Raw genomic sequence first — 54,164 nt, 5'->3', positions numbered from 1 at the left:
CGGGTGCTCGCCGCGCTGGCCGACCTGGCCACCGTGGAGTACGCGCGCGGGGGCGGGGGCGCGGGGCAGACGTGGTCCGGGTCGGCGGCGGCGCGGGCCAGCCCGGCCACCTGGGCGGCGAGCGGGTCGTCGGGGTCCAGGTGCAGGCGGCACAGCTCCTCGGCGAGCGTCAGGTGCTCGTGCGCCTCGGCGTACCGGCCGCAGTCGCGTTCCATCGCGCCGAGCTTCGCCAGCATCTTGATGCCGCTGGGGTGGCCGTCGCCGTAGACCTCCCGGTGCAGCTCCCAGGCGTCCTGCAACCGGTCGCGGGCCACCTCGCACTGGCCGCGCGCGTACTCCACGGTGGCCAGGTCGGCGTGCGCGGCGAGCACCCGCTGCGATTCCGGGCCGTCGCGGGCGGTCAGCTCGATGATGACGTCGGAGTAGAGCCGGGCGGCCCGGGCGTCGCTGCCGACCCGGTGCAGCACCGCGGCGAGGGTCGCGGCGGCGGTGACGGTGCGCTCGTCGGAGCGGCCGAACAGCCGGGTGGCGGCCGCGTACGCGAACGCGGCCCAGCCGCGGGCGGAGTGCGGCTCGCCGAGCGCGACGAGCACCCGGGCCTGGAGTCCGGCCGCCTCGGCCAGCTCGGGGGAGGCGTTGTCGGGGCGGGGATCGGCGTCGCTGAGCGCGTCGGCGAGCAGCCGCTCCGCGCCGGTGAGGTCGCCTTCGGACACCAGTTGGTGCGCCTGGACGGTCAGGTCAGCGAAGCCGGAGGACACGCCCCATCGTGCTCGTCCGGCGACGGTATGTACAAGACCCGGAGTGGATCAGTTTGGTCCCGAATCCGTCAAGTGTTCGGCGAGCGTCTCGCTGATCCGGCGTAGCTGGTCGACCTGGGCCGGGCTGAGCGCGTCGAACAGGTGCCGGCGTACCCCCTCGACGTGGCCGGGCGCGGCGGCGGCCAGGGTGGCGAAGCCGGTGTCGGTGAGCACGGCGATCTGCCCGCGCCGGTCGGTGGGGCAGTCCTCGCGGCGGATCCACCCGGACGCCTCCAGCCGGGCGGCGGCGTGCGAGAGCCGGCTGCGCGAGGAGCCGGTGAGCTCGGCCAGCTCGCTCATCCGCAGCGGCCGGTCCGGGGCCTCGGAGAGGCGGACCAGGATCTCGTAGTACGCGTGCGGCATGCCCGCGTCGCGTTGCAGCTCGCGGTCGAGCGCGTCCATCAGCGCCCGGGAGGCGGTCAGGAAGGCGCGCCAGGTCCGCTGCTCGTCGGGGTCCAGCCACCGGGTCATGACGCCCATCATAGCGCCGATAGTTGAACGCTCAACAAAATCGGGGTACGGTCGGTGGCATGGGCATCCACCGACTCAACCACGCCGTCCTCTACGTCAGTGACCTGGAGCGCAGCGTCGCCTTCTACCGCGACGTGCTGGGCTTCCGGCGGGTCCCGATGACGCCCGAGGGCTTCCGCGGCGCCGCGTTCCTCCAGGCGCCCGACTCCACCAACGACCACGACCTCGGGCTGTTCGAGATCGGCGCGGCGGCCGGGGCGTCCCAGGCCGGCCGGGCCACCGTCGGCCTCTACCACCTGGCCTGGGAGCTGGACACGCTCGACGAGCTGGGCGCCACCGCCGAGCGGCTGGCCGCCGCCGGAGCGCTGGTCGGCGCGTCCGACCACGGCACCACCAAGAGCCTCTACGGCCGCGACCCGGACGGGCTGGAGTTCGAGATCGTCTGGATCGTCCCGGCCGAGCTGCTCGACGACGCAGCGCTGGCCGCGCGTACCCGCATCGGGCGGCTCGACCTGGACCGCGAGCGGCAGCGCTACGGCGGGCAGACCCGCGGCGGCGTGGGCATCTCCGTCCCGGTCTGAGCGGGGTTCACGGCCGGTCCCGCCGCGCCGTGCGGTAGAAACGGCACCATGTCGACCGACGCCGTCCTGCGCGAGCTGCTCGTCCGCCAGCTCGACCACTGGCTCCCCGCCGCGCTGCACCGGGCGCGGCGGGCCACGCTCGCGCTCGCGTACGCCGGGGGTGACGCCACCGGCGCGGAAGAGGCGTTGCGGGTGGTGGCCGAGTTCGCCGACCGGCTGCGCGGGCGGCGGCTGACCGTGCTGGTGGTGGCCGACGACGGCACCGACCTGGCGACGCGGCTCGGCGCCGCCGAGGCCGCGCTCCCGGCCGACGTCGCCGTGCACCTGGTGCCCGGCGGGCCGGACCGGCTGCCGGTGGCGCTCAAGGCCGCGGGCGCGGCCGGCGCGCCGCTGCTCACCGTGGCCGACGGCGCCGACCCGGACCCGGCCCTGCTCGCCGCCGCCGCGTCCGGGCGCCCGGCCGAGCTGCTGCTGGTCACCGCGCCCGGCCGGTCGCTGCGCCCGGCGCTGAGCGCCGCCGGGTTCCCGCTCGCCACCGAGGTCGAGCTGGTGCCCGACGGGGACGGCCCGGCGCGGCTGGTCGGCTACGCCACCGGCTCGGACCGAGGGCTGGAGACGGTCAAGGAGGCGCTCTGGGCGGTCGACGAGTACGCCGGCGTGCGCTACCGCGACCCGGCCGACCCGCAGGGGCGGCTGCTCGACATCTCGCTCGACCCGGAGCCCGGCCCGCTGCGTCGCGAGCTGCTGGCCGAGCTGGCCCGCTCCGGTCCGCGTACGGTCACCGAGCTGCGCCGCTTCGCCACCACGGCGACCGTCTACCGGGCCGCCGACGCCAACCGGGCGCTGGCCTCGCTGCTCGCCTCCGGCGCGGTGACCCGCGATCCCGAGCACGGCCGGCTCGGCGGGGACGTGTCGATCAGCGCCGTGCCGAACGCTGGGTCATCTGCTTGACCACTATCGACGCTCCGGTGGCGACCACACCGATGCTGAACACCATCTGCGCGCACACCGCGACCCGGGCGATCTGGCCCTGGGCGTGCACGTCGCCGTAGCCGACAGTGGTGAGGGTGGCCAGCGCGAAGTAGAGCGCGTCGACCCGGGTCCGCAGCCCAGCGAACTCGCCGGGCCGGGTGTTCGCCACCACGTAGTCGCCGAGCGCGAAGACCAGCAGCCCGGCGACCAGCGCGACCGCGAGCCGGGTCAGCGCCCGGTCCTCGTCCCGGCCGGTCGGCTGGTCCTTGACGAGCTGGCGGCGTACCTGGCCGGTGACCAGAAACGCGATCACGGCCACCAGCACCACTGTGCCCAGCGAGCGCAGGACCAGCCGCAGGCCGTTCGGGTCGGCCTCGACCGGCACGAGGAAGTAGCCGACGAGCATGAGCGCGCAGGCCACCACGGCCCGCCGTCGTATCCGCCGCAGGAACAGGTCCGTCATGCGGCGATTCTCCGGTCGCCGGGGTGCGGGGGCGGGCGGAACCGCGAACCCGGTCCGCAGACGACGAGCGGGGTGCCGGCACATCGCCGGCACCCCGCTCGTCGTCGGGAAAGGTCAGGCCTTGTCCTGCTTCCAGGACAGCGGGCCCGGAAGGTCCACGCGGTGGGCGCGGGTGTTCGAGTTCCAGGACCAGCGGCCGATCTTGATGCTCCACGACGAGAAGCCGTTCTGGGTGAAGTGGAGGATCAGCGGCCCGTACTTCTTACGCTTGCGGAACTGGACGCCCATCGGGGGTGCCTCCTTCTCTCCCTGCCTCTGCAGTCGTCTGCATGCCTTCGCGGCATCGAACATGCCCGGATCGACGATTCGCGAAACCCTGCCCGGTCCGCTCTGGACGGTGGGACTGCCGCCCGGCAAAATCTCTATCCAACGGGTAGGTGTTAAGGAGTCGTAAATGCTGGTGGGGGTGGGTCGTAACAAAGCCAGCGATGAAAGTCTCACTGTCTGGAAGGGCATTGACCGGCGTGGAGAACGGTCGGCAGCATGAGGGCATGTCGCAGCGGGACGAGCTTCTCCTCACCGCTCGCGTGCACGTCGACCTGGTCCGGCACGCGAGCGCGCTCTGTTGAGCCGAGCGCTCGTCGTTCCCTCTCCGCCCGTCCGTTCCCGCAGCCGGCGCACCGTGGCCCGGCGCGGCACGGCGTGCTCACCGGCCCCGCGCGGGCCCCCTCCACCGCATCGTGGACAGATCAGGAGACTCCGCCATGCCCTCGACCCGATCACCGCGGCGTGCCCTCACCGCCGCCGTCGCCCTGCTCGCCCTCACCACCGCCACCGCGTGCGGCGCCGACGCCGCCGCCGGCGCACAGACCAAGGAACTGCGCTACCAGGGTTCGGTGGGCCAGGTGACCCTCCCCGAACTCGCCGCCGACCTCGGCTACCTCGGTGACGTCAAACTCAACTGGATCGGCAACGTCACCGGCGGCCCGGCCGACATCCAGGCCACCGCCACCGGCCAGAGCGACTTCGGTGGCGCGTTCAACGGCGCGATCGTCAAGCTCCAGGCCGCCAACGCCCCGATCACCGCGGTGGTCAGCTACTACGGCTCCGACGCGCAGACGTTCCAGGGCTACTACGTGCTCGACGGCAGCCCGATCCGCGGCCCGCGCGACCTGATCGGCAAGCGGGTCGGCATGAACACGCTCGGCGCGCACGCCGAGGCCGTCCTGCGCACCTGGCTGGCCCGCGGCGGCCTCACCGCCGCCGAGATCGCCACTGTCGAGCTGGTCGCGCTGCCGCCGGTCAACACCGAACAGTCGCTGCGCGCCCGGCAGATCGACGTCGCCGTGCTCGGCGGCGTGATCCGCGACAAGGCGGTCGCGAACGGCGGCATCCGCACCGTCTTCACCGACTACGAACTGCTCGGCGCGTTCAGCGCCGGCAGCTACGTCTTCCGCGACGACTTCCTCACCCGTAACCCGGACACCGTCCGGACGTTCGTCACCGCGGTGGGCAAGGCGATCGAGTGGGCGCGCACCCAGCCGCGCGAGACCGTGGTGGCCCGGCTCAAGGCGATCATCGCCAAGCGCGGACGCAACGAGGACACCACGCTCGTCGAGTACTGGAAGTCCAGCGGCGTCGCCGAACCCGGCGGCCTCATCACCGACCGGGAGTTCGCCACCTGGATCGACTGGCTGGCCGACACCGGCGAACTCAAGGGCGAGCGGCCGAAACCGTCCGACCTCTACACCAACCGGTTCAACGCCGCCGCGACCCCCGGTGGTGGCGCGTGAGCACCGACAAGATCCTCTTCGACCGGGTGCGCAAGGTCTTCCCGGGCCGGCGTGGCAGCGGCGGCGCGGTCACCGCGCTCGACGACCTCACCCTCGGGGTACGCCCCGGCGAGTTCCTCGTCGTCGTCGGCCCCAGCGGCTGCGGCAAGTCCACACTGCTCGACCTGCTCGGCGGGCTGGCCACCCCGACCGCCGGGCAGGTGCTCGTGGACGGCCGCCCGGTCACCGGGCCCGGCCTGGACCGGGGCATCGTCTTCCAGCAGTACGCGCTGCTGCCCTGGCGCACCGCCGCCGGCAACGTCGCGTTCGGACTGGAGGCCAAGGGCCTGCCCCGCGCCGAGCGCGCCGACCTGGTCGCGTACCACCTCGACCTGGTCGGGCTGACCGGCTTCGCCGACCGCTACCCGCACGAGCTGTCCGGCGGCATGAAGCAGCGCGTCGCCATCGCCCGCAGCCTCGCGTACGACCCGGACGTGCTGCTGATGGACGAGCCGTTCGCCGCGCTCGACGCGCAGACCCGCGACTCGCTGCAGGACGAGCTGGTGCGGATCTGGCAGGCCACCGGCAAGACGATCGTGTTCATCACGCACGGCATCGACGAAGCGGTGCACCTCGGTCAGCGGGTCGCCGTGATGACGTCCCGGCCCGGCCGGATCAAGCAGGTCATCGACATCGAGCTGGGCGACCGGGAGGCCGAGGAGGACGTCCGCTCCACCGGCGCGTTCCGCCACCACCGGCACCAGATCTGGACGCTGCTGCGCGACGAGGTACGCGCCGCGCAGTCCGCCGTACGCGAGGAGGCCCGCGTTGGTTGACGTCGCCGCACCGCCGGCCCGGCCGGTGGCCGTCCCGCCCGCCCCGGCCGTCGCGCCCGGCCGGCCCGCACGCCTGCTCGGCCTCGGCGGCCGGGCGCTGCACCGCAGCGCCGCGCTGCTGGCGCTGGCCGCGATCTGGGAGACGGTGCCCCGCGCCGGGCTGGTCGACCGGGTCTTCCTGCCCCCGCTGTCCGAGGTGCTCGCCGCCTGGTGGGAGCTGCTGCGCACCGGCCAGCTCGCCGACCACGTCGGCGCCAGTCTCACCCGCTCGCTGACCGGGCTCGCGCTCGCCGTGGTCACCGCCATCCCGCTCGGCCTGCTGATCGGCTGGTACCGGCCGCTCGCGGACCTGCTCAGCCCGCTGCTGGAGGTGTTCCGCAACACCGCCGCGCTGGCGCTGCTGCCGGTCTTCGTGCTCATCCTCGGGCTCGGCGAGACGTCGAAGATCGCCCTGGTGGTCTACGCCTGCTCCTGGCCGATCCTGCTCAACACCGTCGCCGGCGTGAAGGGCGTCGACCCGCTGCTGATCCGCTCGGCCCGCTCGATGGGGCTCAACCACCTGCGGCTGTTCCAGAAGGTGATCCTGCCGGCGGCCGTGCCGACCGTGTTCACCGGCGTCCGGCTCGCCGGGGCGTACTCGATTCTGGTGCTCGTCGCCGCCGAGATGGTCGGCGCCAAGGCCGGGCTCGGCTACCTCGTGAACTACGCGCAGTACAACTTCGCGATCCCCGACATGTACGCCGGGATCATCACCATCTCCGCCATCGGGCTGGTGGTCAACCAGCTCCTCGTCGCCGGGGAACGCCGCTTCTCCACCTGGCGCGTCGACGTCACCACCGCCTGAGAGGAACCGTCATGTCCCGGACCCTGCACCTCAACGCCTTCCTGATGGGAGTCGGCCACCACGAGGCGGCCTGGCGGCACCCCCGCGCCGACCCGAGCCGCCTGGCCGACGTCCGCCACTTCCAGAACCTGGCCCGCATCGCCGAGCGGGGCACGCTCGACTCGGTGTTCCTCGCCGACGGGCTCGCCGTCGGACCGGCCGTACGCCACAACATCCAGGCCGTCTTCGAGCCGATCACGCTGCTCGCCGCGATCGCCACCGCGACCGAGCACATCGGCCTGATCGCCACCGCCTCCACCACGTACACCGAGCCGTTCAACCTGGCCCGCGCGTTCGCGTCGCTGGACCACCTCAGCGGCGGCCGGGCCGGCTGGAACATCGTCACCTCCGCCCAGGCCCGGGAGGCCCGCAACTTCAACCTCGACGACCACCCGGCGCACGCCGACCGCTACCGGCGGGCCGCCGAGTACGTCGACGTGGCGATCAAGCTCTGGGACAGCTGGGAGGACGACGCGCTGGTCCTGGACACCGCCGCGGGCGTCTTCGCCGACACCGCCCGGGTGCACGAGATCGACCACGCCGGGCAGCGGTTCCGGGTCCGCGGGCCGCTGAACACGCCCCGCGCGCCGCAGGGCCGGCCGCTGCTGGTGCAGGCCGGCTCGTCCGCCGACGGGATCGCGTTCGCCGCCCGGTACGCCGAGGCCGTGTTCACCGCCCAGCAGACGCTCGCCGACGGCCAGGCGTTCTACGCCGCGCTGAAACGGGCCACCGCCGACGCCGGACGTGATCCCGACCTGGTCAAGGTGCTGCCCGGTATCGCGCCGGTCATCGGGGGTACGGAGAAGGAGGCCCGCGACCTCGCCGACGAACTGGAGGCCCTGATCGTGCCCGAGCACGCGCTCGCCCAGCTCTCCGGCATGACCGGCCTCGACCTGACCGGGCTGCCGCTGGACGGCCCGCTGCCCGACCTGCCCGACGCCGGCACGGTGCAGTCGCACCAGAGCCGCTACCAGCTCGTCGTCGAGCTGGCCCGGCGGGAACGGCTCACGCTCCGGCAGCTCATCGGCCGCCTCGGCGGTGGACGCGGGCACCGCGTCGTGGTCGGCACCCCGGAACAGATCGCCGACCAGATCGAGCTCTGGTTCACCCAGGGCGCCGCCGACGGCTTCAACGTCATGCCACCGCTGCTCCCCGACGGACTGGAGGACTTCGTGGACCACGTCGTACCACTGCTGCGCCGGCGCGGGCTGTTCCGGTCCGCGTACACGGGGCGCACGCTGCGCGAGCACTACGGGCTGCCCCGGCCGGCCAGCGTCTACGCGACCCGTGAGCTGGTGGCGTCGTGACCACCGTGGACCGGCCCGGCGCCGGAACGGTCGAGCTGCGCCCGGTCGACGTCGACTCGTTCCGCGGCCTGCTGCGCCGCCAGGCGTCCACCGTCACCGTGGTCACCACCCCCGGCCTGCGCGGCAACCGGATGAGGCCGGTCCTGCCGCCGGCCGGCTTCACCGCCACCTCGTTCACCTCGGTGTCGCTGGACCCGCCGCTGGTTTCGGTCTGCCTGGGCCGCGCCTCGTCGAGCTGGCCCACCGTCGAGCAGGCCGAACACGTCGCCGTGCACCTGCTCGCCTCCGGCCAGCAGGAGATCGCGCAGATCTTCGCCACCAGCGGCATCGACCGGTTCACCGCCCACCCGGGCTGGACCACCGGGCCGTTCGGCGTGCCGCTGATCGGCGACGCGCTCGCCGTGCTGCTGTGCCGGGTGGTGCGCCGGATCGAGGCCGGCGACCACACCATCCTGCTCGGCGAGCCGCTCGCGCTCGGCGCGGGCGAGGACGGCGACCCGCTGCTGCATCACCGCGGCGGCTACACCACCACACTCGGCGACTGGCCCGAGGCGTGGTGACCACCGCCGCCGACGAGCTGATCGCGCTCGACCGGGCCGCCCAGGACCTGCTGTTCCGGGCGGCCCGCACGGCCAACGCGTTCACCGACGAACCGGTCGGCGACGAGCAGGTACGCGCCATCCACGACCTGGTCCGGTACGGCCCGACCGCGATGAACGCCCAGCCGCTGCGGGTGCTGCTGCTGCGCTCGGCGGCGGCCCGGGCGCGGCTGCTGCCGTACGTCAGCGCCGGCAACCGGGACAAGACGGCCGGCGCGCCGCTGACCGCGGTGCTCGCCGCCGACGTGGACTGGCACGACCGGCTGCCCGAACTGTTCCCGCACCGCCCCGGCGCGCGGGACTGGTTCACCGGTGACCCGGCCGGGCGGGAGGCCCAGGCCCGGTTCAACGCCGCGCTCCAGATCGGCTACCTGCTGGTCGGGGTACGCGCCGCCGGGCTGGCCGCCGGGCCGATGGCCGGGTTCGACGCGGCCGCTGTGGAGCGGGAGTTCTTCCCGGACGGGCGGCACCGGGTGCTGCTGCTGATGAACATCGGCCGCCCGGCGCCGGACGCCTGGCGGGAACGGCTGCCGCGCCTGCCGTACGAGGAGGTGGTCAGCACGCTGTGAGTCAGCGCGGCTCCCACGCGTCCGGCTGGGCGGTCAGCTTGCGCACGTGCGCCGGCAGCCGGCCGCTGACCAGCTCGTCCAGGCTCACCTCGTCGACCACCCGGCGCACCGAGGCGCGTACCGCCACCCAGAGGCGGGGCAGGTTCTCCGCCGCCCCCTCGTACTGCGTCTCCTCGGGGCGCAGCCCGCGTACCCCGGCGAGCGGGCCGTCGACGGCGCGCAACACGTGCCCGATGGTGATCTCGCGCGGCGGCCGGGCCAGCGTGTAGCCGCCCTCGGCGCCGCGCTGGGCCCGGACGACCCCGGCCCGGCGCAGGTCGGCCAGGACCGCCTCGAGGAACTTGCGCGGCATGTCCTGCTCCGCCGCGATGGCCTGGGTGGACAGCAGGGTGGGGTACGCGGTGGCCAGGCTCAGGGCTGCCCGGACCGCGTAGTCGCCGCGCGCGGAGATCTGCACAGTGCCATCATGCCTGGCCGGTGGGTGCGGGGGAGTCGGCGGGCGGCCGTGGTCGCACCAGACGGACGGGTAGCGGGCGCTCCCGGTTGGCCCGGAACGTCCCCGGGCTCACCCCGACCTCCCGGGTGAAGAAGCGGCCGAAGTTCGTCGGCTCGGGAAAACCCAGGTCCCGGCCGATCCGGGCGATCGACTCGTCGGTGGCGGCCAGCAGCCGGCACGCCTGCAACGCGACCCGCTCGTCGATGACCTGCTTGGCGCTGCGCCCGGTCACCGCCAGGCAGGCCCGGGTCAGCGTACGCACCGAACAGCCCAGCTGGGCGGCGTAGTCCTCCACCCGGCGGGTGTGCCGGTAGCCGCGTTCCACCTCGCGGCACAGCCGCCGGAACGTGTCGGTCTCGGCGCGGGGCGCGGCCCCGTTCTCCGGGTGTGGCAGCAGGCTCAGCCGCAGCAGCAGCACCGCGAGCTGGTGACGCAGCAGCGCCGCGGCGGGAGGCACCATCGCGTGCCGTTCGGCGTCCACCGCGAGCTGGCTGACCTCGCTGATCACCGCGTCCTCGTCCTCACCGGCGAGCTGACGGTGGGCGGGCACCGCGTCCGGGTCGACGTCGAGGCCGGCCAGCGCGTCCGGCCGCCAGCTCACCACTGTCGCGTCGAGCTGCGCGCCGACGCACCGCAACACCTGACCGGGGTACGCGCGCAGCAGTGTGCCGGGCCGGCAGGGCACCGGCCGGAAGTCCAGCTCGGCGGTGCCATGACCGTGCGTGACCAGGATCAGCACGTCGCGGTCGAGCAGGACCGGCCGGGGCCAGCCGGGCTCGGCGGCGAGGTCGCCGAGCGCACCGGTGAGGATCTCGTCGGCGCCGGGGCGCGACTCCGGCGGGCCGGTGCGGGTGGCCGGGGAGGGCTGACCGGTAGTGACCATCTCCCCGACGGTAACCGGCCCGGCCGCACGTTGCATCTCGACGGTTTCGCCCGCGCGGAGGCGGTCTTGTCGGCACGCACGGCCGACGGTTAGGTTACCGAGCGGTAAGCCCCGGGTCGGCCGACCGGCCCGCGGCCGGGCGACGGCGATGGGATGGGCATGACGGAACTGTTCTCGGTCGACGGCAAGACGGTCCTGGTCACCGGCGGTTCGCGGGGGATCGGGCTGATGATCGCGCAGGGCTTCGTACGGGCCGGCGCAAAGGTGATCATCTCCTCGCGCAAGGCCGACGTGTGCGAGTCGGTCGCCAAGGAACTCTCCGCCGAAGGGCACTGCGAGGCGATCCCGGCCGACCTCGGCAGCGACGCGGGCGCGCTGGCGCTCGCCGAAGCCGTGCGGGAACGCCACGACCGGCTGCACGTGCTGGTGAACAACGCGGGCGCCACCTGGGGCGCGCCGCTGGAGGAGTACCCGGAGGGCGCCTTCGACAAGCTCTGGGCGGTCAACGTCAAGGCCGTCTTCCGGCTCACCACCGCGCTGCTGCCGCAACTGCGCGCCGCGGCCGGCGCCGACGACCCCGCCCGCGTGATCAACATCGGATCGGTCGACGGCATCCGGGTGCCGTGGATGGAGGTGTACGCGTACTCGGCCACCAAGGCCGCCGTGCACATGCTCACCCGCAGCCTCGCCCACCAGCTCGCCGGCGAGCGGATCACCGTCAACGCGATCGCGCCCGGCCCGTTCGAGAGCAAGATGATGGCCTTCGCGCTCGACAACCCCGAGTCGCGCTCGGCGATCGAGCAACAGGTGCCGCTGGGCCGGATCGGACGGCCCGAGGACATGGCGGGCACGGCGATCTACCTGGCGTCGCGCGCCGGCGCGTACCTGACCGGCGCGGTCATCCCGGTCGACGGCGGAATCACCACGCGCGGCTGAGGCGTACCCCGGTGAGACGGCCCGGGGCCGCGCGGACTCGGCAGATCCGCGCGGCCCCGGGTGTTGCCGTGTCAGCGACCGGCGAGCAGCCGGTTCACCGCGGTGTCGACGTCCAGGTGCTCGGCCTCACGGCCGCGCGGGACGACGACGTAGGTCCGGCGCAGGAAGCGCACCAGCACGCTGCGCGGAACCTCGAACAGGGCGTTGCCGTCCGGGGACGACAGCGCGAGCGCGACGAAGTCGCCGCGCGGTGTGGCCCACGGCCAGACCCGCACATCACCGATGCCGGCCGGTTCGTCGAGCCCGGTGACCAGGAGTTCGCGTGCGAACGACCAGCTCACCGCCTCGCCACCGGCGGACTCGGCGTGAAACAGGACATGGACCGCATACGGGTCAGCAGGGTCGTAACGCAGACTGGCACGCACCGGCAAGGCGGTGGCGTCAGGCGCGACGAGCCTTAGCGACGTCTCGACCTCTACGGTCGTCGGTCGGATGACACTCATGGACGTTCTCCCCCCGGCACCGCTGCGGAACGCGCGTGTCCCGCTTTTCCCATACTCAGGTGCTGCTCCTGGCTACGCTCCGCCATACGCTGACTTCACCCAGTGGTGGGAAGGGGTTCCGAAAGCCCCCGGGAACCACTCGGCCCCACGTAGAATTTCCGGTTCCGCCCACTCCGTCGTCCCGCCCGGCAACGGGTGGTTCAGTCGTCGACTTACTCCGGTAACGTCCAGTCGTCAGCAGGGGTGACGGTCCCGCGCGACACTGGGGGTGGAAATGGTCACGGGGGGCGGGTCGGTGACGTCGCGGACCACTGGCGATTCGCCGAAAGGTGCGGCCCGAACAGCCGAAAGTCGGGGGTACGAGGTGCCTGTGGAAGGGCGGTCGCGAGGCGCTCTCATGGAGCAGCGCCGACGCCGGCGTGGCTGGCGGCTGCGCCTGCACACCACCCTCGAACTCATCCGTGCCAACCCCACCGGCCGCGTCGCCCTGAAGATCTTCATCGGCATCCTCGGCGCGATCGTGGTCACCGTCGGCATCGCGCTGATCCCGCTGCCCGGGCCCGGCTGGCTGCTGGTCATCGCCGGCCTCGGCGTCTGGGCCGTCGAGTTCCACTGGGCGCGACGGCTGCTCGCGTTCACCCGCCGGCACGTCAACTCCTGGACGCAATGGGTGAAGCGACAGTCACTGGGAGTGCGGTTCGTGTTGGGCGCGGTCGGGCTCGTGTTCGTGTCCGTCGTGGTGTGGCTGTCGCTCAAGTACAGCCTCGGCATCGACGTCGTGGCGCAGGCGCTGCACTACCTCGCGACGCACTGAGGGCCGGTTTTTGGTCCGGGCGGGTGATCGGGTAGAGTCATGCGCGCTGAGGGCGATTAGCTCAGCGGGAGAGCGCTTCGTTCACACCGAAGAGGTCACTGGTTCGATCCCAGTATCGCCCACCATGCATGTATGCAGGTCAGACGCCCGTCGCCGGAGTAGCCGGTAACGGGCGTCTGCCGTCTTGCCCCTTGAATTGGGAGCAGATCGGGAGCAGGGTGTCCGGCGCGCTGGTGTCCGGCTGCGTCGTGCGGTGTTGCCTGTCGGTCTCTTGAGAAGTACCGCTACCGGCGCCCATCATGGCGCGCCGGTTGTGGCTTACGGGCCTGCTGGCGGCGCGGGTCGATGGGCCCTCCGTTCGGCGCTCCATATGGCGAGTCCTGTGGCCAGCGATGGGGGCGAAGTCGGCGTGCGGGGATAAGGGCAGCAGGACGGACCCGTCGCGCAAGGGCACCGGTCGTAGACTGTGCGGCGCCTGTTCGGACGGCACGCGCGGCGATGAGCCTGGCCAAGAACGACTTCGCCCGCCGCTATGCGGCAGCGATGGAGGCCGACGACAAGGTCACCCTTAACACCCTCGACCTGTTCCGCAAGGACGTCTCCACCTACGTCCGGCTTTACGACTTCATGAGCCAGATCGTCAACTACGGCGACCCCTACATGGAGCCCCTGTCGATTTTCCTGCGGCTCCTTGAGAAGGTCATCGCAGATGCCTCCTGGGCTGCAGAGGTCGACCTTTCCGACGTGGTACTGGTCGGGGTAAAGCACACCAAGGCGACGGCGGCCGACACCTCACTGACCGGTGAGGGCCAGCTCAAGGGCATCGGCGCTGCGGGCACCGGCACCCGGAGAGAACCGAAGTACGTCGCCCTACAGGTGGTCATCGACAAGATGAACGACCTTTTCGGTGCCGAGTCGTTTTCCGCCTCCCAGGTCCGTGAGTTCGTGCAAGGGCTCGTGCAGTGGCTGCTCGCCTATCCGGGCTTGGTCAACCAGGCCAAGGTGAACTCGAAGAGGCAGTTCATGGAGTCGCAGGACCTTCAAGCGGCGGTCACTGAGGCGGTCGTCGACAACCAGGAGGCCCACAACACAATGGCCGTCTACTTTTTCAGCGACGGCCCGGACATCAACGCCGTCATCATGGCGCTCGCGGACGCCTTCTACGAGGCAGCGATCGATCAGCGGACGGACGTGTGACCAAGCCCGGGTCCCGTCCCGGTCCGGGACCCGGGCAAAGTTGTGCATTACGAGCGGCGGCGAAGCAAGATCTTGAGGATCTCGACGGCGGTGCGGCGGCGGGTGGGGGTTCGGGTGAGAAGGGCGGTGAGTGCCGCTGCCGTCACCGTAGTGGCGTAGAGCAGCCCGCCGGCGCTGGCCGTCGCTGCCGTGGTGTCGAGTAAGTCAGGAAGGTTCGGCATCCAGGTCTCCATAGTCGAACTGAGGCGTTGCTGTCGCTCTTTTCTGCCGCTCCGGTCGTTTTCCGGCGATCCGCCGTCCGCTAAAATGCGGGAATGGCCAGGTCGCAACCGGTGGGAAAAACTCCGGCCCGGATCCGGCCCGGATCCGGCTCGAAGAGGGTAGCCAGGTGACGACCGAGTCCTCTGCCGCGGACCGATTCGCTTCTGCACTGCGTGAGCTATACGAGGCCGCTGGTAGACCGGAGCATCGGCTGCTGATTAAGCAGGCTGGACGACAGGAGCCCTCAGTCCTGCTGGCGCCGCGTAGCCTCAGCGACTGGTTCGGTGGTCGGCACCTGCCGCAGGACCCACGAGCGGTGAGGTTTCTTGTGACCTTCCTGCAGCCCATGGCTGCACAGCGAACCAGCTCTTATCGAGCGGAGGGCTGGGCCTGGTGGCAGGAGCTGCACGAACGGGCCCGCCGTGACCACAGCGCCCGCGCCGGTCGGCCACGGACTCGCCCCGCCAGGTCTGTACCGGAGCGCTCCCGGCTCGGTAAGCCGATCAGCGACTGCGATCCCCTGAGGCTGGAGGTGCACCGGGCGATGGACGTGCCCGGCCACGACGGCGTGCTACCGAAGATGCCACCGTATGTGTCTCGGGGACACGATGCACGGCTCCGCGAGGCGGTGCAGTCCGCTGCCAACGGACGCAGCGAGTTCGTGGTTCTGGTGGGGGGCTCGTCGACCGGAAAGACCCGGGCTTGCTGGGAGGCGATTCAGGTCCTGGATGAGCGGTGGCAGCTCTGGCATCCGATCGACCCTTCTCGTCCGGAGGCCGCTGCCCGGGCGGTAGCTGATGTGGGGCCGCGCACAGTGGTATGGCTCAATGAAGCACAGCACTATCTGCTCACGGCTGATCCTGGAGTGGGTGAAAGGATCGCGGCTGGGCTGCGGACCCTGCTTGCCGACCCGGCGCGGGGTCCAGTGCTGGTTCTCGCGACACTGTGGCCGGAGTATTGGACAACGCTAACGGCTGCTCCCAAGGTGGAGAAACCCGATCAGTACGCCCAAGCGCGACAGCTGCTTTCTGGCGCCGACATGCGGGTCCCGGAGGCCTTCACCGCAGCCGAACTGAGAGCGCTGGCCGATGCCGCAACTGGGGATGTCCGACTGAGGCACGCCGTCAGGCACGCCGCTGATGGGCGGGTTACCCAGCACCTGGCCGGTGTGCCGGAGTTGTCGGCTCGCTACCGCAATGCATTTCCTGCAGCCAGAGCTGTTATCGACGTAGCGATCGATGCACGACGGATTGGGTATTCGGTGCAGATCCCGCATAGTCTATTGGAACAGGCGGCCCCTGGCTATCTGACCGATCTGGAATGGCAGCAGGCCGGTGAAGGTTGGCTTGAAAGGGCTTTGGACTACACCGAAGAACCCTGCCACGGCGTTCGCGGCCCCTTGACACGGATCCGTGCCCGACCTGGAGACCTCGCCAACTCATCTGGCGAACCCCGCTACCGCTTGGCCGACTATTTGGAACAGAGTGGCCGCGCCGAACGCGCTGCAGCTTTTCCTCCCGACAGCTTTTGGATCGCTACCGCTAAGACCGTCAGCGACCCCGACCTGCTACGTCGCCTTGCCGATCATGCTCGAAAACGAGGTCGATACCAACACGCCGTCAACCTCTATCGGATGGCTGTCGCTCACGGTGACAGCCGCAGCCTCATGTACCTCGCTAGATTTCGAGTGTCGAACGGTGACCGCGACGCTGCCGCCGCCTTACTTCAGCAAGCTGCCGATCACGGCGATACCGACGTGTTGCGGCTCATGGCCTTGGCGGCTGAGCGGCTAGGGGATTCGGCGAGCGCCGAGGCCATCGCTACCCAGGCCGCCGACTACGGCAACACACAGGTGCTGCGTGAGCTTGCCTTCCAGCACAGCATGACGTTTGATCGTGCCCGCGCCGTGGCCCTGTACCGGCAGGCAGCTGAGCGCGGCGACAAGGGGGCGTTGCGGGACCTGTCGCATCTGCGGCAGCAGGCCGGCGACGCCGATGGTGCCGAGATGCTGGCGTTGGAGGCAGCTAGCGGCGGCGACACCCGTGCGCTGCGGGATCTGGTACGACATCGCTACGGAGAAGGCGACATTGCCGGCGCCGGAGCCATAGCTGTCCGCGCCGCCGATCAAGGCAACACCGAGTTGCTGCGGGACCTTGCTGAACGATGCGAGGCCGCCGGGGACACCGCTGCAGCCATGGACTTGTACCAGCAGGCTGCCAACCGCGGCGACATCCAGGCGTTGCGGGACCTAGCTGAGTTACGGCAGGCGGCCGGAGATACCGCCTCCGCCGCCGACTTGTTCCAGCAGTTGGCCGACCGCGGCGACATCCAGGCGTTGCGGGACCTAGCTGAGTTACGGCAGGCGGCCGGAGATACCGCCTCCGCCGCTGACTTGTATCAGCTGGCGGTCAATCGGGGCTACACAGAAGCGTGGTGGGACCTAGCCCGGCTGCGGGAACAGGCAGGGGACGCAACTGGCGCCGAGGTGTTAGCCCTTGAGGCGGCTAACCACGGCAACACTCGGGCGTTGTGGCACCTGTCGCAACTGAGAGAACGAAGGGGCGATCACGCCAGCGCCGAGGCACTCGCTCTACAAGCCGCTGACCGTGGCGACGCCAATGCTTTGCGAGACCTGGCACCGCTGCGGGAGCGAGCAGGCGATCGCGTCGGCGCCGAAGCATTAGCCATACAAGCTGCCGATCGCGGCTATACCGACATCCTGCAAAACCTGGCCGTATGGCGAGAACGGGAAGGCAATCTCCTCGGTGCTGAGCCTCTGTATCGTCAAGCTGCGGATCGCGGTGACACGCAGGCGCTTAAGCACCTGGCCGCGCTTCGCGAGCAGGCGGGGGACTACACTGAAGCCGAGGTCATGTATCGGCGCGCTATCGACCGTGGCGACGATGATGCGTTGTGGTGCCTAGCCAACCTGTGGGACCGGGCAAGCAACTGCACCAGCGCCGATCAGCTACGACGGTTTGGACTGACTAGCTGCGGCATGCCAGCGACCGGACTGGATTTTGATGCTCCCATAGTCCTACCGTCGGACGCAGGCACGTCGATATAGGAATGCCAGCGTTCGCCCGACTTTGCATGGTCTATGAGCCTTTTTCATCCTGCGTAGCGGGCGGCTTCGACGTGGTGCAAGACGAGGGTGGCCTGCACGATCGCGGTAGCGCGGCGCGGGCAGCAGCGAAGCTTGGCCAGGATCTTCCAGGTCTTGAGCGTGGCGATCGCGCGCTCACCGCGGGCGCGGATCTTCGCGTGCGCCCGGTTGACCGTCTTCTGCCGGCGTGACAGCTTCGGCCGGAAGCGGCGCCGCTTGAACGGGATGCGCAGGCTGCCACGGGCGCCCTGGTAGCCCTTGTCCGCGAAGGTCATCACATCGGCGCTGGTCAAGGCTTCGATGATGCCGTGGGTGCGGGCGGCGGTCAGGTCATGCGTTGAACCGGGCAGCGCGGCCGATGCCCGGACGAGACGCCCGGCCGCATCCGCGATGACCTGCACGTTCACGCCGTGACGTTTGTGCTTGCCGGAGTAGTACGGCTTCTGGTCGGCGACCCGGTCGATCGGGATCAGCGTGCCGTCCAGGATCGTGTAGGCCAGTTGTCGGATGCGCCGCATGGCGGTGTCCAGGTCCTCGGCGGCAGCGCTGAGCAGGGCGATTGCTTCTTGAACATAGCGCCAGGCGGTCGCGACGCCGATCTCGAAGCCGGCGGCGAGGCGGGTGTAGGTGTCGCCGTTGCGCAGGTGGGCCAGGGCGAGTAGTGCCTGGCGGCCCGGGGTCAGTCGCCTCCACCGGGATTTGCGCTGCTGGCGGTGGCCGCGGATTCGCTCGGCGAGGTGGTTCAGGGTCCGGTTGGACAACGGGATCGTGGCAGGGTAGGACAGCATGGCGAGGCTCCCGGTCGGGGCATCGGGTTTTGGTCGATTTGCTGTCCTACCTGGAGCCTCGCCCTCATCGATCAGCACCCCTTGCCGACCCGGGCTGACCTGCAAGATCAGGCTGGAAAAGGCTCAACGCATGACCTGACCGCCGCCCGCACCCACGGCATCATCGAAGCCTTGACCAGCGCCGATGTGATGACCTTCGCGGACAAGGGCTACCAGGGCGCCCGTGGCAGCCTGCGCATCCCGTTCAAGCGGCGCCGCTTCCGGCCGAAGCTGTCACGCCGGCAGAAGACGGTCAACCGGGCGCACGCGAAGATCCGCGCCCGCGGTGAGCGCGCGATCGCCACGCTCAAGACCTGGAAGATCCTGGCCAAGCTTCGCTGCTGCCCGCGCCGCGCTACCGCGATCGTGCAGGCCACCCTCGTTCTGCACCACGTCGAAGCCGCCCGCTACGCAGGATGAAAAAGGCTCAATGTGTCGGTCCAGGTCACGGTCACGGCGCCGAGGTCGGTGCCGAGTTGCACGCCCATGACGGCGTGGTGCCAGTCGCCATAGTCCCATGGCGCGCGTTTCGGGCCGAAGTTGTGCACGTCCCAGTAGTCGACCGACGTTAGGCGCCGCCCCCGCAGGTCGCGCAACGCGCCCTCGAAACGGCCGCGCAGACCATCGGCCCCGCGCACCTTTCCCACCGACCGATCATCGCTGGTCATACCTGTGACCGCATCGTCTTTAGTTCGATCCTGTATCGCTACGCTGGCCGCTCATGCTGCAAAGCGCTTGTCACCCAAGTGCCGTCGGCGCCGTTCGTCGGCGTCCGGATGTGCCGAAAGCAGTGCAGCCGCACCTAAGCCACCACACGGGCTTATTCCTGCTGTAACTCTTCGGGGGTCGAGGCTTCCACGCTTTCGATGGTCGATTCTTCCTTTGCGGGCGCCTCCTTCGGCTCTTTGCCGAAAAGAAATTTATGAACGCTGAAGGCAGGATCATGGTCGCCTGCGATCAGTCGCCTCTCCCAGGCGAGGAGATCCTCATTCCCAGGAAATTCTTCGACAGCGTTAGACGCGAAACGTACAGCCTCGGCGTGCCGTCCCACCGCCTCCAACTGATCAGCGGCTTCGAGCTGAAGCAGGGCATCGACGGCTGCGGGCAGAGGGGCTTCCTTGCCCTTGATTCGAGCAGTTCGTCGCGTCATTGCGAGCTCAGCCCACTCGTCTGCGCTCCAAGCGGGACGCCTGCGATTCGACAGCAGACCGAGCGTGAAGGCAGTCGGAGAGGGGGCCTCCAAGCATTCCTGATGGGAGTCGAGGAAGGCTGCGGCGCTAGGACTGCGCTCCTTAGGTTCTACCCATTCGTGCCAAAGCGCGTAAATGGCGACCATGGCTGTCTTTGAGTCACCGTCGGGTAAATTCGGAGCGAGATTCTCAATCTTGCCGATGACCTGCGACAGGTCAATGCCTTCGCGGGTATCGCCTGAGATGTGGGCAACAAGTGCTTCGACAACACCATTAAACCAGTTTTCTGCGGTCTTGCTATCGAAACCGTCCGCCTGCCAGACCCAATACTGTGGGGCGAGTTGCGCACGGATTATCCCAGGAAGCGCGTTGCGGTAGTCCCAAGGCTCGGGCGCTACCTTAGGCGCATCGGCGACGAACTGGCGCACAACATGCCGGACCAACCGCCAAAGGCCAGCGAGGGTTAATATGCGGCTAAAATTGGGCTCGAAGACGGTTTCGGCTCCGTCGGTGAATACCCAAGCTTCGTCGCCCAGGTCCTCAAGAACATGGCTCCTCTTGGATCTAATGTCATATGCGACACCGAGTAGCCGCTCAAGGTCTGCGGACCGTGGCGGGTGCCCCTGGCCGACCGCCTCGCCGCGGTAGTATGCCGACGAAACCCGCGCCAGGGTCGACGATACGAACCGGCGTTTAAGGCCGACGCGGTCAGCTTCTAGGACCGCAACTCGCATCCTATCGGCAAATGACTCTTCTTGACCTTTTAGCGCAGCGTCGATTATCTTTCGCTTTCTGCCCTCGTAACGGTCCCAACTGGCCGGGTTCGTAAGGTGTTCGTCTCCGAGGGACTCCAGTGCGGCGACGAGGTCAGTATATGCGCCCGTAGAGTCATCAATGGCGCGCCGGGTCGCGTCTACCGTATTGCGTATGACCCGCATAACGCGGGCGAAATCTTCGCGACCAAGGGCGATCAACTCGTCCATAAATCGCTTCACTTCGTTCAAATCCGAGGGCTGGATAACCTGCCGCGGGTCGAACAGGCCTGGAAACAAACTAGCGGCACCGTCACGTCGGCCAACGCCGCCAACGCGAGTCACCAGCCTGCGAACCTGATCGTGGTTGCGACAAAAGTTCAGGTTGAGGACGAAAGTCATCACGTACGCGATGTCATCGACGAGCTCGTATCCTCCGGTCGCCACCATGAATTCATTCGTGCCATCTGGCCGTTGTGCCTCGAGCCGATCGACTGCTTCGATCATGATGGTGGAGATGTCATGGATCCCGGTGGAGCCGATAATGGTTCCGACGGGCAACTCTACTGCGACGGACTCGATGAGCCAGCCGTTGCTATAGACGGCGTGCCGGTGGAGGTGCTCGTTTATGGGTATGCCAGCGCGGAAGAACCGGCCGGCTGAGATCTGGAGCATCAACTGGCCCCTGAACCGCTCTTGCGCATTTTTCGCCAACTTTACATCTGCTTTCAAACTGGGTTAACCGCCAAGGCGAGAGCTAGCGTCCCGTTATGGCGTGAGTGGAGGCTATCGACGATAGTGCCCTATGTCATGCGCAGTATTGTCAGCTTGTCGACTTAAGCGGCTGTCAACGGCTGCCACCTGCCATCGGTGCACACTGCTGCGTTCGGCTTCCTCTTCTGCCGCTGGTGGTGTGCGTCGAAGTCTTGTGGGGGCCGCTCGGAGCACCGACGATAGTTACATGATCATCGACAGCTTGTCGGCCCCGTCTGCGCTGCTCCGGGTGCTGCAGCAGGGTCGGTGGGTAGCTCCAGACCGCTCGTCGTCGACGTATCGGGAAGTCTTCGTGATGACGCCGTAGCGCCGCAGTTCCTTCCTTTGAGTCGGATGACGGCCAACAGGCGCTGGCTCGATGACATCCCTGAGGACTATCGCGGGTTCTACCTCGGTCAACCGGACCGGCAGAGCCCGCCCGGCGACGTGGATCCCGACCGGTCTCTCCTGATCGGTGACCTCGGACCTGACCGGCCGTTTGCGTTGGACTACAGACCTTCGTCGGTCGCACCGTCGGTGATCTACCTCAGCACAGCGGCGGACTGGATCGAGGTTGCGCCCAACATCGAGATGCTGATCGAACGCCTCGGGATCTGATTGTGCCGAGGGATCCCTTTGCTCTTCTGCCGCTGACCGGGCGCAGCGTTCGGTCGCGCCTGCCGTATGCGTCATGGCGTGCAGGTGGCCGGGCATTCGTTAGGCGCCGAACCCGCCGCACAGGTAGTACAGGCTCGTGGCCAGTCCCAATATCCAGCCAGCTACGAGGCCAGACGATGACCCACGGCCGAGCCGTCCGGACAGCGCGAAGCAGCTGCCCAGCAACACCAGCTGGGCGATGCCGTACGTGAGTACGCCGAAGAAGAGCGCCGCGAACCTGCCACCGGCGTCCAAGTCTGCATTCGGGGCGCCACCAGCGGCGGTGGCCAGGGCGATCGTGAACCCAACAGCAAGGCCGTGCCCAGCGAGGGCAACGACCGCTCCGGCAACCATCGGCCTGGTGATCGTCACCGCCCGAGCGTGACATACGCCGAAGGAACCGGGCCACCTCAGCCCGAACGATTCACGAGACCGCCTGGCACAGCCGCCAGACGGAGCCGCACTGATCTGCCGCCGTCCGAGGGCCTGGCCAATATCAATGGCTCCGAGGCGGCATGGCGCGGTGGCCGGCTTCAATCGTGGCCGTCGTCGGGTTCGCCGAGATCGTTCGGCAACTGACCGAGGCAGCCCGGGCAGACGCGAAGCCAGCCCGGACGAGGTCACGCAGCACCCGCTCCGACGCGGCGGCCCGCCAGATCGGTCAGTGCTCGCCGTCTCCCACCTCCGGCCAGGCAACCAGACGCTCGGCCATGGGCCCGGTGCCGGCGCCCTCGGGCGACATGCCGAAGTGACCGCGGATCTCCTCGTCGAGGTACTCCCGAATCTCGTTGCTGTCCGCACCACCGGCCAGCCTCGTCAACAGCGGCGAAAGCATGCAGTCGTACTCGTCGACGTTGGTCTCCGGATCGAAGACACCGATGAAATCCCACTCGTTGAGCAATCGTCGCAACTCGTCCGCCCGCTCGTACATGCGGCGATGATCGCATGTCGGACGGCACACAGCCCGCCGTCGACCAGCAGAGGCCCGTGCACTCCTTTGCCGCACCCGGGGGTGTGGGAACTCGGCCGGTGGCCTGACGCGGCTTTCGGTCGGAGGCGGTGTCCTGGATACGCTGCGCGTCATGCCCTACGTGCCGGATCTCAATGCGGTGTTGACCGCCGGGTATCGCGTCGAGAGCGATGGGGTCACCTATCGTGTCGAGCCGTACGAGCTTGGGCCGGTGATGCTGCCGTCCGGCAAGGTCGTGGGGTGTGATCCGCTGGTGGCGCAGGCCACTCCTTTCGTTGGCTCGGTGGCGCCCGGCAGGTATCCGCTGCGGGCTTGGGTGGCGCTGGTGCATGCCGACGGCGGCGAGGGGCAGCGACGGATCACCGCCTTGCAGTGACGGTGGTGGACGAACCGGTCGCGGCGTGGAGCATGGCCCTGCTCCCAGGCCAGGACGTCGCCTCACTCGGCGACGAGGACTTCTTCGGGTACGCGGCCGACTCGGGTATCGGGACGCTCGCCGACCAGGTCGCCCTCGAGGCACTGCGCGAGTGGGACTTCGAGAGGATCGACGAGGTCTTCATTCCGGCGCAGGTTCCGGACGACCCGATCGACGCCGTCGTTTCCGCGGTAGCGGAGGAGCGGACCGGAGCCAACGTGTACGTCGTCGGCTCTGGATGGGGCGACGGCGTGTACGCAACGTATGTAGGTCACACCGCGGACGGGCGCATCGCCAGCTTCGTCACCGATTTCCGCGTCGTGCCGCTCGAATAGCCTCCATGACATCGCCCCGAGGCAACGAACTCGCGGGCGCACCATCCAGGATCGGGCGGCCACCCTCAGCTTGCGAAGCGTCTTGATCTGCGCAGACGGTAGTTCCATGACGGAGTGTCGCTACTGGGCGCTACTTCCAGCCATGCCACGGGTTCGTGATGGCCGGTATTAACCCTTGCATCGGGCACGGCTCGGGCACGAGGCAAGGAAGCACTCTGCGAGCCTCCCGGACGCAAGTCGTCGTAAAGCTGATATCAGTTTCCGAGATGACGGTAAGCATGCATGTCGGGGTCGGGATCTCCCGCAATTCCGAGATCCTTACGCATCGACTCACGAAGAGCCGCATTGGCGGCCCACAGGTTGTTTCGCGCCTTGATGTACCGATCGCCCGAAACATCGGCATCCAAACTCAAGGCTTCGCACACACCTTCCAACTTCCGAGCAGCTACAACTACTTCATGCATGAGTTGCCTCGAGCCAATCAGAGAAACACTTTGACGCAGCCGCCAAATTCCTGATGCATCAATGGCCTCAAGTAGTGCGTTACGCATTTCAGTATCAGAAACCTCGCCACGAAACGCGACCGACCGCATTTCGGAGTGGGCTTTACTTAGAGCGGCGAGAAAATCGACGTAAACCTGTTGACGCGCTTGCAGCAACTGACTTTTGTTTTCACGTCGCCAACGAAGGTGATCGGCCAAGAAAACTGAAATAAGCCCGACAATCGCACCTACGATTGTGCCCAGGATAGTCGACCATTCCATCCGCTCACGATACGCGTCGAGCGCAAGTAGGCACTGTCTGCTGTCGATAAGCTCGTCTGGGAGCGGACTGTCGCCCTGGCTTGTCACGTCAAGCGGACCTTGACGCCTGCGCGACGAGTAGGACTGCGTAGATTTCCGTGTTTGACCTGGGTGTGGTCCGTTGGCCAGGACGTTGCTCCTGTCCGGGAAGGACCACGTCATGGCAGACAAGAAGAAGGCGGTTCAGCTTCCTGAACCGACGGCGGCTGAGGTGGAGTTCGCGCAGCAGCTGGTCGAGCGGGCCAAGGCCGACGGAGTCTCGTTGGTCGGCCCGGGTGGGCTCCCCGCGGGGATCACCCGCACGGTCCTGGAATCAGCGCTCGACGCCGAACTGGATGCCCATCTTGACGACGCTGGTGTCGACGAGGAATCGGGTCGGCGGAGCAACATTCGCAACGGGCACGGAGCGAAGACGGTGCAAACCGAGGTCGGGCCGGTGCGGATCCAGGTTCCTCGGGACCGGGCCGGGTCGTTCACGCCGCGGATCGTGCCGAAGCACGTCCGCGGGTTGGACGGGTTCAACGAGGCGATCCTGTCGCTGTATGCCAAGGGCCTGACCACCGGGGAGATCTCCGCGCATCTGGCGGACGTGTATGACGCGGACGTGTCCCGGGAATTGATCAGCCGGGTCACCGACAGCGTGCTGGAGGAGATGGAAGCCTGGCGGCAGCGGCCGCTCGACAGGGTGTATCCGGTGGTGTTCATCGACGCCTTGGTGATGAAGATCCGCGAGGGGCAGGTCGCGAACCGGCCCGTCTACGTCGTGGTCGGTATCAGCCTCGACGGAGAACGCGACGTGCTCGGTATGTGGGCCGGGATCGGCGGGGAGGGTGCCAAGCAGTGGGTCGGCTACCTCACCGAACTGCGCAACCGCGGCGTCGCCGACGTGTTGGGCCGGGGACGCCCGGATCGCGATCCGGACCAGGCTGCCGACGGTGGGGTCAACGACGCAGTGCAGCCCGAGATCGGTGATGCGCCCATCGCGGGCGTTCCACTCCCGCACGCCGCCGTCATGGCCGAGGATCGCTCCCAAGGCGTCGATCGTCGGCTTCCACAGATTCGGCCAGGCCCGGCGGGGTCCGACAACGAACGCGAGCTGCAGCGCGACGCCATCGCCCGGCAGCGTGCTGGCAGTCATGATCTGATCACGAATCTGCTCCTTGTACACCCTCGTGCCGTCGTCGTCACGTCGAACACGTAGGTCCCGCCAGGATCATCGACCGGTACGGCCGGGCAGACCGCCACGGAGGATGCCGCTGCGTGACGCTTGGTCGCCCATACCGAGACGAAGTCCCGCCCCGTCCGCCTCACCAGCTGCGGCGCCAGCGGAAACAGGTAGTTGTCCAGGTCGTGGGAGGCGTATAGCGGCGCCGTATCCGCCAGCCCGACGTCCAGCCGCAACGCGAGAGGGCCGGCATTGCTCACAGCCTGCTGAGCGACGGTGGTGCAGCCGCCGTCGATGAATACTGAGGACCGCGCCTGACCGCGCGAGCCAGCCGCGTCCCAACTCGCCACCGCTGGGGCGACGCTCAAAACGCAGCCCTCGGTCTCGGGCCGCGCGTAGAAGGAGGGCCTGACCACGGACGGACTGTAGCGCCGGCGCCGACCGACGGCTCGTTACGGTGTCTTCGCTGGTAACAGTTCCAGCTTGAGCGTGTGCGTGATCTCATCGCTGAGTTCGCCGTCCACGCCTACCGAGATGGAACCGGTGTCGGTGACAGCGAAGACCAGTTCAACGCTTCCCGTCTTCAACACGAGGGGATCATCGCCTCCGCCAGCCGCGGCGATAGCTGCCCGGATAGTGTTGATCGCTTCGACGAGGGTGCCCTCGACAAGGTGGTCCCGGATCTCGTAGCGGGGCTGCGCACCTTCGGGTACGAGGGTGATGTCGATTGTGTGTGTCCTCTGCCAGGTACGGCTCGCCCCGACCGTCACCTTCCAGCCGATGACCGGAATACGGAAGTCGAGGCTACCGCCGGCTTTGGTCGTCGCAACCGCATTGAGGACTAGTTGAACAGACCCTATCTGCATGTCTTTGGCTGAGTTGGCCGCTGACACGTCCGCTTGGCTGACAGCGTTCTTCACGGCGGTGACGAGTTCGTTAATGGGCGCGGTGTAGTCTGCGACGTTCACCTCTGGGTTCCTGTCTCCGCTCGGCGGCACTACGGGTCGAGGGCTCAGGCGGCGACAGCGAAGGGGTCTCCGTACACCGTGTACGCCAGCCACGTCGGGTCGAGCAGATCTTCGTGCTCCGCGGTCCGCGCCGCGTGGGCAGCCTCGCCAAGCATGGCGCCGTCCATCAGTGCCTGGTAGAAGGCGGCGGCGAACTGGGCGGAACTACTGGACCGCACGGCCCACAGCGTGCCGACGAACGCACCGGCACCGGCAGCCATGTATTTCTGGGCCCACCCCATCATGCTCGTGTAGCGGGGGGCGGTGCCAGCACTGCGGCACGCGTTGATGAATACGGCAGGCTGGGACGATGCCAAGGCCCGCTGAGCTTCGGCGGCGCTCAGCATCCACGGCTCCAGCGCGCCGTCGTCCAGCATGATCCTCGAACCGTCGAACCCGAAGGTGCTGTGGCAAGCAAAGTGGGCGGCTCCCATAGCACCAGATTCGACGAGTTCGAGGAACGCGCTCATGGTGGTGATGGGCTGGCCGCCGCCGACGATGCTGCGGATCGCGGCGATCTCGGCTGCCACATCCTTGGGCCCGCCGGACGGCACGACGAAATGCGGCTCCCGTACATTCACCGTGAAGGCGCGGAACTGACCGTAAGTCCGACGTACCACCGGGATGCGTTCGACGAGGAATCCTTCGTCCTGGCCAGCGTCGAGTGGATAAAGGATTTCCCAGGGCAGGGCGTCGTAGTCGGTCGCGATCGTGAACGCCGTCATATGTGAGCGGATCTGCCAGAATTGGTCGCGTATCAACTCAGGAACCATCTCGTTCCATAGCCGAGTCCCGCTGGCCCGCAGCAGACGCCGGGTGGTCGCCTGATCGTGCTGCCGGCTCCCGTCTGCGAGTTGCCGCAGGGTTCCCAGCGCCTGCTCGACCGCAGACCTCGGCTCCTGCGCCACCGAGATTGTGACGGGCGGGAAGAGCGCCAGATCGGAGCGAAGTTGAAACTCGTAGTGACCACCGGTGTACCGAACCTCCATGGTGGCCTCTCCTGGCTGCGAACGCATGGAGTAGAGCGGTGCGACCTTCGGTGTTGTTAGACCGTAGGATCCGTTGGCCGCGACGGACAGCTCTACCGAGACTGAGGCAAGGAAAGTTCCACCGGCCCATGCCATGACCTCGATGCGATGCAGGCCGATGCGACAGGCTGCGAGCCCGAATCGGACCGGCGCGGGGTCGTCGCGCGGCAGCACCAGGAAGGTGTGCTGCCGCGGACCACCGAGGTGCAGCGCTGGTGGCGCGTGCACGGTTACGGTGACCGGTGTTCCGTCTTCAGCCACGATCAGATCGCTCAACCGGGCAGCCGCGGCTGGCAGAGCGCCGGGCTTCGCGCTCGTGATACGGACGACAAGGCTGAGCTCGGCACCCAGCGGTACCTGGCTCGGTGCTTCCGCAACCAGGAAACGTGGTGCCTGTCCCGGAGAGTCCGTGATGGGCGGTCGTTCATCACCACCGGTGCTCCACGAGCTGGCACTCCCCGATGCCGCAGATGGCCTCTCGCCTTCTTCTGGCTGCTCCATCGGGGCGACGCCCTCTCGGTTGACGGCCTCGCGCTGGGGCGCACTCAGCTCATGACCCGAGCCGGAAAGGTCAGCGAAGAGCTGGTCCACCTTGACGTTCACCATGTCGAGGTGGCCGTTTTTAGCGAGTTCCCGTAGGACCTCCAGCTTCATCTCGAGCTGCCGCTTGTGGTCCTCGCGCGCCTCGCGCCGGTGGTCTAGCTTGTCCTCACGCTCCTCACGCTCCCGTTCCAGCCGCGCCAACCCGTCGGCGAGTTCCTTGGCGTCGAGCTCGCCGCGCGTCTGCGCCATGATCAGGGCCTTGATCGGATCAGCGCCGATCGTCTCCAAGGCGAGTTCGAGCTGACGCCGCCGGAACTCCAGCGTCTCGGCCTGCAACCGCTGCTCCTGCCGCTGCTGGCGCACGGCGGCCACGTCGCGTTCCTGCGCCGCCTGGCGGCGCAGCTGCTCGAACGCGGCCACCTCCTCCGGGGTCAGCACCTCCACCCCGACCAAGCTCATCCGCAAACCGTGTGCGGCCGGCGGCTTGACCGTCGAGTACGCCCTGATCCGCGCCGTAACGTCACGACGCAGTGCGTAGAGATCGCTCATGCGGTAGTTCAGCGCCAGGTGGCTCAGCTCGGTGTCTCGCCGCAGGTAGGCGAGGAGCACCGACTCAGCGTTCAAGTTCTCTCGCACCACCCGCGCCGGATCAGTGACCGTACAGGCGAACGTCACACGCACGGTGAAGTCGGCGGCCTCCGCGGACGGCACCGTCAGTTCCGCGGTCACGGGAACGTCCTCGGCAACGTTGACGAGGATGACCTGATCGGCGCGCACGACCTGATCGCCGTCGAGGGACAGCTCAGCGCGATCGACGACGTACCGGTCGTCCACCCGGAAGACCAGCACCTCGTGCGCCCCCACGTGAGGCAGGGCAACCGCTTCACGGCGCTTCCGGCCCAAGCCGAGCAGACCCCGACTCGCAGGAGCGTCCAAGGCGTCGGACCTTACAATCGGATACGGATCGCGCATCTCATTCCCAGCTCGTCTGTCTGGCCGCGGCTCGGTACACAGTGTCTCTCGCCATCTGACCTCCCGTGAAGTCCCGAGGCTGCGCCGATACGATCCTCCTGGGCTGAAAGGTCAGGGCGTAGGGAAGGATCCGTCGGCGGAGAGGATGCGGCTGGCCGTGCCCGGCCGAGGGGCGTACCAGCAGGGTGAGCGCCGCTGCCACGGCGGCGGGTGCGCCCGGGCGAATCCTGCCCATTCGCCGCATCAGCTCATCACGCCACCAACGGCCGCGCCTCCTCCTCGACCCCACGATCGATTGGTGTCCGTCGCGGTGGCCGCCGCAGTCGGGGCCACCGCCGCCCTGATCCTGCTCCGCCATAGGAGGAACCGGCGGTCGTTCTAGGCCAGCGCCACCATGACGGCATCAAAAGTCGTCGGCATTATCACCTACGCCAGCTGGCACCAGCCAGGCCAAGGGCCAGCGAACCCTGACCGATTCGGGCGCGCCGAAGACGCCGAGGAGCTCATCGTTCCCCGGAGGTGACGGTCGGGGGCGCAGAGCCAGCGCCTACCGGCCCGAAAGTGCCCGCTACACCAGCTCGCGAGCGACCTGTGCACCCAGCCATAGCGCTGCGGCGGCGTGAGGAACGGTGTTGAGCGGACTGAGCCGCTGCCTGCCGATGAGCTCGAACTGATCGTCGAGTTCAACGCGGATCGAGTCCAGTCTCTTGCCGTCGATGTCGTCTCGGTCGTCCTCAAACTCCCAGTTCAGGTTGAATCCGTGCCGTCGGCACCTGAGCTCCGCTCCGCTTACCAGCTCATCGAACCAGCCTGGCTGACGGACCAGCACGAGCACGTACACCTCGGGGCGGAGGGTAAGTAGCGGCACCGAGATGCCGGTATATCTGATCTCGACCGCCGGTGGCTCCCCCATCGGTGCGGGCTGGGTGGCGTTAAGCAGGTGCTGGATCGGCCAGATGCCACCGAGTGGATCGCGGAGGTCCCGGCTGTCGTAGGCCAGGTCGTCGTACCCGAAGAGCTCCTCGGCGAACTCGCGAAGGAAGGCTCGTTTCACCGAGTACTCCGCGCGCTCACTGCCGTACCGGGAGCTGGTCGGCGCGAGGATTCCGGAGGGAAAGACATGCTGGAAGCCCGGATGCGTCTTGACGTCCCCGGATCTCCGGCTCAACAGCGCGCTGTACCCCTGCTTCTCCTTCACGATCATTACTGCTGCCACCGACAAGGCGGCCGCCCGGTGGGTGCCGTTGAAGAGTTCATTTCCGTCAGCCCGTTCTCGCAGCCAGGCACGTCGCGGGAAGTCGCTCAGCGACCACACGGCATTCGGCCGGCGACTCACGACGTCGATGAACTCGCGTTCAAGCATTTCCGAGGTCCCCACCGACTGAAAGTAGGTGCCGTAGCGGGCATGAATGCGGAACCTGCCGGGCCCGTGGCGCTCGATGTTGTCGAGCGCGAACGTCTCCGCGTTGAACCGCCGAACTTCGTCGCGCCGCCAGTAGGTGCGTCGGAACTCCGCCCTGCCACGGTGGTCGAAACCCCGACCTTCCGCGTCGTACCGACGCCTGTCGGGCCGGACGTGATCGGTGATGTTCCCAATCGCTGAGTCGAGGTCGCCTCTGAGCTCGGGTGCCGCGACCTCAGCCCAGATCGGGAACGTGCAGCCGCCCAGCGACACCAACGGGATTTCGGGGTACAGCCTCCGCAGCGTTCCTTCCCAGCCAGATGCGCCGAACACCTTCCTTACGCGGTTGTCTGATATCGAGTACCGCCTGCTTTCCAACTCGGCCAGCGCCCGCAGCGGCCACGGGCCCGGCTGGTGAGGCACTGTACGCACCTGGAGCTCTTGGAGCGGCGCCTCACAAGTACAACCATCGGAGGTCCGGTGCCCTGCGGAATCTTCAGCGGTCGCCGTTGGAGCCACGGCCGACCCGTCGCTGCGAGAACGCACCTCCACCGCCGCAACCACCACAAGCAGCAACAGGAAGGCGCCCAGCACCACGAGCAGCCACCGCTCCCCGGGCAGGTCGACGCGGTTGGTGACCACATTGCCAGCCAGCCCGAGCAGCGCGGTCGCGGTGACGGCAACAACTGCCCGAGCCGTTCCGCGGGTGCGTCTGTCTCCCCGATCCATCCCAACCTCCGCAATCGCGGCCTCGGAAGTGATGGCAAGTATCAGTGGGCCATACGCACCCGTGTTTGAGACTCTAGTACTCCAACGTCACTTGGCTTCGGCGTTGGGCGTGGCGCAGGCATGAAGACGGCCACCGCGTTGATCATCGATGGTTTGTGAGGACAACCGAAAATCGTGCGGTGGCCGCGTGCCACAGCGTAGACCCCGTCGGATGGCGGGTCATCCTCGACGAGGCGGTGACGCGTGTCGCTGACCGGTTCGTGCGGGCGGAGCCACGCCGGACCGCCGGGCAGTTCGTGGAAGGACTGCTGTCGGGCGTGGAACGCAAAACCTGCTGGTCGCTTGCCGAACGGGCGGGTCACGTCGACCCGCAGGCGATGCAGCGGCTGCTGCGCACCGCGTTGTGGGACGCCGATGACGTCCGCGATGACGCTCGGGCTTGGCTGATCGAGCAGCTCGGGCATCCCGACGCGGTGCTGGCCTGCGACGAGACCGGCTTCCTGAAGAAGGGTCTGTGCTCGGTCGGGGTCCAGCGGCAGTACACCGGCACCGCCGGACGTGTCGAGAACAGCCAGGTCGGGGTGTTCCTGGCCTACGTGTCGCCCGAGGGGCGGGCGATGATCGACCGTCGGCTCTACCTACCCGAGACGACCTGGTGTCAGCAGCCCGACCGCCTCGCCGCTGCCGGCGTCCCCGACCAGATCGAGTTCGCCACGAAGCCTGCCCTCGCCCGGCAGATGATCGCCGCCGCACTGGATGCCGGAGTCCCGTTCGGGTGGGTGACCGGCGACGAGGTCTACGGCGCCGACCCCGGCCTGCGTGCTGACCTCGAACACCGTCAGATCGGCTACGTCCTGGCCGTCGGCTGCGACCGACGCGTGGTGGTCAACGACGGTCGCACCTTGATCCGCGTCGACGACCTCGCCGACCGGATCCCCAGGCGTGAGTGGCAGCCCCACAGCTGCGGGCCGGGCGCGAAAGGTCCCCGCGACTACCTGTGGGCCTGGATCACCACCGCCACCCAACCTGGCGAGCACCGATGGCTGCTTATCCGCCGTAACCGGAGCACCGGCGAGCGGGCCTTCTACCTGTGCTGGTCACCCCGACCGGTTCCGCTGCACACCCTCGTGACCGTCGCCGGCTCTCGTTGGAGCATCGAGGAGTTGTTCCAGACCGGCAAAGGTCAGGTCGGTCTGGACCATTACCAGGTCCGCGGCTGGACCGGCTGGCACCGATTCATCACCCTGGCCATGCTCGCCCTGGCCGTCCTGACCATCCTCGCAGCCCAGCAGCCCGACACCGACCCGAAGATCATCGCGCTGACCGTCGCCGAGATCCGCCGACTCCTCAACGCCTTCGTCCGCGCCGTGACGCTCCCACCCGCGCACACCCTGCACTGGTCGATCTGGCGACGAACATCCCAAGCCCGAGCCCGACGAGCCCACTACCAGCGCAGACAGGCGAAGTGACGTTGGAGTACTAGGTTCCGCTTCAACTTCTGACCGTCCGCCCGTGGTATTACGTGCCGTTGGTCCAAGTTGGCCCCTCGCCCCTTGCTCCGGCGGGTCATCATCGTGTTTGTGGAGGCGTTGACGGCTCTGTTTGGCGCGGTCGTGGGTGGCTTGCTGGTCCTGATCGGGGAGATTCTCCGTCGCCGATCAGAGCGACGAGACCGCGCGGTAGACAGGCTCCTCGCTGCGAGCGCCGACTTCGCCATGGTCATCAACAGGACATCTGGCGAAATAATCGACGCCAGGCTCCGCCAACTGCCTCGGCCTGGCTCGGCCCTCCGTGCCGAGCGCCACGAAGCAACCACTAAGTTCTTCATGACGCCGGCACCGCCAGAGCTGCACGACGCAGGTCGTCGGCTTGCTTACGCCTATCACGATCTGTACGACCACTTCGACGAAGACGACGGCTGGGCCGAGGCATGGGACAACTACCGGGCTTCCATCCTGCAGTTCGAGGCGGCCGTAAGAGATGTGGCGCGTCTCAGCATCGGCTCACGCCGCTACGGTGGCGGCAGTTTGCGTCGCCGCGAAGGTAGGGCGGGTGACGAGCCCTCGCCGTCGATTCGACCTTACGGTTGGCGGCGAGGCAGCGGGAGCGGCGCCATGCTCGGCGACTTGGGTGACTAGCAGCAGGGGCATTCGCGTTTCAACATCGAGTTGCGGGTGCTGGGGCATTCCCCCATCGGTACAAGGCATTGATCCCCGGCGTGGGCGGCGGACATCGGCTGACCGTAGCCCAATACGAACAAAGGCTGAGAGCGATCCTTGAGCTCATGGAGGAAACGCCGATGGTGGCGACCACTGGCCCCGTAGTGCGTAAGTGGCGGCAGGGGCACGTATTGCTGTGGCAGCCGGGTCGTGGGAGCGCACCGGGAGCACCGGAGCTTGTCGGTCGCTGACCGGGCGTCGGCCATAGCCCGAGGGTGCTCTGGCCAGCAGCCACGACAGGTTGCCGACAACCTGCAGGATCGGCCATACCGGCTCGACGGCAGCAACCCTACGGCAAGCCCTGGATCGGGGAGCATGTTGGGAGCAACGGGGTGCACTGAACGGCCCTCAACTGCGTTGAACGGCACCCAACGGCGCGCAACTACACCCACCCCTGCCTGCGGCTTCGTATTTGCGCAGGTCAGAGCCGCTGCGGCATCCTGCTTCACACAACTGCACTCAACGGCAGCGAACAGCAGTCAACGGCACTCAATATCGCCTGGTGGGGGAGTATCCGCAGGTTAGGTCGGTAAAGGGCTTGTTGCGGCTCGCACCTTACAGGTGGGTGCAGATTGGGTGCAGGTTGGCGAAGTGGTCACCGCACCCGAAGTGCTCACCCATGCCGGGAAGAGCGGATGGCTTCACCTGCGGCGATGTGGGCAAGCGCCTGGCGTGACCTCCCAGAGAAGACCGAAGTGGTCAGGCGTTGATGCTCCCCGCTTCGCTGGCGCGTCGGCTGTCGTGCCGAGTTCGCCGGCCGCGATCGGGATGCCCTTCCCCTCGTAGCGTGGAGGCCAGAGCTTGAGGGATAGAGGTTCATGGCTGAGGCGAGACGCCAGTTCGATCCGGAGTTCCGGGCGGGCGCGGTGCACATCGTGCGCGAGACCGGGAGGTCGATCGCGCAGGTCGCCCGTGACCTGGGGATTAACAGCGGGACCCTGGCCAACTGGGTGAAGAGGGACCGCGAGACTCGCGGTGAGGCCGCTGCCGGGAAGTTGGCCGAGGACGAGCGGGCGGAGCTGGCCCGGTTGCGGCGGGAGAACGCCGAGCTGGCGATGGAGCGTGATGTTCTCAAGCGATCCGTGGTCCTGTGGGTCAAGGAAGCGACGGGCCGGTGAGCGTGGCCGGGTTCATCGCTTCCCAGAGGACCGAGCATTCCGTGCCGCACGCGGTGGCCTGTCGGGCGTTGGGGGTGTCCGAGTCATGGTTCTACAAGTGGCGTGACCGGCCGCCAACGCGCCGCGATGACCGGCGTGTCCGGCTGACGGCCGCGGTCCAGAAGGTGTTCGACGACTCGGGCGGCACCTACGGCAGCCCTCGCATCGGCATCGAGCTGCGCGAGTCCGGCTGGCAGGTCTCCGACAACACGATCGCGCAGCTCATGGCCGAGCTGGGCTTGGCCGCGCGGGTCAAGCGCCGCCGACGCGGCCTGACCCGCCAAGGTAAGCGTCCGGCCGCACCGGACCTGGTCAAGCGGGTGTTCACCGCACCGGCGCCGGATGTCGCCTGGTGCGGCGACATGACCGAGATCCGCACCGACGAGGGCAAGCTCTACCTGGCCACCGTCATCGACCTGTACTCCCGTCGGATCCTCGGCTACGCCATGGGCGCCCACCACGACGCCGGGCTGGTCGTCGCCGCGCTGAACATGGCCGCCGTCACCCGCGGCGGCAACGTCGAAGGAGTGATCTTCCACAGCGACAGGGGCAGCGAGTACACCTCGGCCGACTTCGCCCGGGCCTGCGCCCGGTGGAACGTACGCCAGTCGATGGGCCGGGTCGGGTCATGCTTCGACAACGCCGTCGCCGAGGCCACCTTCTCCACCATCAAGGTCGAGTACGTGCACCGCCGTCACTTCCGCACCCGTACCGAGGCCCGCCTGAAGATCGCCACCTGGATCACCGACTTCTACAACCAGCGCCGCCGCCACTCCGTCTGCAACTGGCGCTCACCCATCGACTACGAACGACCAGAAACCCGCGCCCTGGAGGCCCAGGCCGCATAACGGAGCCCTCCACGATTCCAGGGGATTGACAGGACGGTCGCGTTGGATCGATGTGAGGCACCGGCGTCGTTGTGGCCGCGTCGGTGCTGATCCCGCCGGTTGAGACTCGAATCCCACCGGTAAGCCTATGGTCAGGCCTTCTTCAATGGTGACCTCTTCGGCGGGGCTGAAGTGGTCGGGCGAGGCCGCGTCCGGTTGGTGTTCGGCCAGGCATCGACGCGACTGGGCCCGTGCCGTGGCTGCGCCGCCGTGAATAAGCGGAACAGTGGTTCGAACGGCTATCGCAGCCGGAGGGCGCCGAGTGCCGGTTCATCGTGGGCAGTGGGCGCGATGCCGGTGGTTGTCAGAATCCTGCCGGCGTCGAGGGATGAGCCGATCGCGCTTCAGTCGGCGCTTGCCTCGTTACGTCATGTCACGACATCCCCCGGAGGGGGTGTGGTTCTGAGTATTTATAGGCGTTTCGTGGTGGCAAGTTGTAACCGCTCTTTACAGAGACTGGTGCTGATCTCTAGCGTCTGCGTCGCCGGTCGGCATGATCACGGGGGGCGATGTGTTGCGGTGGCGGTTCAGTACGCGTGCGCGTGTCTTCGCTGGGAGACGTGTGTCTCTGGTGATGGCGGCTGTTCTGGCGGCGACATCTGCGGGGCCGGTGATCTTCGACCAGTCGGCGGCGACGGCGGAGGCCGGCTCCGCCTCGGAGGACTCTGCGCAGAGCGGTGTGCTGCAGGCGGCGGATGAGGCGTCGGCGATGCGGTTGGCGTATCGCAGCCGTAAGCCGGTGCTGGTGTCGGACGCGACGACGGAGGTGTCGCGGTCGTGGGCGCAGCCGGACGGAACCGTGCGCGCGGAGTTGTCTGCGGCCCCGGTACGAGCCAGGAACGCCGCGGGGCAGTGGGCAGATCTCGACCTGGCGTTGCAGAAGCGCTCGGACGGCAGCGTCGCTCCGAAGTTGGACGCGCGTGGGTTGTGGTTGTCGGGTGCGCGGTCCGCGGAGGCGGATGCGCTGGCGGCGGCCGGTAGTGGTGCCTCTCGGGTGGCGTTGGGGTGGCGTGGTGTGTTGCCGGAGCCGACCCTTGACGGCACGACGGCCACCTATGCCGAGGTGAAGCCGGGCGTCGATCTGATGGTCGAGGCGCGCCGGTCTGGTTTCGCGTACTCGTTCCGGGTGAGGACGCCGGCGGCGGCTGCGTCTGTCTCGTCGATCAGTCTGCCGTGGTCGGTGGGTGCTGGTGCGGCGGCGGCGCGCTCGGCGGTGACGGCTGCCGGTGACGCGCCGGTGACGGTGTCGCAGGGTGAGATGTGGGACGCGAGGACGTTGTCCTCTGGCGAGCCGCAGCACCGGGCGGACGTCAAGGTCGCGGCGGTGGCGACCGGTGGCGGCGTCGATCTGGTGATGACTCCGGACCCGGTCTTCTATCAGGATCCGAAGGTGACGTACCCGGTGACGATCGATCCGTCGGTGAATCTGGGGCCGGCGTTCGACGGGTATGTGCAGGACACGATCGCGAATACCGACAAGTCCGGCGACACGACCCTGAAGTTAGGGTACGTCGTCGACGCGAATGAGGGCTGCCCGTCGGGCTGTAAGGCGCGGACGTTGATGAACTTCCAGCGGCTGGGCGGCCTCGACGGCGCACAGGTGATCAGCGCGGAGCTGTTCCTGTGGAACTACCACTCCTACTCCTGCAATCCGGCGGGTTGGGAGTCGTGGCTGGTGAGTTGGGCTGACTCGTCAGCTCGTTGGGGGACCCAGCCATCGTGGCTGGAACGTGATGGCACTTCCACCGGTACCAAGGGCTACGGGGGATGCGCTGACGGCTGGGTGTCGGTGTCGGTGAAGAAGTCCTTCCAAGCCGCCTTCGACTCGGTGGAGCAGCAGTGGGCGCTGATCGGGCTGCGGGCGTCGAGCGAGTCCAGCAGCGCCGGCTGGAAGAAGTTCAACTCGTCGGAGGCGTCGGCGCACACCCCGTACGTGACGTTGGTGTACAACCGGACGCCGAACGTGCCCACCGGTTTGAAGATCGATTCCTGCTACTCGGCGTGTAGTTCGCCGGCGGTGGTGCGCTCGGGGACACCACAGCTCACGGCCACCGTGTCGGACCCGGACGGGGGCACCCTGCGGGCGGAGTACGCGGTGTTCAACAGCACCAAGGGCACGTTGATGGCGAAGTCCGGCACGGCGGTCACCGGGGTCGCGTCAGGCACGGCCAGGCCCTGGAAGGTTGTGCCCTTGTCGGGCAAGACGCTGCCGGACGGGGTCTACTTCTGGCGGGTGCGCGCCTGCGACGCGACCACGTGCAGCGATACCACGGGTTGGTTCCAGTTCACCGTCAACACGCAGGATCCGTCGCTGCCGTCGGTGTCGGCGACCGCCTATCCACCGAAGGACACCGGCACGTGGAGCGGCGGCCCCGGTCAGGCCGGTTCGTTCACCTTCGGGTCGGGGTCGGCCAGCGACGTCAGCGAGTACATCTACTCGGTCAACCAGGGCAATGCGGTGACGGTGGCGGCCGGCGCCCCGCAGGCGGAGAAGTTGACCGCGAACCAGCAACAGGTGTCGTCGAACCTGACCGGCTTCACCGCCGGCGGCTACGCCACAATCGCCCGTTCCACGGCGCGTGGTCACAACAGCTCCGACTCGCTGCAGATCACCCCGACGGGCACCGGCGGCACGGCGGGAGCGCCGTTCACCTACGCCACGGTCGGCGGGGACAACGGCGGTCTGCGGCTGGGCATGCAACCCGGCAAACGCTATCTGGTCACCGGGTGGATCTACGTGCCGGCGGCGACGGGCCTGACCGTCACCGACTGGCGAGGGTTGGCGATCGTCCCGATCTACATGAACGCCGGCAGCTACACCACCATCGCCTCGAACCGCCCGACCGCGACCGACACGTGGCAGAAACTGTCGATCGTGGTCACCGTCCCGACCACCGCGACGGAGGCGTTCGTGCGCCTCTACAACGGCATGACCCCGGGCTCGGGAAAGACCGTGTTCTGGGACGACCTGTCGCTGCGGGAGGTGACCGGCACGAGCACCGTCGAGTCGATCACCCCGGTGCGTGACGGGCTCAACGTGCTGCAGGTGCAGTCCCGCAACGCCGCCGGCGCCACCTCCGACCCCCGGGTCTACGAGTTCCTGGTCACCCCGAGCAGTAACTCCTGGGCCTGGACCTTCGACGACGACCAGGGCAAGGACGCCGCCTCGGTTCCGGCGGGCTTCCCCGCCGTCTACAGCGGGACCACCGACCCGCACACCCGCCCGGGGCGGATTGACGCGGCAGCGGCGACCCTGGACGGGACCGGCGTGTTCACCACCGCCTCACCGGTGCTCAACACCTCCGCGGTCAGCGGCTTCACCGTCGCCGCGTGGGTCAGGATCCCCGACGACACGGCGCTGGCCGCGCCATACACCGCGGTGGCGCAGAACGGGGTGGCGACGAGCATGTTCACCCTCGGCTACCGCACCGACCGCGACGTCACCGGCGACGGCACACCCGATCCGGCGTGGTGCTTCACGGTCGCGACCAGCGATTCGGCGACCAGCGGCCGTACAGGAGCGTGCACCGGCGATTACGTCGCCCCGGGGGACTGGGTCAGCCTCGTCGGCTCGGTGGACCCCACCAACGGCCTGATCACCCTTTACGTCAACGGCCCCGATTTCATCGGCGGCACGAAGGCCACCGCCGCCTATGTGGGTGGCTGGTCGGCGATCGGCCCGCTCACGCTCGGCGGTGGATTCACCGGCACGGAGCGGTGGCTGGGCGATGTCGACCACGTCTACGCCAGCCAGTACGTGTGGGACGAATTCGACGTCCTCCAGTTCGCTTTCCAGTGATCCGCTCTGGTTTCCCGCGTCTGCCCGGTCATCGCAGGAAGGACCGTCCGTGACCTCCTCCCCATCCGCTCTCCGAGCGGCCTCCCGACGCCGGCTGTCGCAGGCGCGCACCCCGATCGCCGCGATGATGGCCATCATCATGGCGGTGACCACCGCCCAGGTCCCGGCTGATGCGGCAGGCGCGGCGCCGTGGAAGCCTCCCAAGCCGAAGGACGTCACGGGAGTGGCGGTCAAGCCGCTCAAGCACACGGTGCGGCCCTCCTGGACCGCCGGAGCGCGTGAGGTCCGCGCCGCGGGCACGGCGGCTCGCTGGCCGCAGGCGGGCACGGCGACCGTCGACCTCACCACCGGAGTCCGGCAGCGCGCCGGCGCGCTGCCGGTCTGGGTCAGCCCGCACGCGGGACGCGCACGGGCCTCCGCCGCTACCGGGCAGGAAGCGGTGGGGCACGTGACGGTCAGCCTGGCGGACAAGGCCGCCGCCCGTAGCGCCGGGGTGTCGGGTCTTGTGCTGGACGTGCGACGCGCCGACGGCCGCCGAGACGGCGGCGCTGTCGATCTGACGGTGTCCTACCGTGATGTCGCCGCCGATCGCGGCGGTGACTGGGCGTCGCGGCTGCGGCTGGTGTCCCTGCCCGACGGTACGCCGCTGCCCAGCACCAACGACGCCGCCGCCAAGACGGTCAGCGCCACCGTCACGCTGTCACCATCAGCGCGGGTGGCGCTGGCAGCCGGTGCCTCGGGCGACAACGGTGACTACTCCGCGACGTCGTTGTCAGCGGCGAGCACGTGGCAGGTCTCCGAGCAGACCGGGGCGTTCTCCTGGTCGTACCCGGTCAGTGTCCCGCCGGTGCCCGGCGGCCTGGCGCCGGCCCTGAGCATGTCCTACTCGTCGGCGGCGGTGGACGGACTCACCGGCGGCACGAACACGCAGGGTTCATGGATCGGTGACGGGTGGAGCATGTGGCCCGGCTACATCGAACGCAAGTTCAAGGCCTGCGCCGACGACAAGGATCCGATCCGCGGTAAGAACGCCAACAACGGCAGCGTGTCCGGCGGTGACCTGTGCTGGTACAAGCCGGAGGGCAATGCCACCGTCTCGCTCAACGGCCAGGCCACCGAACTGGTGAAGTCCAGCGGCAACACTTGGAAGGGCGTCACCGACGACGGGTCGAAGATCGAGCTGGCCACCGACACCAGCAACGACGACAACAACAACGAGTACTGGAAGATGACCACACCTGATGGCACCCAGTACTACTTCGGCCGCAACCACGGCGGCGGTGGCAGCTCCGGCGCCACGACCACGAACTCCACCTGGACCGTGCCCGTCTACGGCAACCACCCCGACGAGCCCGGCTACAACACCAGCGGATTCGCCGCATCCCGCGCCACCGAAGCCTGGCGGTGGAACCTCGACTACGTCGTGGACACCCACGGCAACACGATCACCTATTTCTACGGCAAGGAGCCCGGCGCCTACGGCCGCGAAGGCGACAAGAACAAGCGCACCATCTACGACCGCGGCGGCTACCTCACCAAGGTCGAATACGGCAACCGCACCGACGCGCCCGTCACCACCTACGCCGCCGCCCGTGTGCTCTTCGACCACGACGACCGCTGTGTCAGCTCCTGCTGGTCGGGCAGCACCGCCATCCAGGCGTCCTGGCCCGACACCCCCTGGGACCAGTACTGCACCGCCGCGCCGTGCACCGAGCAACTGTCGCCGACGTTCTGGACCAACCAGCGACTCAACATGATCACCACACAGGTGCAGTCCGGCACCGGCGCCACCTACAGCACCGTCGACGAGATCTCCCTGCGCCACACCTACCTGCAGTCCGGTGACGTGGGCGCGTCACCGATGTGGCTCAGGGGCATCACCCGCACCGGCAAGGTCACCACCGCCGGCGGCGCCGAAGCCACCGTCCCCGAGATCGTCTTCGACCCCGGCGCCGACCCCCTCGCCAACCGCGTGGACGGGCCGGCCGACGGACGCTCCAACCTGTTCCGTTACCGCATCAACACCGTTACCACCGAATCCGGCGCGCAGTACGGAATCACCTACTCAAAACCCGAGTGCACGCGGGGCAACACGCCGGCTGCGGCGAGCAACACCAAGCGCTGCTTCCCGCAGTACTACGGGCCCAAGGGCGAAGAGGCCACCCTGGACTGGTTCCACAAGTACCGCGTCGACCGCATCGACGTCTACGACAACACCGGCGGCTTCACCCACGAACAGACCAACTACGACTACCTCGACACCCCCGCCTGGCACTACGACAACTCCGAGCTCACCGACGAGAAGAAGCGCACCTGGAGCGAGTTCCGCGGCTGGGGAAAGATCCGCGTGCGCACCGGCCTGGAATCCGGCGTCCAGTCCGCCACCGAGTACCTCTACTTCCGGGGCATGGACGACGACAAACAGCCCACCGGCACCCGCGATGTGTGGATCACCGACTCCCAGAACGGCACGGTTGAGGACCACGACGCCTATGCCGGCATGATCCGCGAGGAAACCACGCTGCTCGGCGTGGGCGGCAGCTGGATCTCCGGCACCATCACCACCCCGGTCAAGCAAGGCCCCACCGCCAGCTCCGGCAACCTCAAAGCCTGGATGACCAACACCGGCACCACCCGCAGCCGGCTCAAGCTGTCCACCGGCGCCACCCGGTGGACCAAGACCGTCACCAGCTACAACAGCGACAACCTGCCCACCCAGGTCGACGACCTCGGCGACGAATCCACCACCGCGGACGACCGCTGCACCCGCACCTGGTACGCCCGCAACCCATCCACCTGGCTACTCGGCCTGCCCAAGCGCACCGAAGCTGTCGGCGTCGACTGCGCCGCCCCCCCCACGCTGCCCGCCGACATGCTGTCGTCGACCCGCACCACCTACGACAACGCCGCCAACAACTGGGACACCGATCTCCCCGTCTACGGCAACGTCGCCAAAACCGAGGCCATCGACCGGTGGAGCGGCACCACGCCCACCTGGATCACCACCGGCCGCTGGACCTACGACTCCTACGGCCGGGTCACCGACAGCTACGACGCCCTCGACCGCAAGACCGCCACCACCTACAGCCCGGCCACCGGCCCGGTGACCAGCGTCTCGGTCAAGAACGCCCTCGAGCAGACCACCACCACCAGCTACGCCCCGGCGTGGAACCTGCCCACCGCCATCGTCGATGCGAACAGCATCCGCACCGACCTCGCCTACGACGGACTCGGCCACCTCACCAAGGTCTGGCTACCCGGACGCGACAAGGCCACCTATCCCAATGCGCCGAGCACCGAGTACACCTACCTGCTGCGCAACACCGCCGCCACCGCCGTCACCACCAAAACCCACAATCCGCTCGGCACCAGCAACTACGCCACCTCGATCACCCTCTACGACGGCCTGCTGCGCGCCCGCCAAGTGCAGACTCAGGCACCCGGCGGCGGACGGACCCTCACCGACACCGTCTACGACTCCCGCGGCCTGCTCGACTGGTCCACCGCCCCCTACTACGACAAAACCAACACCGCCCCCGACACCACCGTCTACGGCGGCGCCGGCACCCCCGCCGTGCCCGCCCTGACCCAAAACGTCTACGACGGCGCCGGACGCCTCACCGATGCCATCTTCAAGGTCGGCGTCAACGAGACCACCAACGAAAAGTGGCGCACGACCACCCGCTACCAGGGCGAGAAGACCAGCGTCACCCCACCGCTCGGCGGTGTCGCCACCACCACGATCACCGACGCCCGCGGCCGCACCACCGCGCTGCGCCAGTACAAGAACCCGGCCGACGTCGGCAGCGACACCGCCGCCACCTTCGAGCAGGCCCGCTACACCTACACCGACCGCGACGAACTCGCCTCACTCATCGACCCGGCGACGAACACCTGGCGATACACCTACGACCAACGCGGCCGCAAGATCCGCGACGACGACCCCGACCGCGGCACCACCACCTACACCTACGACGCCGCCGGACAGCTCACCACCACCAAGGATCACCGCCAGACGATCCTCGCCTACACCTACGACGACCTCGGCCGGAAGACCACCATCCGCGACGGCTCCATTACCGGCCCGATTCGAGCCAAGTGGGTCTACGACACCCTGACCTACGGCATCGGCAAGCTCACCAGCTCCACCCGCTACGAACCCGCCGGCAGCACCAACGCCTACACCAACGAAACCCTCACCCTCGACCCCGCCGGCCGACCCCTCACCACCCAGGTCACCATCCCTCCAAGTGAAGGCGGCCTCTGCGCCTCCGGAACCCTCACCCCCTGCAGCTACCAGTACGCCACCGCGTACCGGCCCAACGGCCAGGTAACCAACGTCGAACACCCCGCCGCCGCCGGCCTGGCCAAGGAAAAGGTGGCTCACGGCTACAACGACATCGGCCAAATCACCGGCCTCGTCTCCGCAGCGCAGATCTACACCGCCATCACCTACAACAAGCTCGGACAGATCACCCAGCAGACCCTCGGCCAGGTCGGCAAACAGGTCCAGATCACCAGCACCATCGATGAGAACACCGGCCGCGTCACCAACACCTCCGCCATCCCCACCCTCAAACCAGAAATCTTCAACCTCGGCTACACCTACGACAACGCCGGCAACCTCACCAAAATCAACGACACACCCGCCGGCGGTAGCACCGACACCCAGTGCTACACCTACGACTACCTCCGCCGCCTCACCGAGGCATGGACCCCCACCAACGCCGACTGCGCCCCCGCCTCACGCACCACCGCCAACCTCGGTGGACCCGCACCCTACTGGCACAGCTACACCTACCAACCCGGCACCGACAACCGCGCCACCGAAACCCAACACACCGCCACCCCACTCACCCGCACCTACACCTACCCCGCACAAGGCGGCGCGCCCGGCACGCATCCCCACGCCGTCACCACCATCACCAACAGCGGCGCCAACACCACCACCGCCACCTACACCTACGACGAAACAGGCAACACCAAAACCCGACCCGGCCCCACCGGCAACCAAACCCTCACCTGGGACCCGGAAAACCACCTCGCCACCACCCAAGACACCACCGGCACCACCAGCTACCTCTACGACGCCGACGGCAACCGCCTCATCCGCAAAGACCCCACCGGCGCCACCCTCTACCTCCCCGGCGGCACCGAAATCCGCAAACCCATCACCAGCACCGCCACCGCAACCCGCTACTACACAGGCCCCGGCGGCACCATCGCCACCCGCACCTCCACCGGCACCCTCCACTGGATCGCCAGCGACCACCACGGCACCGCCGAAACCACCATCACCAGCACCGACCTCACCGCCGCCCGCCGCCGCAGCCACCCCTTCGGCACCGAACGCGGCACCACCACCGGCACCTGGCCCACCGGCATGGACAAAGGCTTCGTCGGCGGAACCAAAGACAACACGGGCCTCACTCACCTTGGCGCCCGCCTGTACGATCCCTCCATCGGAAGCTTCATCTCGGTCGACCCCCTCATGGACATGACTGATCCCAGGCAATGGCACGGCTACGCCTATTCGCACCACAACCCCGCAACCTTCAGCGACCCTACTGGCCTCATTGACACCGACTGCCTGACCGTCCGGAGTTGCCCGGACTACCGGATGGGCGATGAGAAAGGCAATCGCAAGAACAGGGCAAAGGATCGCAAGGGTTGCTGGCCGCGGTGCGCCGGCTCCCGAGACATGACACTGCCGCGCCACCGGACAGGCCCCAATCCAAACAACAAGCCCCCGACCGCGCTCAAGGACGGCCCAGGCGCCAACGCCGAGGCAGAGTCGACTGCCGACGGCGTTCCCGTCTACCAAGCCGGGTGGTGCGGTGGCATGCCGGGATACAACTGCATACTCGCCTTTCGGCTTTCGGAACAGGCGAAAGAGCGTGCAACCCGACTGAAGGGACAGAAAAATTGGATATTTGGTGAGCGAAACGCGTTTAGGCATTCTTATTGGATGGCGTTGATGACCGCTAACGGCTTCAGCGTCGAGGAGGCTCTGGCTCTCGGTGCGGCGCATGAGCTGGATGGTGATAAGCCGGGAGAAATGTTGGGATCGGAAGAGTCCAACGCTGATCTACATAACAACGAGGTCGGAGCGCGCATCGGCGCGAAAGTCATGTCCAACTGGAACTACGTCGCCCCCGTCGGCGCATCTAGCTCTGCTGAGCAGAAGATCGAGGCACGCCTGCTTGCCATGCTCGACGGATATAAGCCGACGATGGGGCCGTATACCCGGTCAACGCGCGACGGCAACCTGCGAATGATCCCGCCTAAAAGGTGAGCTGATGAAGAAGATTTTTTCGAAGCTGGCGGCGTGTGTGGCGCTCGTGGCTGTGGGCGGTTGCACACCGTTAGTTATGGGGCAGCCGCAGGTTGACGATGTCGCGTGGGTTTCGCAGGACAGGATCTACTTTCTCCGGGAGGTTGGCTCCGAGGGTAGCGAGTTATGGCTCCGCGATGCGGGCCGCGAACGCAAACTGGTATCAAATGCGGAAATACCCGACCTTTGTGGTCCGCTTAATTTCTTGTTCGTTGTCAAGCCGGGCAAGTTGGGGCTGGGGGCGGTGTGCGACGGCTTTGGAAGGCTGATCTCGTACTCAGAAACCACGGGAGCTTTCTCCACCATCCTGGACGTGTCAATACAGACCGCTGCTGTTGCTTTGGCCGACGATGGCCGGAGCGGCTATATCGGCACAGGCAAGGATGGTTGTTGGGAAATTCAACCTTTTGGGGAATCCGTCGGCAGCTACTCCACGGATTGGAAAGAATATTCATGCCGGTCGGGAAAGTCAGCCAAGTCCCCCGTGGTCGTTGGCGACGGAAGCATCTTTTTCCTTGCCACCAATGAGCCCCGGCCTGAGCGTCTGGACGGTTACGAGCGGCGCGTCTGGCGGTTGACGACCGCCTTGAAGGAACAGGGAGGCGTGGAACAGGTAGGCCCGGAGCTGCACGGGTTCCCTGATCTAGCCCCAGTTCCGGGAGGAAGTAAAGCCGTCGTCACAGTCTCTCGCGAGGGCTCGGCGGAGGTCCTTGAAGTCGATCTTCGCACCGGCCAATCTCGGCGAATCCGTCAGACAGATTATGCATCGTCGCCCAGTGTCTCGCCGGATGGCAAAAATGTGGCCTTTGTGGATGGAAAAGGGCGCATCGCTATCGAGGAAATTTCCTCTTGAGTCAGGTCATCCCGGCAGTGGCCTCATGCTGGAAACTCGGCACTGTCCCGTTGAGGCCGCGTCGGACGCTTGCCGCGTCGCCAGCACAACGGTCCTCGGGTAATCCCTTGAAGCGTGTTTGAGATCGGGTTGATCAGGCTTAGTACTCCAGCCGGGGTTGTTGACCTTGGCTGAGCTGCGGTTCGATGCGGTGAGGGAATGAGGGCAGCCACCGTCGATCATGGGCGGTTGTGTGGACTGACCATGATGCAGCGGTGGCTGCCGGATACAGGGTAGACGCCCAGCGGTGGCGGGTGTTGTTCGACGACCTGATGCTGACGGTCGGGCAACGTTTCCGCAGGCCGGAGCCGCGTCGTCGGGTGCGTGACTTCGTCCGGGGCTTGCTGGCGCCGTTGCCGCGGAAGAACTGCTGGACGATCGCGGAGCATGCCGGTGACACGGGTCCGGACGGGATGCAGGACCTGCTGACCCGGGTGAAGTGGGACGATGCCGATGTCCGCGCCGATGTCCGTGAGTTCGTCGGCGACCACCTCGGTGATGCCGAGGCCGTCTTGGTCATCGACGAGACGGGTGATCTGAAGAAGGGCGGCACACCGTCGGCGTGCAGCGGCAGTATTCGGGCACAGCCGGCAAGATCGAGAACTGTCAGGTCGCCGTGCACCTCGTCTACGCCACCGATGCTGGTCATGCGATGCTCGACACGGCGCTCTACCTCGCCAAATCCCTGGTGCGACGACGCCGAACGCCGCGCCGAAGCCGGTGTCCCGCAGCAGGTGCGGTTCGCGACCAAGCCGCAGCTGGCGTCTCGGATGATCGCCACAGCGGTCACCGCCGGGCTGCCGTGTCGATGGGTGGCCGGCGACGAGGCCTACGGCAACGATCCGCGCCTGGCAGCCCAACTCCGTCAGATGCGACGGGGCTACGTCTTGGCCGTGGCCTGCTCTCATCAGGTGATCACCGGCCTTGGCGGCTACCGCGTTGACGCCCTCGCCGCCTGCCTTCCCGCCACCGCCTGGCAGCGGGTGTCCGCCGGCAGGGGCGCGAAAGGCTATCGCTACTACGACTGGTCCTTCACCGCCCTGCCCCACGCCGCCGACGCCCACGGCGGGCACCACTGGCTGCTGATCCGCCGCAACCGTAGGAATGGTGAGCTGGCCTTCTACCGCTGCTGAGCACCCGAGGTCGTCCCGCTACGCAGCCTCGTCCTGGTCGCCGGCCGCCGCTGGAAGATCGAAGAGTCGTTCCAAGCCGCGAAGACCGGACTCGGCCTGGACCAGCACCAACACCGCCGCTGGACGCCCTGGCACCGCTGGAGCACCCTGGCGATCCTCGCCCACACCTTCCTCGCCGCCGCGACCACACACCGCAGCCGTCCCGACCCGGCCGGGCTGATCGCGCTGACCGTCAACGAACTACGTCACCTGTTCAACATCCTGATCATCGACCCACCCGCCGCCGCTGCGACCCACTGCTCTGGTCGGTACGCCGACGCCGTCACCAAGCACGAGCCATGACCAGCCACTACGCCCGGCAAGCCCTCACCGAACCGTGATCACAATCCCCGGCTGTAGTATTAGGTGCTGGTGGGACAATCCAGGACGTGAGCGGACAACGCCCCAGACTATGCCCCAGCGTCACCGGTGCAGTGAGATGCTTCTATAGCTGTCAAGTGGTGCTGTGATGGCGTGCAGCTGGCCGGGCATTCGTTAGGTGCCGAACCCGCCGCACAGGTAGTACAGGCTCGTGGCCAGTCCCAATATCCAGCCAGCCACGAGGCCAGACGATGACCCACGGCCAAGCCGTCCGGACAGCGCGAAGCAACTGCCCAGCAACACCAGCTGCGCAATACCTTACGTGAGTACGCCGAAGAAGAGCGCCACGAACGGGGACGTCTACTCACGCCGAGAAGCGTTCACCTCGGGGGCTGTAGGTCGGCGTACGCTGATCAAGTAGGTGCGGTGCGATGGCGCTTGAGGGAGATGCGGGATGGTTGAGCGCGTGACTGCCGCCGGCTGATCCTCGTCAACGTGGTGGGTTGCTGGTTCTACCTGCGGCAGCCCACTTTCATCGGCGCCGGGCAGAGCTACTGGATCGATCACGAGACCAGCGAACTGTGCGTCGACCGCGGTGCTGCCCGCGTATCCCGGCATGCTCGCGTAACCCGGCACGCAGGTTGGATGTGTCGGTAGCTGAGATCCAGGGCTCGATAAGTGTTCCGGATCCGCCACAGATGAAGAACGACTGTACGTGACGGCGTGGCCGGATCGATCAGCTCGCCGGGGGACCTTTGTCGTAGCCGACGTCTGAGCAACCCGACGCGACGCGGACCCGGTAACCCCAGCGCTTCAGGACAAGCGCGATTCTCGCGGCACCGCCCGGGTTGGCGGAATGGACGACGACTACACCGATGTTGAAGGGGCGGTCGTCGAAGGCGGCCTGTTCCAGGACCTCTACCACTGGCCAGATGGTGTCGTCGCCGCCCAGGTCGTGGTCCAGCCACAGCTCGTCCAGCCGACGATCCCGGTAGCGGGTAAGAAGCTCGACGCCGGCAGCGCTCGTACGGGCCACCTCCGCGCGGCGGCTATCGACGAATGACCGAAGGTCATCGATCAGAGCGATCGCTCGTCGGGCGTCCACTCGGTCATGATGCGCGGGCACCGCCACACGTTGCCATCCGGTTTCGCTGGCGGTGCCGGCGCCGAGAGCTGTTGGGGGGTGTTGCGGTGATCCAGGCCGGTGGCGAAGCCGCGGATTCGGGGCATCCGGCGTGGCGGGCGCGGTTGATCCAGGTGTCGAGGTGCTGCTCGGTGCCCTGGTGGCGGACCGGCGCGGCGGACCCGCGGGCGAGCCGGCGACAGTATCGAGGTCCGGTGACGTGGCGGGCCGGACAGCGCCCCGCCCCCAGGGGCGGGGTCGTCAACGGCAACCACCTCAGTCGTCGACGTTGCCCCAGAGAGCACAAACGCGAGGGTCCGGCCGAGGCCGTTGCAGGCGAGGTGAATCTGGTGGTAAGTCCACCTCGACTGCAAACCGACGTTGCTGGGTTCAAGCCCCGATGGCATGGTGATTCCGGTCGGCCTTGGCCTGCTGGCGGCGCGAGCGCCGGTATCGGTCAGGCGTCGGGCGGCTGGATTGGGCTGTCATGATGGCGACGTGTTGTCCTGGACCCGGCCGTATGAAGATCCGATGCGGCTCTTCACCGGCACATTGGCGGTGCTCGGTACGTTGCTTTTCGCGCTTGTTGCTTTTCAGGTGGCCGCTCACTGGCAGCAGGTTCGGTTGGCTGCGGTGTTGGCATTCGCTGGAATCGCGGTGGTATGGCTCACCTTCGCATGGCGGTTTCACCGTACTGCGCTCGTGGTCAGTCGATCGGGGGTTCGGGTGCGCTGGCTGTGGCGGACGCGCACGATCGTGTGGGAGCAGGTTCGAGGGTTCCACAGTGGTCCCGATTGGCTGGTGCGGGAGCGGCTGTGGTTGCAGCTGTGCGACGGAACCAAGGTTCGGACGCCGGTCCGGAGGCGCCGCGCTGGCGTAAACCGCCTTCGCGACGGCGGTACGGTTCTCGCATCAGAACGCTACGAGGAGCTGCTTGCGGACCTCGCGAGCTGGAAGGCGGGCGTACGTCGTTGAGCGCCCGTTGGTTGCCTTGGCCGGCTCTCGACAGTGACGGCTACCGACGTAGACGGCTGCAGCAATCGGTCCAGACGAGGCGGGTCGCCAGGCTCGGCGTTGACAACAGTAGCCCAAGGTCGCGGACGGCCCCGCTGGCCGACGTGCTCAGAACTTGCAGGCGACAGCTCTAGCGCAAACGGTCGACGAGGGGCTCGGCACAGCAACAACACTCGGCGTGCGATTCGACATGCGCGAGCTGGGGTGCCGTTTACGCGGGTGCGCCTGGCTGGCGCGCCCGGAGGGAGCGGTCTGGGAGCTGAGGGACTCGGTGCAAGCGAGGCGGCATCCGTCACAGCTGAGGACTCGGCACCGCGCGTCCAGTATCAACCCGGGCACCGGCCTGCGCGATATGGACCGCGACCGCCGACAAGATGCGCCGGCCTCGAGCCCGGAGATTGGGGGAGCAGGCTGGGAGCAGACGGATGCAGTGAACGGCATTGAACAGCCGCCAACCGCACTGAACGGCGCTCAACTGCACCCACGCTGACCTGCCGGTTCTCATTTTCGCAGGTCAGAGTCGGTGCGGCGTCCTGCTTCACACAACTGCACTCAACGGCACTGAACAGCAGTCAACGGCACTCTATGTCGCCTGGCAGGAGAGTATCTGCAGGTCAAATCAGTAAGGCCCTCGCAAGCATTGATGCCTTGCAGGTGGGTGCAGATTGGGTGCACGTTGGCGAAGTGGTCACCGCGCCCGAAGTGCTCATCGAGATCGCGCCGAGTCGGGTGCTCTGACCTGCGGCGGTACAGACGACTGGATAGGCGTGACTTCCCAGAGAAGACCGAAGAGGTCAGCCTTCGCTGCTCCCCGCCTGGTCGGTGCCGGCTGTCGTCGTGGAGGCCGCTGGCGCCGATTCAGACGGTCTTTTGCATCGATGCACGTCCCTGGGATGGGCTGTTCTGTTGTCGGTGTGGATCCCGGCAACTGAGACTCGAATCCCATCAGCGAGCCTCTGACCAGTGCATGTTGCTCGGAGGCCTCTTCGGCGTACCCGAACGAGTAACCATCGGGGCGGTTCAGGTGGTGTCTGGGGACGGGAGTTACGCGATCGGGACGACAGGGTTGCCGTGGATGTTGCCGTCCGCGCAGGGCCATGGGCCGGTGGCGAGTGGTGCCATCCCGGTGTCGCGGAACAGGAGCAGTTCGTTGTCGAGCGCGAGGGCGATTGTGGCGTCGTGGAGGAGAAGTGTCCTGCTCATGACGGTCCTGTCGTCATCGGCGCGGAACAGTTCGTGCTGGTCGAAGCCCGCGTCGATGGCGAGGAGCGTCCCGTCGCGCCAGAACATCGTGGTGCCGTCGGCGTCGAGCGCGGGGTAACTGGTGTAGTAGCCGTTGAGGCGCGGGCCGTCGCACATTGATCCGTCGGGTTGGAGGATTCGGAACCGTGACCGGGACGGCAGGATGTTCTCTGACTCCGGACCGCGGATTGTGCCCTGCTGGTCGATGACCATCTGGCCGTGGCTTGGCCAGGTCTGTGTTGCCTGGCCGTCACGCTCGTAAAGGGTGCTGGAGAACGCCCCGTACCCTTGGGCGCCGACGAGGAAACTGCCGGGGCCGACGATGGCCTTGTGGTGGTAGGGGCCGGGATCGGTGGTCGAGATGATGTGCCCGCTCGCGGTGTCGAGAAAGGTGCACATCCCGATGCCGCTGCCTCCGTCACTGATCCCAGCGAGGATCCGATCACCGGCCACGAGCAGCGGCTGACGGTGATCCACCTGCAGGGTGGATGGCGTCCACGCTTTCTTGGGTCGGACGTGCCATCCGGTCGCTGCGCCAGCTTCGACCACGCCGGGGTAGGAAACCGCCTGGAGGGGCAGGGATGTAGACCATAGGGTGCTGCCGGTGTCGCTGTGGCGAGCCAGGCGCGCAGTGCTGCCATGAGGAGGCCGCCGACGTGGCGCGGTGGGCAGCCATAGGACGCAGAAGCCGTCTGGCATCCGAACGACGGCGCCCAGATGCTCACCCGGATCCTGCTTCAGCGTCACCGCATGCCGCACCGACCCGTCGGCGCCCACGCCGGTGACAGTGAATACGGGTGCGCTGGCGCCATCGTGGTGGGTCACCCACACGATCCCGTCCGCGCCGACGCGTGGTGGGAACGGGTGGCCTGCGAATGAGCGCTGCCAGAGCCTCGCTCCGGTCACGTCGACCGCTGTGAGGACGGTTGTGTAGAGGGTGCGTGTGCTCGGGCTACGACCCGCATAGCTGGTCAGGTAGATCGGGCCGCCCGGGTCAGCGGCCGCCAGGCCCCAGACCTGCCCAGGCAACTCGGTGATCTCGGGATCCTTCGCCATGCCGCCTCCCTCAGTCCTGCCATGGCGATCGTGCCTACACGGGCTCGGCGTCCTGCCGTGAGGCGCCGGCAGGAGATACCGCCAGCTGCGGTGCATTATCCGAGAGATGGCTCTCGGAGGTGTTCCGTGCAGTGGCTCCTGCAATGCAACCCGATCAAGTGGCGCATCCATGAATTTGTATCCAACGGGCAGAGGTCCACGCGTGGACGGTGACTCGGCACCTCGGCGAGATCATCCCTGATCACGACGTGGCTCTCTGGCTGACCGGAAGCACCGGTGGGGCGGCCGAGTGGTTCGGCGTGACCTCCCAGAGAAAGTCGAAGTGGTCACGCTTCGCTGCTCCCGTCTGACTGGTGGCGGCCATCGGCTTGGGGCTGTCGAAGCCGATCACAAGGGTCCTACCGCATCGAGGCCCGGATCTGGGTGTCGACGTGGTGGCGTCGGTATGGATCCCGGGATCTGAGACCCAAATCTCATCGGCAAGCTTCTGAGCAGGGCTTCCTGGGCGGTGACCAGTTCGGCGAGCCCGAAAGCGTCAGAGCCGAAGACTCCGCTTCAAGGGCCGGCGATGTCGGCTCATGTCGATGACAGTGCAATCGATCAGTGGATTGACGGGCGGTTGGCTTACATCCACAAGGAACGTCGAGCGTGGACCTACGCCTTTCGGCGCAAGTTTCGACCTGGCGGTCGGCTCTCCTCGGCGGTCCTCACCTGCTCGTGGGGATCCGGCTCTGAGTCTATGCCCGGGCTCGGCTCAATCTCCGAACCCGGCTCGATCGAATCGGATCCGCCTAAGGCGTGTTTCAGAAGTCGTGGTGGCCGGTGAAGGTCGCGGCGTGGCGGTGATCGACAACTGAAGAGGTCTCCGGTATCTGGTTCTGCGACCAAGCAAGAACGTCATACCGGAGACCTCGTGGCCACCTTAGCGGTGACGAGGCGGCACGACCTCACCGACGCTCAGTGGCAGCGGCTGGCCGCGCTGCTGCCTGCCGCGTCGGCGAAGGGTCGGCCGCCGAAGTGGGAGAAACGGCAGCTCATCGATGGGATCAGGTGGCGGATCCGGATCGGGTCGCCCTGGCGTGACGTCCCGGCCGAGTACGGACCCTGGCAGACGCTCTACGGCCTGTTCCGTCGCTGGCAGCGCGACGGCACCTGGGACAAGATCCTGGCCGCGTCACAGGCCACCGGCGATGCGCAAGGCCGGATCACCTGGACGGTCAGCGTGGACTCGATGACCAGCCGCGCCCACCAACACGCCGCCGGCGCACGCAGAGACGGCCACCTGCAGAAAGAGCCACCCGGTGGCGTGCACGACGAACCCGCCGATCACGCCCTCGGACGATCTCGCGGCGGTCTGACCACAAAGACGCATCTGGCCTGTGAGCAGGGACAGAAGGTCCTATCGATGGTCGTGACCGCCGGGCACCGTGGTGACAGCCCTCAGTTCATCCCAGTCCTGCGCCGTATCAAGGTGACCCGCCTCGGAGTGGGCCGGCCCCGCACCTGCCCCGACCTGGTCCTGGCCGACAAGGCCTACACCAGCCGCGGAAACCGCGCCTACCTGCGCAAGCGCGGGATCAAGGCGTGCATCCCGAGCAAGACCGACCAGGACGCCCACCGCAAAGCCAAGGGCAGCCGCGGCGGGCGGCCGCCGAAGTTCGACCGAGACCTCTACCGGATGCGACATGCCGTCGAGAACGGCATCGCCCGACTCAAGCGCCACCGCGGCGTGGCCACCCGCTACGACAAGTTGGCCGTCCGGTTCCAAGCCATCCTGACCATCACCATCATCTGCGAGTGGCTCTGACCGGCTTATGAAACACGCCTTAGTACTCCAACGTCACTTGGATTCGGCGTTGGGCGTGGCGTGGGTATGAGGGCGGCCACCGCGTTGATCATCGATGGTTTGTGAGGACAACCGAAGATCGCGCGATGGCCGTGGGCCACAGCGTAG

At 67.6% G+C, this 54,164-nt stretch carries 46 protein-coding genes, 1 tRNA gene and 1 pseudogene; 29 read left to right on the top strand and 19 right to left on the bottom strand.

Features of this window, described 5'->3' with window-relative positions:
* Both BAW75_RS19915 and BAW75_RS19910 read right to left on the bottom strand, forming a co-directional pair.
* Nucleotides 1–758: tetratricopeptide repeat protein (locus BAW75_RS19915; protein WP_146074872.1), on the bottom strand; the 758-nt coding region annotated here is incomplete at its 3' end.
* 48 nt (nt 759–806) lie between these two features.
* Nucleotides 807–1,277 (bottom strand): MarR family winged helix-turn-helix transcriptional regulator, encoded by a 471-nt coding sequence (locus BAW75_RS19910; RefSeq protein WP_104114511.1) that lies wholly within the window; start codon nt 1,275–1,277, stop codon nt 807–809.
* A gap of 50 nt (nt 1,278–1,327) precedes the next feature.
* Between BAW75_RS19910 and BAW75_RS19905 the strand changes: the two genes are divergently transcribed.
* Both BAW75_RS19905 and BAW75_RS19900 read left to right on the top strand, forming a co-directional pair.
* The gene (locus BAW75_RS19905) at nt 1,328–1,849 is read left to right on the top strand and encodes a VOC family protein (RefSeq protein WP_043325531.1); all 522 of its coding nucleotides are present in this window, start codon (nt 1,328–1,330) and stop codon (nt 1,847–1,849) included.
* Between the two features lie 48 nt (nt 1,850–1,897).
* Nucleotides 1,898–2,800 carry a hypothetical protein gene (locus BAW75_RS19900; RefSeq protein WP_104114505.1) on the top strand — a complete coding sequence of 301 codons (903 nt, stop codon included), beginning with the start codon at nt 1,898–1,900 and terminating at the stop codon, nt 2,798–2,800.
* On the opposite strand, the gene BAW75_RS19895 is transcribed toward BAW75_RS19900, so the two are convergent.
* Both BAW75_RS19895 and BAW75_RS19890 read right to left on the bottom strand, forming a co-directional pair.
* A complete protein-coding gene (locus BAW75_RS19895) occupies nt 2,766–3,284 on the bottom strand; it encodes a potassium channel family protein (protein WP_104114504.1) in 519 nt (172 codons plus the stop codon). The genes BAW75_RS19900 and BAW75_RS19895 overlap by 35 nt on opposite strands.
* A 114-nt stretch (nt 3,285–3,398) precedes the next feature.
* A complete protein-coding gene (locus BAW75_RS19890) occupies nt 3,399–3,572 on the bottom strand; it encodes a DUF4236 domain-containing protein (protein ID WP_064498970.1) in 174 nt (57 codons plus the stop codon).
* 200 nt (nt 3,573–3,772) lie between these two features.
* Between BAW75_RS19890 and BAW75_RS33505 the strand changes: the two genes are divergently transcribed.
* From BAW75_RS33505 to BAW75_RS19860, 7 genes are all read left to right on the top strand, one after another.
* Nucleotides 3,773–3,913, top strand: a complete 141-nt coding sequence (locus BAW75_RS33505; RefSeq protein ID WP_258545387.1) for a putative leader peptide — start codon at nt 3,773–3,775, stop codon at nt 3,911–3,913.
* A gap of 135 nt (nt 3,914–4,048) precedes the next feature.
* Complete coding sequence (locus BAW75_RS19885) at nt 4,049–5,077, top strand: ABC transporter substrate-binding protein (protein WP_104114503.1); 1,029 nt, start codon at nt 4,049–4,051, stop codon at nt 5,075–5,077.
* Entirely contained in the window at nt 5,074–5,892 is an 819-nt protein-coding gene (locus BAW75_RS19880; protein ID WP_208635279.1) for an ABC transporter ATP-binding protein, read from the top strand. Before BAW75_RS19885 ends, BAW75_RS19880 begins: the two co-directional genes overlap by 4 nt.
* On the top strand, nt 5,885–6,736 hold the full coding sequence (locus BAW75_RS19875) for an ABC transporter permease (RefSeq protein ID WP_104114502.1): 852 nt from the start codon (nt 5,885–5,887) through the stop codon (nt 6,734–6,736). Before BAW75_RS19880 ends, BAW75_RS19875 begins: the two co-directional genes overlap by 8 nt.
* A gap of 11 nt (nt 6,737–6,747) precedes the next feature.
* Entirely contained in the window at nt 6,748–8,082 is a 1,335-nt protein-coding gene (locus BAW75_RS19870; protein ID WP_104114501.1) for an LLM class flavin-dependent oxidoreductase, read from the top strand.
* Entirely contained in the window at nt 8,079–8,642 is a 564-nt protein-coding gene (locus tag BAW75_RS19865; protein ID WP_104114500.1) for a flavin reductase family protein, read from the top strand. Before BAW75_RS19870 ends, BAW75_RS19865 begins: the two co-directional genes overlap by 4 nt.
* Nucleotides 8,639–9,250, top strand: a complete 612-nt coding sequence (locus BAW75_RS19860; protein ID WP_104114499.1) for a malonic semialdehyde reductase — start codon at nt 8,639–8,641, stop codon at nt 9,248–9,250. The genes BAW75_RS19865 and BAW75_RS19860 overlap by 4 nt, the downstream gene beginning before the upstream one ends.
* A gap of 1 nt (nt 9,251) precedes the next feature.
* Here the strand turns inward: BAW75_RS19860 and BAW75_RS19855 are convergent, their stop codons facing one another.
* Entirely contained in the window at nt 9,252–9,707 is a 456-nt protein-coding gene (locus BAW75_RS19855; RefSeq protein WP_104114498.1) for an RrF2 family transcriptional regulator, read from the bottom strand.
* Between the two features lie 7 nt (nt 9,708–9,714).
* On the bottom strand, nt 9,715–10,629 hold the full coding sequence (locus BAW75_RS19850) for a helix-turn-helix transcriptional regulator (protein ID WP_104114497.1): 915 nt from the start codon (nt 10,627–10,629) through the stop codon (nt 9,715–9,717).
* Between the two features lie 159 nt (nt 10,630–10,788).
* On the opposite strand from BAW75_RS19850, the gene BAW75_RS19845 reads away from it, so the two are divergent.
* Nucleotides 10,789–11,565: a glucose 1-dehydrogenase gene (locus tag BAW75_RS19845; protein WP_104114509.1), complete on the top strand. Its 777-nt coding sequence runs from the start codon at nt 10,789–10,791 to the stop codon at nt 11,563–11,565.
* A gap of 71 nt (nt 11,566–11,636) precedes the next feature.
* On the opposite strand, the gene BAW75_RS19840 is transcribed toward BAW75_RS19845, so the two are convergent.
* The gene (locus BAW75_RS19840) at nt 11,637–12,068 is read right to left on the bottom strand and encodes an SsgA family sporulation/cell division regulator (protein ID WP_007457244.1); all 432 of its coding nucleotides are present in this window, start codon (nt 12,066–12,068) and stop codon (nt 11,637–11,639) included.
* A gap of 274 nt (nt 12,069–12,342) precedes the next feature.
* On the opposite strand from BAW75_RS19840, the gene BAW75_RS19835 reads away from it, so the two are divergent.
* The 3 genes from BAW75_RS19835 (at nt 12,343) to BAW75_RS19825 (ending at nt 14,079) form a co-directional block, all read left to right on the top strand.
* A complete protein-coding gene (locus BAW75_RS19835; RefSeq protein ID WP_420915038.1) occupies nt 12,343–12,882 on the top strand; it encodes a TIGR02611 family protein in 540 nt (179 codons plus the stop codon).
* Between the two features lie 50 nt (nt 12,883–12,932).
* Nucleotides 12,933–13,007, top strand: a tRNA-Val gene (locus BAW75_RS19830).
* Nucleotides 13,008–13,380: 373 nt separating this feature from the next.
* Entirely contained in the window at nt 13,381–14,079 is a 699-nt protein-coding gene (locus tag BAW75_RS19825) for a hypothetical protein (RefSeq protein ID WP_064447229.1), read from the top strand.
* Between the two features lie 47 nt (nt 14,080–14,126).
* Here BAW75_RS19825 and BAW75_RS19820 read toward each other — a convergent pair whose 3' ends face one another.
* A complete protein-coding gene (locus tag BAW75_RS19820; RefSeq protein WP_064447230.1) occupies nt 14,127–14,312 on the bottom strand; it encodes a hypothetical protein in 186 nt (61 codons plus the stop codon).
* Between the two features lie 572 nt (nt 14,313–14,884).
* Here BAW75_RS19820 and BAW75_RS32100 point away from each other — a divergent pair.
* Nucleotides 14,885–17,407, top strand: coding sequence for a tetratricopeptide repeat protein (locus BAW75_RS32100; protein ID WP_146074871.1), 2,523 nt, complete (start codon nt 14,885–14,887; stop codon nt 17,405–17,407).
* A 44-nt stretch (nt 17,408–17,451) separates the two neighbouring features.
* Here BAW75_RS32100 and BAW75_RS19810 read toward each other — a convergent pair whose 3' ends face one another.
* A complete protein-coding gene (locus BAW75_RS19810; RefSeq protein WP_104114494.1) occupies nt 17,452–18,234 on the bottom strand; it encodes a transposase family protein in 783 nt (260 codons plus the stop codon).
* Nucleotides 18,235–18,354: 120 nt separating this feature from the next.
* On the opposite strand from BAW75_RS19810, the pseudogene BAW75_RS19805 reads away from it, so the two are divergent.
* Nucleotides 18,355–18,693: pseudogene (locus BAW75_RS19805) on the top strand (transposase family protein); the annotation flags it as partial.
* Here BAW75_RS19805 and BAW75_RS19800 read toward each other — a convergent pair.
* Together BAW75_RS19800 and BAW75_RS19795 are read right to left on the bottom strand one after the other, a co-directional pair.
* Nucleotides 18,681–18,941, bottom strand: coding sequence for a hypothetical protein (locus tag BAW75_RS19800; RefSeq protein ID WP_208635277.1), 261 nt, complete (start codon nt 18,939–18,941; stop codon nt 18,681–18,683). The pseudogene BAW75_RS19805 and the gene BAW75_RS19800 overlap by 13 nt on opposite strands.
* Nucleotides 18,942–19,093: 152 nt before the next feature.
* A complete protein-coding gene (locus BAW75_RS19795; RefSeq protein ID WP_146074870.1) occupies nt 19,094–20,947 on the bottom strand; it encodes a hypothetical protein in 1,854 nt (617 codons plus the stop codon).
* Between the two features lie 288 nt (nt 20,948–21,235).
* Here BAW75_RS19795 and BAW75_RS19790 point away from each other — a divergent pair, with 288 nt between their 5' ends.
* The gene (locus BAW75_RS19790) at nt 21,236–21,586 is read left to right on the top strand and encodes an SMI1/KNR4 family protein (protein WP_146074869.1); all 351 of its coding nucleotides are present in this window, start codon (nt 21,236–21,238) and stop codon (nt 21,584–21,586) included.
* Between the two features lie 99 nt (nt 21,587–21,685).
* On the opposite strand, the gene BAW75_RS19785 is transcribed toward BAW75_RS19790, so the two are convergent.
* Both BAW75_RS19785 and BAW75_RS19780 read right to left on the bottom strand, forming a co-directional pair.
* Nucleotides 21,686–21,997 carry a hypothetical protein gene (locus BAW75_RS19785; protein WP_146074868.1) on the bottom strand — a complete coding sequence of 104 codons (312 nt, stop codon included), beginning with the start codon at nt 21,995–21,997 and terminating at the stop codon, nt 21,686–21,688.
* A 289-nt stretch (nt 21,998–22,286) separates the two neighbouring features.
* Nucleotides 22,287–22,556, bottom strand: coding sequence for a hypothetical protein (locus BAW75_RS19780; protein WP_104114491.1), 270 nt, complete (start codon nt 22,554–22,556; stop codon nt 22,287–22,289).
* Nucleotides 22,557–22,707: 151 nt separating this feature from the next.
* On the opposite strand from BAW75_RS19780, the gene BAW75_RS33575 reads away from it, so the two are divergent.
* The gene (locus BAW75_RS33575; RefSeq protein ID WP_275937805.1) at nt 22,708–22,971 is read left to right on the top strand and encodes a DUF4241 domain-containing protein; all 264 of its coding nucleotides are present in this window, start codon (nt 22,708–22,710) and stop codon (nt 22,969–22,971) included.
* Between the two features lie 5 nt (nt 22,972–22,976).
* On the top strand, nt 22,977–23,345 hold the full coding sequence (locus tag BAW75_RS33570; RefSeq protein WP_275937804.1) for a DUF4241 domain-containing protein: 369 nt from the start codon (nt 22,977–22,979) through the stop codon (nt 23,343–23,345).
* Between the two features lie 254 nt (nt 23,346–23,599).
* Here the strand turns inward: BAW75_RS33570 and BAW75_RS32095 are convergent, their stop codons facing one another.
* On the bottom strand, nt 23,600–24,109 hold the full coding sequence (locus tag BAW75_RS32095) for a hypothetical protein (protein WP_146074867.1): 510 nt from the start codon (nt 24,107–24,109) through the stop codon (nt 23,600–23,602).
* Nucleotides 24,110–24,308: 199 nt separating this feature from the next.
* On the opposite strand from BAW75_RS32095, the gene BAW75_RS19770 reads away from it, so the two are divergent.
* Complete coding sequence (locus tag BAW75_RS19770) at nt 24,309–25,349, top strand: IS256 family transposase (RefSeq protein WP_231915673.1); 1,041 nt, start codon at nt 24,309–24,311, stop codon at nt 25,347–25,349.
* Nucleotides 25,350–25,765: 416 nt separating this feature from the next.
* Here BAW75_RS19770 and BAW75_RS19760 read toward each other — a convergent pair whose 3' ends face one another.
* The 3 genes from BAW75_RS19760 to BAW75_RS19750 form a co-directional block, all read right to left on the bottom strand.
* Nucleotides 25,766–26,281: a trypco2 family protein gene (locus BAW75_RS19760; RefSeq protein WP_064448884.1), complete on the bottom strand. Its 516-nt coding sequence runs from the start codon at nt 26,279–26,281 to the stop codon at nt 25,766–25,768.
* Nucleotides 26,282–26,325: 44 nt separating this feature from the next.
* Complete coding sequence (locus tag BAW75_RS19755; RefSeq protein WP_167435593.1) at nt 26,326–28,755, bottom strand: CHAT domain-containing protein; 2,430 nt, start codon at nt 28,753–28,755, stop codon at nt 26,326–26,328.
* 676 nt (nt 28,756–29,431) lie between these two features.
* Nucleotides 29,432–30,994 carry a hypothetical protein gene (locus BAW75_RS19750; protein ID WP_146074866.1) on the bottom strand — a complete coding sequence of 521 codons (1,563 nt, stop codon included), beginning with the start codon at nt 30,992–30,994 and terminating at the stop codon, nt 29,432–29,434.
* 236 nt (nt 30,995–31,230) lie between these two features.
* On the opposite strand from BAW75_RS19750, the gene BAW75_RS19745 reads away from it, so the two are divergent.
* From BAW75_RS19745 to BAW75_RS19715, 8 genes are all read left to right on the top strand, one after another.
* Complete coding sequence (locus BAW75_RS19745) at nt 31,231–32,463, top strand: IS701 family transposase (protein ID WP_104114508.1); 1,233 nt, start codon at nt 31,231–31,233, stop codon at nt 32,461–32,463.
* 111 nt (nt 32,464–32,574) lie between these two features.
* Nucleotides 32,575–33,132 carry a hypothetical protein gene (locus BAW75_RS19740; protein ID WP_146074865.1) on the top strand — a complete coding sequence of 186 codons (558 nt, stop codon included), beginning with the start codon at nt 32,575–32,577 and terminating at the stop codon, nt 33,130–33,132.
* An 899-nt stretch (nt 33,133–34,031) separates the two neighbouring features.
* Nucleotides 34,032–34,331, top strand: a complete 300-nt coding sequence (locus tag BAW75_RS19735) for a transposase (RefSeq protein ID WP_104114488.1) — start codon at nt 34,032–34,034, stop codon at nt 34,329–34,331.
* The gene (locus tag BAW75_RS19730; protein ID WP_338109319.1) at nt 34,304–35,218 is read left to right on the top strand and encodes an IS3 family transposase; all 915 of its coding nucleotides are present in this window, start codon (nt 34,304–34,306) and stop codon (nt 35,216–35,218) included. Before BAW75_RS19735 ends, BAW75_RS19730 begins: the two co-directional genes overlap by 28 nt.
* A gap of 601 nt (nt 35,219–35,819) precedes the next feature.
* The gene (locus BAW75_RS19725; protein ID WP_167435592.1) at nt 35,820–39,056 is read left to right on the top strand and encodes a DNRLRE domain-containing protein; all 3,237 of its coding nucleotides are present in this window, start codon (nt 35,820–35,822) and stop codon (nt 39,054–39,056) included.
* Between the two features lie 49 nt (nt 39,057–39,105).
* Nucleotides 39,106–45,351: an RHS repeat-associated core domain-containing protein gene (locus BAW75_RS33225; RefSeq protein ID WP_167435591.1), complete on the top strand. Its 6,246-nt coding sequence runs from the start codon at nt 39,106–39,108 to the stop codon at nt 45,349–45,351.
* A gap of 4 nt (nt 45,352–45,355) precedes the next feature.
* Complete coding sequence (locus BAW75_RS32090; protein ID WP_146074862.1) at nt 45,356–46,243, top strand: TolB family protein; 888 nt, start codon at nt 45,356–45,358, stop codon at nt 46,241–46,243.
* A gap of 293 nt (nt 46,244–46,536) precedes the next feature.
* Nucleotides 46,537–47,415, top strand: coding sequence for a transposase (locus BAW75_RS19715; protein WP_420915037.1), 879 nt, complete (start codon nt 46,537–46,539; stop codon nt 47,413–47,415).
* A 1,096-nt stretch (nt 47,416–48,511) separates the two neighbouring features.
* Here the strand turns inward: BAW75_RS19715 and BAW75_RS19710 are convergent.
* Entirely contained in the window at nt 48,512–48,880 is a 369-nt protein-coding gene (locus BAW75_RS19710) for a cyclic-phosphate processing receiver domain-containing protein (protein ID WP_104114484.1), read from the bottom strand.
* Between the two features lie 423 nt (nt 48,881–49,303).
* On the opposite strand from BAW75_RS19710, the gene BAW75_RS19705 reads away from it, so the two are divergent.
* Nucleotides 49,304–49,873, top strand: a complete 570-nt coding sequence (locus tag BAW75_RS19705) for a hypothetical protein (protein WP_244206180.1) — start codon at nt 49,304–49,306, stop codon at nt 49,871–49,873.
* Nucleotides 49,874–50,956: 1,083 nt separating this feature from the next.
* Here the strand turns inward: BAW75_RS19705 and BAW75_RS19700 are convergent.
* Nucleotides 50,957–52,210, bottom strand: a complete 1,254-nt coding sequence (locus tag BAW75_RS19700) for a hypothetical protein (RefSeq protein WP_244206179.1) — start codon at nt 52,208–52,210, stop codon at nt 50,957–50,959.
* A gap of 913 nt (nt 52,211–53,123) precedes the next feature.
* Here BAW75_RS19700 and BAW75_RS19695 point away from each other — a divergent pair.
* Nucleotides 53,124–54,017 (top strand): IS5 family transposase, encoded by an 894-nt coding sequence (locus BAW75_RS19695; RefSeq protein WP_104114483.1) that lies wholly within the window; start codon nt 53,124–53,126, stop codon nt 54,015–54,017.
* Nucleotides 54,018–54,164: the final 147 nt, after the last annotated feature.

The organism is Micromonospora chalcea, assembly GCF_002926165.1.
Lineage (GTDB): Bacteria > Actinomycetota > Actinomycetes > Mycobacteriales > Micromonosporaceae > Micromonospora > Micromonospora chalcea.
This window is presented reverse-complemented; position numbering and strand designations above follow the sequence as displayed.

What these genes read in the sequence shown, in the direction of transcription:
- BAW75_RS19905 (WP_043325531.1), top strand. Translation starts at nt 1,328, where the DNA reads ATGGGCATCCACCGACTCAACCACGCCGTCCTCTACGTCAGTGACCTG.
- BAW75_RS19810 (WP_104114494.1), bottom strand. Translation starts at nt 18,234, where the DNA reads ATGCTGTCCTACCCTGCCACGATCCCGTTGTCCAACCGGACCCTGAAC.
- BAW75_RS19885 (WP_104114503.1), top strand. Translation starts at nt 4,049, where the DNA reads ATGCCCTCGACCCGATCACCGCGGCGTGCCCTCACCGCCGCCGTCGCC.
- BAW75_RS19845 (WP_104114509.1), top strand. Translation starts at nt 10,789, where the DNA reads ATGACGGAACTGTTCTCGGTCGACGGCAAGACGGTCCTGGTCACCGGC.
- BAW75_RS19705 (WP_244206180.1), top strand. Translation starts at nt 49,304, where the DNA reads ATGGTGATTCCGGTCGGCCTTGGCCTGCTGGCGGCGCGAGCGCCGGTA.
- BAW75_RS32090 (WP_146074862.1), top strand. Translation starts at nt 45,356, where the DNA reads ATGAAGAAGATTTTTTCGAAGCTGGCGGCGTGTGTGGCGCTCGTGGCT.
- BAW75_RS19895 (WP_104114504.1), bottom strand. Translation starts at nt 3,284, where the DNA reads ATGACGGACCTGTTCCTGCGGCGGATACGACGGCGGGCCGTGGTGGCC.
- BAW75_RS19850 (WP_104114497.1), bottom strand. Translation starts at nt 10,629, where the DNA reads ATGGTCACTACCGGTCAGCCCTCCCCGGCCACCCGCACCGGCCCGCCG.
- BAW75_RS19700 (WP_244206179.1), bottom strand. Translation starts at nt 52,210, where the DNA reads ATGGCGAAGGATCCCGAGATCACCGAGTTGCCTGGGCAGGTCTGGGGC.
- BAW75_RS33505 (WP_258545387.1), top strand. Translation starts at nt 3,773, where the DNA reads ATGAAAGTCTCACTGTCTGGAAGGGCATTGACCGGCGTGGAGAACGGT.
- BAW75_RS19750 (WP_146074866.1), bottom strand. Translation starts at nt 30,994, where the DNA reads ATGGATCGGGGAGACAGACGCACCCGCGGAACGGCTCGGGCAGTTGTT.
- BAW75_RS19835 (WP_420915038.1), top strand. Translation starts at nt 12,343, where the DNA reads ATGGTCACGGGGGGCGGGTCGGTGACGTCGCGGACCACTGGCGATTCG.
- BAW75_RS19900 (WP_104114505.1), top strand. Translation starts at nt 1,898, where the DNA reads ATGTCGACCGACGCCGTCCTGCGCGAGCTGCTCGTCCGCCAGCTCGAC.
- BAW75_RS19780 (WP_104114491.1), bottom strand. Translation starts at nt 22,556, where the DNA reads ATGTACGAGCGGGCGGACGAGTTGCGACGATTGCTCAACGAGTGGGAT.
- BAW75_RS19910 (WP_104114511.1), bottom strand. Translation starts at nt 1,277, where the DNA reads ATGGGCGTCATGACCCGGTGGCTGGACCCCGACGAGCAGCGGACCTGG.
- BAW75_RS19870 (WP_104114501.1), top strand. Translation starts at nt 6,748, where the DNA reads ATGTCCCGGACCCTGCACCTCAACGCCTTCCTGATGGGAGTCGGCCAC.
- BAW75_RS19890 (WP_064498970.1), bottom strand. Translation starts at nt 3,572, where the DNA reads ATGGGCGTCCAGTTCCGCAAGCGTAAGAAGTACGGGCCGCTGATCCTC.
- BAW75_RS19800 (WP_208635277.1), bottom strand. Translation starts at nt 18,941, where the DNA reads ATGACCAGCGATGATCGGTCGGTGGGAAAGGTGCGCGGGGCCGATGGT.
- BAW75_RS32100 (WP_146074871.1), top strand. Translation starts at nt 14,885, where the DNA reads ATGGACGTGCCCGGCCACGACGGCGTGCTACCGAAGATGCCACCGTAT.
- BAW75_RS32095 (WP_146074867.1), bottom strand. Translation starts at nt 24,109, where the DNA reads ATGGAATGGTCGACTATCCTGGGCACAATCGTAGGTGCGATTGTCGGG.
- BAW75_RS19840 (WP_007457244.1), bottom strand. Translation starts at nt 12,068, where the DNA reads ATGAGTGTCATCCGACCGACGACCGTAGAGGTCGAGACGTCGCTAAGG.
- BAW75_RS19825 (WP_064447229.1), top strand. Translation starts at nt 13,381, where the DNA reads ATGAGCCTGGCCAAGAACGACTTCGCCCGCCGCTATGCGGCAGCGATG.
- BAW75_RS19735 (WP_104114488.1), top strand. Translation starts at nt 34,032, where the DNA reads ATGGCTGAGGCGAGACGCCAGTTCGATCCGGAGTTCCGGGCGGGCGCG.
- BAW75_RS19770 (WP_231915673.1), top strand. Translation starts at nt 24,309, where the DNA reads ATGGCAGACAAGAAGAAGGCGGTTCAGCTTCCTGAACCGACGGCGGCT.
- BAW75_RS19820 (WP_064447230.1), bottom strand. Translation starts at nt 14,312, where the DNA reads ATGGAGACCTGGATGCCGAACCTTCCTGACTTACTCGACACCACGGCA.
- BAW75_RS33575 (WP_275937805.1), top strand. Translation starts at nt 22,708, where the DNA reads ATGCCCTACGTGCCGGATCTCAATGCGGTGTTGACCGCCGGGTATCGC.